Here is a 55,567-nt window from a genome sequence, read left to right on the forward strand (position 1 = left end):
CCAGCCCCCACCACGGTTTTGCCGCTTACTACACCTACCTCGAAAAGATCTGGAAGGCCGATGCCGTGCTGCATTTCGGCACCCACGGCTCCCTGGAGTTCATGCCCGGCAAGCAGATGGGCATGAGCGACACCTGCTACCCCGATTCACTGATCGGCGGCCTGCCGAACCTTTACTACTACGCCGCCAACAACCCCTCCGAAGCCACGATCGCCAAGCGCCGGGGGTACGCGGCAACCATCAGCTACCTCACTCCGCCGGCCGAAAACGCCGGCCTCTACAAGGGGCTCAAGGAGCTTGGCGAACTGGTGGGCTCCTACCAGCAGCTGCGCGAAAGCTCCAGGGGTGTGCAGATCGTCAACGCGATGGTGGAAACGGCGCGCCAGTGCAACCTCGACAAGGACGTGACCCTCCCGGAGCAGGACGCCTCCGAGCTGAGCCGCGAGCAGCGCGACGACGTGGTCGGGGCGCTCTACCGCCAGCTGATGGAGATCGAGAGCCGGCTGCTGCCCTGCGGCCTGCACACGATCGGCAAGCCGCCCACCGCCGAGGAGGCGATCGCCACGTTGGTGAACATTGCTGCGCTCGAGCGGGAGGAGGAGGGCTACCGCAGCCTGCCGGCCCTGCTGGCCGAGAGCCTGGGCCGCACGATCGATGGGGTGTATGCGGGCAACGACTCCGGTGTGCTCGCCGATGTGGAGCTCAACCGCACCCTCACTGAAACCTCCCGTGCCGCCGTGGGCGCCATGGTTCGCTCCGTCACCGGGGCCGATGGGCGCGTGAACCTGCGCGGGCGCTTCGGCTGGTTCACCCAGCTGCTGGAGCGCTTCGGCTTCAAGCTCCCCAGCCCCTGGCTGAGCGCCTGCCGGGCGGCGGGTTTCCCCGCGGTCGATCCCGCCGAGCTCGACAGGCTCTTTGGCTACCTGCGCTTCTGCCTGGAGCAGATCTGCGCCGACATGGAGATGGAGAGCCTGCTGCGCGCCCTTGATGGCGAGTACGTGCTGCCCGGCCCGGGCGGTGATCCGATCCGCAACCCCGGCGTGCTGCCCAGCGGCAAGAACATCCACGCCCTTGATCCGCAGGCGATTCCCACCCGGGCGGCGGTGGCGGCGGCCAAGGTGGTGGTGGATCGGCTGATCGAGCGCCAGAAGGCGGAGCAGGGCACCTGGCCGGAAACGATTGCCTGCGTGCTCTGGGGCACCGACAACATCAAGACCTACGGCGAATCCCTGGCCCAGATTCTCTGGTTCATCGGTGTCAAACCCGTGGCTGATTCCCTGGGGAGGGTGAACAAGCTGGAGCTGCTTTCGCTGGAGGAGCTCGGCCGGCCGCGCATCGACGTGGTGGTGAATTGCAGCGGCGTGTTTCGCGATCTGTTCATCAACCAGATGGCGCTGATCGATCAAGGGGTGAAGATGGCCGCCGAGGCCGATGAGCCGCTGGAGCTGAACTTCGTGCGCAAGCACAGCCAGGAGCAGGCGGCGGCCCAGGGGGTTACCCTCCGCGAGGCAGCCACCCGGGTGTTCTCCAATGCCAGCGGCAGCTACAGCTCGAATGTGAACCTGGCCGTCGAGAACAGCACGTGGGAGGAGGAAGGCGAGCTGCAGGAGATGTATCTGAGCCGCAAGACCTTCGCCTTCAACGCCGACAACCCCGGTGAGATGAACCAGAACCGTGAGGTGTTCGAAGCGGCGATGAAGACGGCCGATGTCACCTTCCAGAATCTGGATTCCGCCGAGATCTCGCTCACCGATGTGAGCCATTACTTTGACTCCGACCCCACCAAGCTGATCGCAGGCCTGCGCGCCGATGGCAAGGCACCCACCAGCTACATCGCCGACACCACCACCGCCAATGCCCAGGTGCGTTCGTTGAGCGAAACGATCCGGCTCGATTCCCGCACCAAGCTCCTCAACCCCAAGTGGTACGAGGGCATGCTCAATTCCGGTTATGAGGGGGTGCGCGAAGTGGCCAAACGGCTCAATTTCACCCTGGGCTGGAGCGCCACCAGTGGCGCAGTGGATAACTTCGTGTACGAGGAGGCCAACGAGACCTTCATCAACGATCCGGAGATGCGCCAGCGCTTGATGGATCTCAACCCCCACAGCTTCCGCCGCATCGTCGGCACCCTTTTGGAAGTGAACGGCCGTGGCTACTGGGAAACTTCCGATGAGAACATTGCCCAGCTGCAGGAGATCTACCAGGAGATCGAAGACCGCATCGAAGGGGTGAGCTGAGCACCGCTTCACCTGACCTCCAGGTGGCTATTCAGTGTGAATGCCCATCGACAGCATGCACCACGCCGAACGCTCCAGGGGTTGCGGCGAGGGCCATAGCTTCTCGGCGAAAACACCTGCACCACGGCCCAGGCACGCCCGTGCCGAGCTTGACCAGCCCTGATTCTTCCCCTGGAGCCGTTGCCGTCACGGCCATCCGGGCCGCTTCAAGGGCATCTGTGGAGAACGCGGGCGCGGTTCCTGGCCCGGCACGCCCCTGGTGGCGATCAAGATCACCCCACGGCCGCGGCGACTCCCAGGCGAACGAGTCGCCGCCGAAACGGGCCGGAGCAGGAGTTCCGCCAAGGGCTCGACCCCAGAAGCGCCCGGGGCCGTGGCCATCCGATCCCCATCGGATTGCAGGCCTGATTTCCACAGCACGCAAGGCACCCACGGAGCTCACAACAGCCCCCCGTGCCCGTCATGCCCCCCTGCAGCGGGGTAAGGCGAGCTGCCCTTGGGCCCAGAGTAACGAGAGCCCCCGCCTGGCCCATGCCCCTGCTGCCCCGCCGCTTCGAGCGGATCCAAGGCGTCCTGAATCGGCGCATGGAAAATCTGACGGTGCTGCTGGAGCACGTGGACAAGCCCCACAACCTCTCGGCGATCCTGCGCAGTTGTGATGCGGTGGGGGTGCTCGACGCCCATGTGGTGAGCCTGCCGGGGCGGGCACGCACGTTCAACGACACCGCCAAGGGCAGCCAGAAGTGGGTGAGCCTGCACCCCCAGGAGGGCACCCCCACCGCTTTGACACGGCTGCGAGACCAGGGCTTCCGGATCTTCGGCACCCATCTGGGCGTGAACGCGCTCGATTACCGCCAGTGCGACTTCACCGGACCCACCGCCTTCGTGCTCGGGGCCGAGAAATGGGGCCTGGCGGAGGCCACGGCCAACGGCGTCGACCAGGCGCTGTTCATCCCGATGATCGGCATGGTGCAGTCGCTGAACGTGTCAGTGGCGGCGGCGATCCTGCTGTTCGAGGCCCTGCGGCAGCGCCAGGCCGCCGGACTGCTGCCCACCCAGGGCGAGGGGGTGGCCCCCGAGCGCTACAGACGCCTGCTGGTCGAGTGGGCCTACCCGCAGGTGGCGGCCTGGTGCCGGAGGGAGGGGCGCCCCTACCCGGCGCTCACGGCGGAGGGGGAGATCGCCGAGGAGCTGCCGCGGACGCTGCGGTTGCGGTGTTGAGGGGGCGGGGCTCAGGAGCGGAGACACTCCGCCATCGGAGCCGTCAGCGACCAGCAGCGATCCACCGGTTCAGGATTGGATCATGGCTGTCATCCAATCTGGATCCACTCCACCCCAGCTGGTTGAGGCTTCTCTCCGAGGCCACGGAGGCGGCCATGCGCAGCCCCATTCGCCATGGGCTCCTTGGACGCCCCCCGAGCAGTGCTTGGGCCTCGGCCCCGCCCAGGCCGCGGCGCGCGCGGAACTTCTGACGGAGACCTGCCGTCGCCTGGAGGAGTGCCCAACACCCCCTGCGACGCGGGAGGGCCTCAGGGAGGTGCTGGGTGATGAGCTGCAGGCCCCGCTGGTGGGTTTGTCGCTGCCCAGCCTGCGCCGCTGGACGAAAGGGGGTGCGGATCTGCCCGGATCGGGTCGCCCCAGGCTGCACGGGCAGGCCCTGCTGATCGATCATCCGGAGGGCAGCGAGAACACCGAAGGGATCCGGCGCTGGCTCCAACGGCCCCTCTCCGCGCTTGGGGGCCGGGCACCCCGTGATCAACTTCTGGGGCTGGCAGAAGGCACCCGCCTGGGCTTGACAGCCGGCTGAGCAGCCGTGCCTGAGGCGCCCTTCGGATGGGTTTCCGTGCCTGCGACCGGTGTTTCGCGATCCTCTGGGATGGTCCTGGTCCGCGCTCAGGCCGCTGGAATCAGGCTGGCGATGAACCCATTCACTCCCTGGCCTCGTCGCCACGGATGGCCTGGGCCGAGTGGCTCCGCCACGGAGAAATCGAAGACCCAGCCGATCTGGAGGAGGTTGCGGCGGTCCTGGGAACCGTGCTGATTCCAGAGACCAGGGGGCCAGATCAACGGGCGGCGGTGCCTTGACCGTTCCATGCAGTGCTCAGCACCCCAGAGGTCCTGAGCGCTCCCACGGCGGCCTCGATCGAGGTGCGTGCCGTCTCGTCCAGCAAGGCGCCCATCAGATGGCTTTGTTGCCCGTTGCGTCTGAAGTGATCGGGCTGTGGTGCCCAGCCAGCGACCTCGGGCGGGCTGGCGCTGGGTGCCGGACGGCGCACCAGGGGCTGAGCTTCTGCCCCTGGTGCGCCGTGAAGGGAAGCGGCCGGAGTCCTTCCCGCCTCCAGCTTGAGCGGGGATGCCGCGAAGACGATCGGCAGCCATGGCGCCCAGCTGGGGGGCCACAATCCCGGGGAAAACCGCCCCCTTCGAAAGACTCCTGAGTGAACAGGCCGATCAACTTGGTCGCCTCCGATGCGCACCACCTGGGGGCTGGAGCACGACACCCCGGCGGCCGTTGGGTGATGACCCGCCCGCGCCCCGGGCCCAACCCGGTGGCTTTCCTCCCGGCGGCGCTCTGCCCGCCCGCCGAGGAGCTGGGCTGAGCGTGGGCGCCCCCTGGACGTCCATGGACTGCTTCGGATCCTCGGCCAGCCCCAATCGCCCGCGGCCCACGGGAGCCGTCGCTGGCGGATGGGCCGCCCTGGCCTTGATCGCTGCCCAACGAGGTGGGAACAATCGTGAACAACGGCCGTCGGCGCTGGGAAGCGGTGCCGAGGGTTGGGAGGCGGCAACATGGGCCCGAGACAGCCCCACCCCCCGATGAAAGCCGTGATCCTCGCCGGGGGGCTGGGCACCCGCATCTCCGAGGAAACCCATCTGCGGCCCAAGCCGATGCTGGAGATCGGCGGCAAACCGATTCTCTGGCACATCCTCAAGACCTACAGCCACCACGGCATCGATGAGTTCGTGATCTGCTGCGGCTACCGGGGGTATGTGATCAAGGAGTATTTCGCCAACTACTTCCTGCACCTCAGCGATGTGACCTTCGATCTGGCCGCCAACCGCATGGAGGTGCACCGCCAGGAGGCCGAACCCTGGCGGGTCACGTTGGTGGACACCGGCGAGAGCACCGCCACCGGCGGCCGCCTCAAGCGGGTGGCGGAGCACCTGGGGGAGGGCCCGTTCTGCCTCACCTATGGCGATGGGGTGGGGGATGTGGACATCACCGCCCTGCTCGCCTTCCACAGGAGCCACGGCAAGCCGGCCACGGTCACGGCGGTGCAGCCCCCCGGCCGTTACGGCAGCCTGCTGATCGAGGAAGGGACGACCTCCGTGCGCGGTTTCGATGAGAAGCCCCAGGGGGATGGCCACTGGATCAACGGGGGCTATTTCGTGCTTGAACCCGAGGTGCTGGAACTGATCGAGGGCGACGCCACCACCTGGGAGTTCGAACCGCTCGGGAGCCTGGCCCGCCGGGGTGAGCTGGAGGCCTTCCAGCATCGGGGTTTCTGGAGGCCCATGGACACACTCAGGGACAAGACCCAGCTCGAGGAGCTCTGGGCCAGCGGCAAGGCCCCCTGGAAGGTGTGGTGACCGCTTTGCTCAGCCCCGATCCCTTCTTCTGGCAAGGCCGGCGCGTGCTGCTCACTGGCCACACCGGCTTCAAGGGCAGCTGGCTGACGCTCTGGTTGCTGGAGCTGGGGGCGGAGGTGTGGGGGCTCTCCCTGCCGCCGGAAGGGCAGCCGAATCTGTTCCAGCAGCTGGGGCTGGCCGGGGCGCGGCCCGAGCGGCTGCGGCATCACGATAACGACCTGCTCGACTCCGCCCAGGTGCGGGAGCTGGTGGAGCAGTGCCGCCCGGAGCTGGTGTTTCATCTGGCGGCCCAGTCGCTGGTGCGACGGGGCTACCGCGATCCGCTGCTCACCTGGCAGACCAACGTGATCGGCACGTTGCAGCTTCTGGAGGCTTTACGGCAGCGGCCCGACCCCTGTGCGGTGGTCTGTGTGACCACCGACAAGGTGTACGAGAACCATGGCGGCACTGCGCCGTTCCTTGAGGGCGATCGCCTGGGGGGATCCGACCCCTACAGCAGCAGCAAGGCCGCCATGGAGCTGGCGGTGGCCAGCTGGCGCGACAGCTTCTGTGGCTCGGCCCCCCACCAGCATCCAGGGCTGACGCTGGCGACGGCCCGGGCCGGCAACGTGATCGGCGGCGGCGACTGGGCCGAGGACAGGATCCTCCCCGATGCCATCCGGGCCTTGCAGGCGGAGGCGGCAATCGTGGTGCGTCAGCCGGCCGCGATCCGCCCCTGGCAGCACGTGCTCGATCCGCTGGCGGGCTATCTGCTGCTGGCTGAGCGGCTGCATCAGGGCGACCTGAACGAGCGCGCCTTCAACTTCGGGCCCGATCCGGCGGACAGCCGCAGCGTGGCGGAGGTGGTGGACACGCTTCTGCGCCACTGGCCGGGCCAGTGGCAGGAGCAGGCGGAACCCCAGGCCCCGGCCGAAAGCGGCGAGCTGCGGTTGAACTCCGAGCGGGCCCGCCAGCTGCTCGGCTGGCGGCCGCTGTGGAGCTTTGAGCTGGCGGTGGCCCGCAGTGCGGGCTGGTATCGCGCTGTGCACCAGGGGGCCAGCCCCCTGGAGTGCTGTCTGGCGGATCTAGCTTCTTACCAGCAGAGTGTCCATCGGGAGACATCCGAGCCATGAGCCTCACGATCAAGCGGCTGGGAGCCGATGTGCATGTGTTGCATGGAGCTGAAACGCTTCCGGATGGAGAGGTGGTGGAGCTGTTCACCGCCGGTGAGCTCTCGGAGTTGCAGCGCGAGCGCCTCGAAGCTCTGAATCTGCAGATGCCCTCCTTCATTCGCGGCGACGAAGACGAGGACGCCGAGGAACTCTTCAAGTTGTGAGCGTGACCAGTTGGTGCGGTCAGTTCGTTTGGATGGCTTGGCCCTTCACGGATCAAAGCAAGTCCAGGAAGCGACCGGCCCTTGTGCTGTCTGAACCGGATGCCCACGGCGATCTACGCCTGCTGAAAGTGACCAGCAAGAGCCACTACGAACCCTGCGTTGTCGTGGCCGCTGGTGACCTGGCCAGTGGTGACCTGAAACAAACCTCTTACATCAGGATCGACCACGCCATCGCAGCCCACGTCTCGCTGCTCAGGAGCACGGATGTGCGGCTCAAGCCCGAGAAGCTTGCTGAGGTGCACCGAGCTCTGGCCCTGGCCAGCACACGTCAGTATTCACGGCTCCGCCATGCCCAGTACCTTCCCGCCAGTGACCCACAGCGCAAACCCTGGCAGGCGGGCGACACCATCCCCTACGCCGGAAGGGTCTTCGGGGAAGAGGAGGTGGAGGCGGCCGTGGCCAGCAGCCTCGATTTCTGGCTCACCCTGGGGGCCGAGGGCGACGCGTTCGAGCGCGAGCTGGCGGCCTACCTGGGGGTGCGCTCCTCCTTGCTGGTGAATTCAGGCTCTTCGGCCAACCTGATCGCCCTCAGCACCCTCACCTCGCCCCTGATCGAGCCGGAGCGGCGCCTGCGCCCGGGCGACGAGGTGATCACCTGTGCCGCCGGCTTCCCCACCACCGTGGCGCCGATCCTGCAGAACGGCTGCGTGGCGGTCTTCGTGGATGCGGACCCGATCACCGCCAATCTGCGGGTGGAGCAGCTGGAGGCGGCTCACCGCCCGGGCAAGACCAAGGCCGTGATGCTGGCCCATGGCCTGGGCAACCCCTTCAACATCGCTGCGGTGCTGGGCTTCTGCCGCCGCCATGGCCTCTGGCTGATCGAGGACAACTGCGATGCCCTGGGGTCCACCTATTCGATGCCCAGGCCGCTGGCCGAGTCGCTCGGCCACAGCGAGAACAGCCCAGGGCTCGATGAGGGGCCCGATCGGGTGGTGCGCTACACCGGCACCTGGGGCGATCTGAGCACCCAGAGCTTCTATCCGCCCCACCACATCACCATGGGCGAAGGCGGCGCCGTCAACGTGGTGAGCGGCAATGGCCGACTGCGGCGCATCGTCGAAAGTCTGCGCGACTGGGGCCGCGACTGCTGGTGCCCCAGCGGCCGCGACGACAGCTGCGGCAAGCGCTACGGGTGGCAGCTGGGGGAGCTGCCGCCCGGCTACGACCACAAGTACATCTATTCCCATCTGGGCTACAACCTCAAGCCGCTGGATCTGCAGGCGGCGATCGGGCGGGTGCAGCTGAGAAGGCTGCCGGGGTTCGTGGAGGCGCGCAAGCGCAACTGGCTGTTGCTCCGGCGTGAGCTGGAACCCCTCGCGCACCTGTTCGGTTTCGGCCTTCCCACCCATGCCACAGGACTTGATCCGGAATCTGGAGACGTCCAGTGGGATGAAAGTGGTTGCCGCAGTGATTGCAGTTGGTTCGGGTTTCTGCTGCTGGTGCGGCCGGAGGCGCCGTTCACGAATTCGGAGCTCGGACGGCACCTGGCGGCTGGGGGAATCGGCAGCCGGATGCTGTTTGGGGGGAACTTGCTCAGGCAGCCGGCGTTTGTGCAACTGCGCCAGGATCGGCCTGAGGCGCTGCGGGTGGTGGCGGAGGAGATGGAAGGGGCTGATGGGCTGATGGAGAGGGCCTTGTTTCTGGGCACCTATCCGGGATTGGAGCCATCGATGCTTGAGCGTCAACTCGCCCTGATCCGCAACCTCATAACCTCCCCGCCGACGCCCCAAACCGAGAGATCGGGCGCGAGCCTCTGATCGCCATGGCGCCACCAGTCGGTCAACCCATGGGCACCAACAGCCTCGCCCCAGAGCTGCTGATCTTCGGTGCGGGGGAGCATGCCCGCAGAGTGGCCAAGGCTCTTGGAGCAAGAGGCCATCACGTGGAGGCTTTCATCTCCAGTAGCCCCTCAGTCCATCAGCTCGATGGAATTCCAGTCGTGAGCTGGAGCGAACTAGAGGGGAGGGCCTTCCAGGCATCCTCGTTGATCTGTGCCATCTTCAACCGCAACGATCCTTACGATCAACTCGTCGGCATCGCCCAGGCTCATGGCTTCGTCGATCCGGTCATGCCATGGCAGTACGACCCCTGGTTAAAAAGAGAACTGGGTTGGTGCTACTGGCTCGATGGCAACTCAAAGCCGTTTGAGGAAAGAGAAGAAGATCAGGACTACATCGCGGCACTCAGCCTCCTTGGCGACGACGAATCCCGGGAGACGTTCCGCCGCATCCATGCCTTCCGCTCTGGCGAAGATCTTTCCTTCTCCTCCTACCGCTGTGCCGACCACCAATACTTCAACGACCTCACCCTCAGCGGCCTCAAACCCGACCAACCCATCAGCTATCTCGACATCGGGGCCTACAACGGCGACACCCTCAAGGTCTTGCTGCAGCATCAGGCGGTCGGTCGGGCCTGGCTGTTCGAACCCGAGCGCACAAACTACCAGGCCTTGCAGAAAGCGACCTTAGAGCTAATAGGGCAGTATCCAACTCTCCAGGCTGTGGCGCTACCTTTGGCGCTCGGGCACAGCAACGCGTTCATTGAACTCGTTGGAGAGGGTGAGGCAGCTTCCGTCCACGGAGAATCAGGATCCAACTCAATGCAGCTCATCCAGGCGGTGCGGGGCGACGAGCTCTTGCCCCAGGACAAGGTGGATTTCATCAAGGTGGACGCAGAAGGTGCCGACCTGGCCGCAATCGAAGGATTGGCGAAGCTCATCCGACGCTCCAAGCCAATTATGGCCATTTCGATCTACCACCGACCACAAGATATCGTGGACATTCCGTTGGCAGTGGCCCAACTGTTACAGGATGCAGGGGCGCGCTATCGCTTTCACATCCGCCAGCACATGAGCAACTCTTTTGACTCTGTGCTGTATGCCATTCCGGAGCTTTCGACATGAAGGTCTCCGACTTCATCGCACAACGGCTCGTGCGGCTCGGGATCAGCCACTGCTTCTCCGTCACCGGCGGTGGGGCCATGCACCTGAACGACAGCTTCGGTGAGGCGGCTGGCCTGGTCTGCACCTACATGCACCACGAACAAGCCTGCGCCATGGCGGCGGAGGGCTATGCCCGAATCGCCGGCAAACCGGCCCTGGTCTGCGTCACCGCTGGACCCGGAGCGATCAACGCCCTCAATGGCGTCTTCGGCGCCTTCACCGATTCAGTGCCCATGGTGGTGGTCTCCGGTCAGGTTCGCACCGACACCCTGGTGGAGTCTTGCGGGGAGCTGCCGCTGCGGCAGTTGGGCGATCAAGAAGCCCCTTCGGAGTGCTACATCCCGCCCCTCGTGAAGCGTTTCGTGTCCCTGAGGGGGCATGACGATCCGCGCAGGATCGTGGATAAAGCTGTCGCCCTGTGCATGGCAGGGCGTCCTGGCCCGGTATGGATCGAAGTTCCCGTGAACGTGCAGGGGCTTTGGCGCGAAGAGCTGGCTGAAGCCTTGACCCTTCTAGCTGATCCAGCGCCTGAGCCGTCGCCATCAGCTCCCTCCGCGCAGACCATCAATGCGTTGCTGGGCGCCATCAGCGAAGCGGAGCGGCCCCTGCTGCTGCTGGGCACCGGCGTGCGCCTTGCTGGGGCCATCGCAGATGTGCAGAAACTGGCGGAACGTACCACGATCCCGGTGGTCACCGCCTGGAGCCACGATGTCTTCGACAACGATCACCCGCTGTTTGCCGGCAGGCCCGGCACGATCGGCACCCGCCCTGGGAATCTTGCTGTGCAGGCCTGTGATCTGCTGATCGTGCTGGGTTCACGGCTCAACATCCGTCAGGTGAGTTACAACTGGGCCAGCTTTGCCCGCTCCGCCAAGGTGGTGATGGTGGACATCGATGCCGCAGAGCTGCGGAAGCCCTATCTGAATGTGAGTCAGCCGATTCACGCGGATGTAGGTCCGGTGGTACTCGCTCTGCTGATCGCCATCGAAGCCAATCCCGCTCCACTGACCAAGCACGCCCAGGACCGAAGGAGATGGGGTGAACGTTGCAGCAACCTGCGTGAGCGCTACGAGCCACGTGAAGCTGATTACGTCACAGAAGGCCGTCAAGGCCTCAATCCATACCATTTCATGATGGCCCTGAACCACCACCTCAGCGCAAAGGCTCAGGTGGTGTGCGGCGACGCCACCGCCTGCATCGTGCCCTTCCAGGTGCTGGCGATGACAGGGGAGCGCAGGATGTTCAGCAACAGCGGTTGCGCCTCGATGGGCTACGACCTACCCGCTGCCATTGGCGCAGCCTGGGCCGCCCGCGACGCCGGTAAGGACGCTCCCACCATTGCTCTTGCAGGCGATGGCTCGCTGATGATGAACCTCCAGGAGCTACAGACGCTTGCTAGCTCTGAATTGAACATTCTTCTCTTCGTTCTCGACAACGGCGGCTACCTCTCGATCCGCCAGACCCAGGAGAACTTCTTCGGACGCGAACACGGAGCCTCGCCCGCTTCGGGGGTGAAATTTCCTGACTTCGCCAAGGTGAGCCAAGCCTTTGGTCTGCCGACCAGCCAACTCAAGAATCCACAGGAGTTGGAGGCGCAACTTCAGGCCGTGCTGGCACAAAATGGCCCCCGTGTCTGCGTGGTGCAGCTCGATCCCCTGCAGGAGTTCGAACCACGTTTAAAATCTCGAATGCTTAACGGCAAGATCCACACACCTGACCTTGATGACATGCATCCGCCCTTGCCTGAGGCAGAGCTGAACGAGCTGCGGGGCTACTTACAGGGCTCGGTGCCAACCCTGAACGAGAGAGCGCGATGAGTTCGCAGATCCCCAGCCTCGATCGCCGCACCTTCGAAAACCTTTTCGTGCTGGAGTTGGCGAACAACCACTGGGGCAATCTGGAGCGGGGGCTTCGCATTGTTCGCGATTTCGCCACAGTGGCGCGGGTGAATAGTGTGCGAACAGCCATCAAGCTGCAGTTTCGCGATGTGGATTCCTTCATTCATCCAGCTTTCAAGGGCTATACAGAATCTCGCTACATTAAAAAGACGGAGGCCACCAAGCTCTCCATTGAGGAGTTCAAGGCATTGGTTGATGAGATCAGGCGCTGTGACTGTATCCCCATGGCCACCCCTTTTGACGAGGCCTCCGTGGAACTCTGTGGCCTGTTCGATCTTCCGATGATCAAGGTGGCGAGCTCTGACATCGCCACCTGGCCACTGTTGGATCGCATCGCTCATCTCAGCAAGCCGGTCATCATCTCCACAGGGGGAGCGAACGACAAGACGATCGATGATTGTGTGCGATTTTTTGAAAATCGATCCATACCGCTAGCGATCAACCATTGCGTGTCACTCTATCCCTGCGAAGATTCGGAATTAGAACTCAACCAGATCAGCTACCTCTGCCAGCGCTATCCAAACCATGTGATTGGCTTCTCCACCCACGAGCAACGCGACTGGTACAGCTCCATGCTGATCAGCTATGCCAAAGGAGCCCGCACCTGGGAGCGCCACATCGACATTGAAGCCGATGGCATTCCCGTTGCTCCCTATTGCTCTCTTCCTAATCAGATTGATGAATGGTATAAGGCTTTTTCCAAGGCAGTTGAGATGTGTGGAGGGTCGACAGAAGCGAGGCGGACCGTATCCGAGCGGGAGCGCCGCTACCTGGAGGAACTGATCCGAGGCGTCTATGCCTGCCGCGATTTAACCGCAGGCTACGTCTTTTCTTCCGAAACATTCAACAATGATTTCTACCTGGCGATACCTCTTCACAAAGGTCAGCTTTCTTGCAGGGAAGTCATCAATGGAGCCAAGCTCATCTCAGATTTGAATTCAAACGATCGCCTCACAATCGACCATGTGGATGGCCCTTACCGAGAAAACGAAGCCCTGCGCCAGGTGATCATGGATCGAGGCATCGAAGCGTGAAAGCGCTGACCATCTGCTTTGATCTCGATGGGACCCTCCTCCACAGTGCTCCAGCCGTCCATCGATCGTTGCAGGAAGCTTGTAGACGCAACGGGGTCACCCCACCTTCGCTTGAAGCTCTCTCCAGTTGCATGGGTCCGCCGTTGGCTTCATTTTTACCAGAGCTTTTATCAACCACTCGGCAGCAGACTCTAGCTGTCATTGATTCGTTTCGCGTGCATCACGACAGCATTGGATGCTTCGACTATGAACTTTTCCCATCAATTGAGGGTTTACTTACTTCACTTAAACAACGTGGACATTTACTCTATGTCGTCACGAACAAACCTTTGGCTGCTTCTGTCCTGGCTTTGAATCAGCACGGTCTTCGCTCGGCCTTTGAAAACATCTATTCACCGGATGGGTCATGGCGCCCGCCCACACCAGGCCGATGCGAGAAGGCCTCTACGCTTACAATGCTGAACAGCCTTCATTCAACAAATAAGTTAATCTATGTAGGCGACACATACTCCGATCGAATCGCGGCGGAACGTGCAGATATCCACTTCGTTCATGCAAGCTATGGCTATGGAGTTGACAAGGCTGCGCCAATGCAGATCAGGCAACCTATTGACCTTCTGACTTACATTGAAACCCTTGACAACCCTTGAGCGATCACAATTCCTTGATTGTGGTGACAGGGGCAACGGGTTGGCTGGGCCGATCTGCGCTGCATGAGCTCGCGACTATTATTCCAGAAAGAGAGTTCACAAGCCGTGTTCGTGCTTATGCCAGCGGCACTTCATTGATCAAAGTTTCACATCAGGCGCAGCCATCTATTGTAATCCCAGTTGAGCCACTTTCATCCTTGGCTGATGACGTTGAAAGGCATCAAGTTGGCGCCGTTTTGCATACGGCTTTTCTTCGCAAAGAATACATTCATGCGATGGGTGTTGATGCTTATATCAATGCCAATCGTGCCATCACCAATCATCTCTGCGAGTTTCTGGGCAAGAACAAACGGCCTTGCCGCCTTGCCGTCATCTCCTCAGGGGCTGCCGCAGGATTTGATGGCCGCTCCAATCCAATCGATGAACTTGGTCTCGATCCATACGGTGTTCTCAAGTACGAGGAAGAGCAGCGACTAACGCGTATCGCTCCTACGCTTGTGATCAGAGCCTATGGAGTCACTGGCCGATTTATCACCAATCCCAGGCTATTTGCTCTCGGCAACTTCCTGATTGAAGCGATTGGGAAACGTCCGATCAAGCTGCACTCTCCTTGTCGCGTCTTCCGTGGCTACGGCCATGCTGGAGATATGACAAGATTGGCCCTTCGTTGGCTCTTAAGTCAATGCCCAGTCCCTGAAGCTCCAGTCGCAGCAGTCAGCCAGGAAACAGACTTACTTGCCCTTGCTGAACTAATTTCGGCAATCTATGCTTTGCCAGATCCCATTCACAACATCGACCCCCATCATCCTGAAAATCGCTACACGTCTAATTCAAGCCCATACATCAATCTTTTGAGATTTTATGGCATAACCCCCCTATCCCTCTGCGATCAGATTGCAGACACAGCCCTGGGAATCATCTCATTTCAATCAGACTCAGTGATCTCCGGTTCGCCTGCAAATTAATCTGATAATTCCTTGGTGGGTAGCCAAGTCTGAACCCCTTTCCACCTTATATTCAAGAACGCTGAGATCGACCAGCTCGCAAAGGCTAACCAAAGATGATTCAGTGAAGTAATTCACGTGTTCATGCATTTTGATGAATCCTGGTGGAGAAACAAAACCAAAGAAGCTCCTAAAAGCCATGCTGAGAAAGTCCACCAAGACCAGCAAGGGCACCGATCGACTGATCCAAATAAGATACTGTTTATACAGACTTGATCCCATACCTGGCAGTATCCTCCATCTTTCAAGCGGAACTTCAAGATAGAGAAGACATCCGTCAGCCAGCTCCAATTCTTTGATTATCGAGGACAACAGGCTAGCTGGATCACTGAGATGTTCAAGAACATGGCAGCACATAACTAGATCCACCTTCTGATCAATCTCTGAGAGACGATCGACCCTGGTCACACCTTCAACAGCTTTCTGCTTGCTAGTCTCCACCACATAGGCGCGCGAGGCGATTTCCAAGGGGATCAACTGTCCAGCATCACCCCCAACGTCAGCGACGATCAATGCCGTCGATCGGCTTCCAAGCCAAGGAGCAACAAAGGCCTTCACAGCACTGCGTCGATTCGTAACAAGGCGGGGCTTCATTGTCGCTTCATTAAGTCGTCTGCTATACCATGGCTCCCACTTTCGTCGAGACTTAAAATAATTTTTACCTCTGTACTGAGCGTATAATCGATTTAACTCTTCGGTGTTGTAACTCCGCTGATAATAGCGATGGCCACATTTCACACACTCAATCAATGAAGTAACAAGCTCAGCTTTGTTGTTCGCTTCAAACGCGTAAGCCCTGATGAAAGGAGCGATGGTGGCCCACCAACGCCTGGAACAACTTGAACGGCAGCATGGACAGGCCGTGGGGCAGTTCTCTCGTGTCATCTCAATGCTGGGCGATAAGGCAGTGTGTACGCGATTGAAGGAATGCAGTGAATTCTATTCGTGAGCGATAGTAGAAGCAAGTACCCCATGACTATATACATAACGACCCCATAAAAACCCTACCAGAAAACCAACAATGCCACCGACCAAGGTGAGGCCGGTTCGTCCCAAGACACCCTTCAGAATCCCCACCACCAAGAAATCAATCGCCAGTAAAGGCAAGACTGACAATACATAACGCTGCGGAGAAACCCTAAATCCGTTTCTTATTGGAAAAACAAGATACCTGAACACCAAATACCGACAAAGATGAACCATGACCTGTGCAATGGCAAGTGCCACAAAGGGGCCAAGTGGATACATGAGCCAAAATAGACTCGGCCCAATCACCGTGAATGCAAGGCCAGACAATCCGTAACGCGTGAAGGAGCGATTAAGCATCGTCTGATTTCTTCAGGAGTCTGGCGCGAACCCTCGACCTATTTCCAGTCATTCTCAAGCCTTCAATTTGCCTGGAAACAACGGCAAACATCAGCATCTGAATTCCCAAACTAGCCAGCACAAGACCCATGACGGTAGGGACACCGCCTTGGTATTGACTATTGCCCCCCAGATAATTGATAAGCAACACCACGGCCACCAGCATCGCCATCAGCATTCCGCCAATCCCGATCGTCACGGCCATCCTGCTTGCGGCTGCGTCGGACGAGAGCAGTGCTCTTAAGGCTTCGAGGATGTAGCCACGGCCAATGTATGAAGAATGGCCGTGCATTCGTTCAGCCTGTTGATAGGACAGGGTGCGGGAAGCGTGACTGGCGTTGACAATGCACATCCGCAAACTCATGCCAGAGTCGTTCCAATAATGGAGCGTGTCGATGATGACAGGATTACGATAGCAACCAAAGCCATGAAACCCACTGGGCAGATATCTTAGCCGTGAAGACATTCCCATGGCCCTGTAATAACCACGCCTCGCCAGCCGTAGCAAGGGTCCACCTGCCGACTGCTGCTTAACCGCCAACACCGCATCACTGTTGGGATCAGACATGAGCATCATCACCATGCCCTCACTCAATTCAGGAGGATCCTGGAGATCCGAACAGAGTGTGATGACCAGATCGCAATCACAGGCATAGGTCAGCGCATGGGCTGCGGATGCCTCTGGGCCGTAGTTGATTTGATTAGCAAGAACAATCACGCCTGGATCATGCTCCATGATTGAGCGAAGTACTTCCAGGGTGCTGTCTGTACTGTGATTGTCGGCAATCACCATACGGAACTCGAGGGAGTATTGATTGTTCAGTTCATTCAGCAAGCGCCCATACACTGCACGGCAACGGCGGTGCAGTTCGTACAAATTCAGTGCCTCGTTGAAGGCACTGGTCACAAAAGCTAGCTTCAGCATTTGCATCCGTCCATTATACCCCTCGGCAGAAGGCTCATGCAACATGCTTCATCACTGTAAATGATGTTGACGTTCTAATCCAGTCCTCCTACGTCCTACTCGCGAGCAAATCCATCGGACGATTGAGCTATGGATTCTCAAACAGAAACACCCGGAAACTGAATTCACAAAATTCAGATCTGAAGTTCAAGCATCTCAAGTTTGCGGCAAGGAGTGGGCGCATTGCTCGTTGTCTGGATTCAATCCATGAGATGCATAAGCCCCGGGAGAGCGCAATCAGACAAGCTGGCTGTGCTTTGCGAATCTCACTGTAGTTCTGAGCGTCACGTCGTCACCGGTCTGCTCTGGCCAGTGATTGACGAGGCTTGCCGTTAGTTGCAATGAGTCTTTTGCAATTATTACATGGCATCTACTGGTCCCCAGCTTGTATCCGGTAGTCTCTATAGGAGACACGAGTTCCACTTGCCCAACTCCTCCAGATGGCCAGGATCTCTCCAACGCCTTCTGCCCTGGGCCCTGTTAACCCTCGCAGCCTTCGCCTGGTGGCCCACCTTCTTGAGCCTTTCCAACCCTTCCGCCGACCAGGTCTGGGAGCGCTTTGGCCTTGGCAGTGCCTGCGTCGCTGAGCGCTTCCAGCTCGGCTGGATCGGACCGGACAGCAACCAGAATCTTGGCTCGTTTACGGGCTCGCTGCTCTCCACAGCGGCCACGGGCCTGAGTTGTCAACTCGCGCGCCACACCGACCTCGACCCGCTTCAAGCGTTCCTGATCCTCGGCTTGCTGCTCACCTTCGGCCTGTCGGCCCTGGCCTGTCGATGGTCAGGGTTTCGATCCGACACCAGCCTGATCACCGCCTTCCTGATCACCACCGCCCCCTGCGCTTTCTCCCGGGTGGGCCACCTGTCCCTGGCCACCCTCTGGGCTGTGATTCCGGGCCTGTTGGCCTGCCACGGGCTCTGGCGCTCCTTGGACAGCCCTCGAAAGCCCCTGGGTCTGGTCGGCGCTGGGGCGATCGCCGCCCTGCTCTGCCTGCCCACCCAGGACTACTACGTGTTCTTCACCCTGCTGTTGCTGTTCTGCAGCTTTGGCCTGCTGGTGGTGCTCGCCGCGACCCGAACTACAGAACTGCGGCACCTTGGAGGGATCGCCAGCCGAGGGTTGTTGTTCGCAGGGGGCTTTTTCTTGGTACTGCTGCTGCTCTACGCCCCCAAGCTGCTGTTGCTGACCCAGGCCGGCACAGGCCCGCCTCCCTTCTGGGCCACCCCCCGCTATGCGATCGAACAGTTCCAGTATGGACTGCTGCCGTTCACCTGGGTGATCCCCTCCCCCTGGGTGGCGGTGGTCCAGAAGGCTTTCGAGGACGGCGGAATCAGCACCGGCACGGAGAACTACTTCTGGTCCACGGGCAGTTTTCTGATCCCGATCGCCTGGGGGGTGGCGCTGTGGACCGTCGCTCGGGAGCGCCAACGGCCGCCCCAGGCAGGCCTACCCCTCCAGAGGGTGAGGGGGCTGGGCCACAGGGACCTGCTGTTTTTCGCGCTGCTGCTGTTCATCACCACTTTTGTGGGCTTGTTCTGGATGACCATGGGGGGACTGGGCACGCTCTTCGCCGTGGTGGTGAGCCCGGTCCTGCGCTCCTTGACCCGCTTCACGGCCTTTGAATACGGGGCTGCCGTGCTGATGCTGACGGCACTCCTCGACCGCTGCCTGAGCGCGCGGACCCTGGGCCAAGGCCCATGGGCTCTCAAGCCATGAGCACCGTTCGTCGCCAGTCCCCCGATCCACTCTGGGCCGGCTTTGGCCTGCTGGCGCTCTGGATCCTGATCGAGCTGCTCTCCAGCAGTCGCTGGCTGGAGGTCTCCACAATTCAGCAACTGCTCCAACGGCAGCAGGAAGACAAAACCCGGAACGGATCCACTCCAAGGCTGAGCGACCTTCTCGATGCGGTGCCCCTGGAGCGACGGACGGTCTGGTTTGCGCCTTACACCACCTTCCCGGAGACGGGCTTTGTCGAGAGCCGTTTGCGCCAGGGTGTCTACGATGCCTTCAAGGTCTTTCCCGACTCCGGGATCACCAGCAACTACGGGGCCTTCAAGCTCAGCCCTGCCGACAGCCTCATGGCGCAGGCTTCCAGCCTGGGCCTGAAGGCGGAAGCGGAGCTCGGCCGCCGCCTCGGCTACCGCTTCTTTGCCATCGATCTCGGCGCCATTGAGCCCTCCCAAGCGCTGATCCAGCTCTGCGTACGCACCGCTGGCTGCCGCGTGAGCAGCGAGGGGTATGCCCTTTTCCCGTTGCATGGGAGCCCTGATCCCTGGATCAACCAACTCCATCGCTTCCAAAGGCTGATCCCCGGCCTTGCCCAGATCAGCGCGGCCCCCCGCTGGGATGGGCTGGTGTTCCATCCCGACCAATGGTGGCCACCAGTTCCCAGTTCCAACCAGAAAAAGGAAACCTTCATCATCTGGGCGCGACCAAGATGGCAGGTGATGCTCTATCGCTACGACAGGAACCAGCTGCCCCAGGCAGCCCGTTCGAGCTGGGGCCAAAGCAATCAAGCGATTCTGCTCAGACTGGCGAAGGGTTTGAAAGGCGTGGATCTCTGCATCCAAAGCAAAAGCTCCACCGCTCCAGCCCAGACTCAAGGCTGCATCCCAATTGAGCTACGTTCATCGTCACCGACAAAAGACATTGGCCCTCTTCTCGGTCAGGGTACGGTCACCACCATCAAGATCCAATGGATTTATGGCCCAGAAGGCTTTCCTTATCCGCTCAGACTCCTTCCCTTGCTTCCGAACGATCTCCAACGCACATCCCCGTTCGCCATTGAGTTTCCTGCTGTTCGCTTGCATTCGAATCTCCACCATCCGTCCAGCCCCTGAAGCTCAACCTTGTCTCAGTTAGCATGCGCCTTGTCGGGTTGGTGAACTTAACACGTTGCCGACGTTCAATCCGGATCGACAGATCGACCTGGGTAAGACGCATAGGGATCTGCCCAGCGATCGCGCCGATGAAAACCCCATGAACAATGGTTTTGTGCAAATTGGCAGACAGTGAGACGCTGCAAGTCAACAAGAAAGAACTCTTTTCATTGCGAATGGCTGCATGTTCAGTTTTCATGTCTTTTGCCTTGCGCATGGCTTGCCTGCGTCTTTGGCGCTCAATAGATTGACGTTCTCGAGAGTCTTGTGTGAGCCTCGAAACATTGCCGCCATGGAGGCAGCCTTAAGAAGACACAACTTGATCCTCTTCACGTACAGATTTTCCTGATAGCTGACAACCGTGACCTCAATGCATGACAATTGTCCAGTTAACTTATGCTCAAGTTGTCGGCGATAGCCTTGAGGAGCGGTGAAGGTAACGCAGGAAGATATGTCTCAGATTGCGCAGTCCCAACAAAGCTTTGGTTCTGGCTTATCCAATCCGCCTTGTCATCTTGCTGAGCATGCCGGTTGTGATTGCAGCAAAGACGTGCTCAACTCTTGCCCGCACGCTCGATCGGACCTTGTTCCGATCCTTTGCCTCCTCGCCCAAAGGAAGACAGCGTGAACCCTTTTCATGAATTCTGCTCTCAAAACCAGCCATTTCTAGTAGATCCTCATGGCCCGCCCCTGCGTAGCCTGAATCAGCCCAGACGAGATCTTCCCGCTTCTTTGGATCTATCACCTGCGTAAGCAGCTGGCTTTCGTGAATGTTGGCTGCGGTCAATGGAGCATCTGCGGATGAAGCCGTGAGTGGCGTCAATGCAGATGCGTTCTTGTACCCGTAGTGGCTGATGCCGTTCTTTTTTGACCCAGCGAGCATCACGATCCTTCTGCCGCAGGCGCTCTGGCTCGTTGCCCCACGCTTCTGGCAGCTGGTTTCGCTTTATGGCTTCATTCTCAGTCAGCGAGTTTCTCTGTTGGTGCTTCGCAGAAGCCTTACGGCTAGGGAAAAGGGATCAGTGTGGCATCGATGAACTGCCCGTCACGGTCCTCCAGTCCCTGGGATCACAGGTGCTCCTCAAAACGTTCAGTTCGCTCATCGATGAAACTCGCCTTGCGGAACCGCTCCCGGAGGAAGGCAATGGTGGTGGCATCGGCAATAGTGTTCATCACTTCCAACCCGACAAACCACTCCTCGAATGAGTGCCAATCGTTGACCTGGAATTCCAGATCCTCAACCGCAAGCGGAAGGCTTTGCCTACGCTGAGTTCAACAGCTGTTGCAGCACGAGCATCTTGAAGAGGATGAGTGGTTCAATCCGCTTCCTGCCTGCATTGCCCTTGCGTTCATGGCTGTAACCTTTCTCCAGCAGTGGCCTGAGGGGCTCCCAGGGAATCGCCTCAGATGAGGTCGCTAAAGTGGGCCTCTTCTTAAGTATTCTGTGGTTGCGCTTCTCCTCATTCCAGAATCCACGCTCTCTCATTCAGCCGTACTGAGTTGAAGGCATTTAATGTCATCTTTAACAAGCTGTAAGGGTGTGGCGCGAGGTTTTTCGAGGAACTCTACAGTGGATTCGTTATAGGCTGCCAATGAGTTGTGTGGATTTCTAGTATTTCCTTGTTGCACCGTGAATTTCTTGATGACGACGATTGATTCGGGGTCACACCTATCTTTGTCCTGGCTTTATTAGGGAAGCAAGCATGAGCTTGATTGCAATCAATAGGCCAGCTTTCAGTAATCACGCCGAAACGCATGCTGCTAAAGTATTGAGGCAAGAAAGTCATTGATTGTCGCTTGGCCAATGTGCAGCTCAGGCGAAGAGGGCTAACAGGAGGTAAATCGACAATATTTCACCTGTATTGACGATAGTATTGCGGGATGTGAATGAAGGTTCTCGTCGGAACTTTGCTGGATCAATCCGAGTGCATGAATGCATCTATCGTATGTCCTTAAAATTGCCTGAGAGTTCTTGGGCAGACCCCTGAGATTGTGGTCTTCTTCGCGCGGCTTAGGCGCCAGGCTCCCTGAGAATCGCTTCATCTTTAGGCAGGCCAAGCGCCCGCTAAACCCCAAAAAGACCCTGGTGGCTGGGGATCTTGCTACCACCTGCTTCATCAGAAGCCGCACCAAGCAGGATCGGCTTCACGGCGAGCCAAATGGACGACACCATCTCGAAAAGCTAGAATGTGCGGGTTGATGCATCCTAAGCAATGCGTACCCGCACACAGCTGGCCTTGATCCAGAGCCTTCAGGCTCGTCGCAAGGCCACCAAAAACGCCTTCACCCTCGTCGAACTGATGATCGTGGTGGCTGTCATTGGCATTCTCTCCGCCGTGGCTCTGCCCCAGTACCTCCAGGCCCGTAACCGTGCCTCTGCCGGGGCCGCTGTTGGTGAGGCCATCGGCCTGGCGAAGGAATGTGCCGTCGGCCAGGCTGCCAAGCTGCTCGCCACCCCAAGAGGCCAAACCTGTGATGGCAGCGCTGGGCAATCTTTCACCGCTACCTGGTCAGGAGATGCCAATGGCGTGCGTTGCTTGACAGCAACTGCAGGAGCCGGAACGACCAGCTTCAACGTCGTGGCCTCCACCACCGGTGCCCTGTCCTGCTCCTGACTAAACATGGGGAAGCAGTTCTCCTTCACCTCCATGTGCTCCGCTTCGATTCCATCGAGGCGGGGCTTTTTTTCTGGCCAAAGGCTTGGTTAGGGCTCAAGATGCAGCTCACTAGATAGCCTGACGCAATCGCCCTTCGGGTGTTCATGACCAATCCCCTTGAAGCTCTTCTGGAGCAGGCTTCGGCCCTGTTTGAGCGCTCCGACTTTGAGCAGGCTGAACGGCAGATCTGTGCGGCCGTCGCCTTGGAGCCAGAGAACAGCAAAGTTCTGCATTTTGCTGCTCAGATTCTTCTGGCCCAGAACCGCAGGGAAGAGGCCATTGCCTTCTCAGAGCAGGCATTGGAGGCCGCGGAACAGCATGGCGATCGTTTGCTCGGCATCCTCCATCTGCTTGGCTCCCTTCATCTCGAATTTGGCAACGTCGATCAGGCCCAGGCCCTGGCCGCCAGGGCCGAAGGTCTCGAGCCGGAGCACCAGGGGACCCTGTTGCTGAAGGCCAATCTGCTGCGCTGCAAGGGCAATCCCGCGGGGGCCAGGGAGTGCGCTGAGCGGGCTTTCGATGGACCCTTTCGCCACATGGCTCACTTTCTTCTCGGGGAGCTGAATCTGGCCGAGTTTGCCTATGGGCCCGGTGCCGATCAGTTTGATCAGGTCGTTCAGCTTAAGCCAGAATTCAAGGAGGCCCGGCTGGCGTTGGGCCTCTGCAGGGCCCATCTAGGCGAGCGCGAGGCGGCAGAGCAGCAGTTGGCGTGGCTGGTGCGCCAAGAGGGACTATCAGCTCGTGATTTCAACCGCATCGGCAACATCCGATTGCACCTCGGCGATCATCAAGAAGCCATCCCGTTCTATGAACGTGCCGTAGAGCTAGAGCCCCTAGGCGCGTCCGGCCACTCCAACATCGCCCTGGCTCTGCACATGCAGGGGAAGCTGCAAGAGGCTATCGGTCATTACCTGTATGCCGTTCTTTGCGACGCCAATCATGCCTCTGCCCATCTGAATCTGGGCACGATACTGCTGCTGCTGGGCGACTACGCCACCGGCTGGGGCGAGTACGAATGGAGACGTGTCATAACCCCGTTTCTGGACATTACCTCCGATATCGGAGTGCCCGAAATTGCCACGGACAGAAACCTGCCAGAAACAATCATTCTCAATCATGAGATGGGTATCGGTGACTGTATTCAATTCATGCGCTACGGCAAATGGCTGCAGCAGCGAGGCCACAAGACAGTGTTGGTCTGCCCTCGAAGCATCGTTGGACTGGCGGAACGGATTGGTGGCTTTGATCGAATCGAATCCCAAACCCATCTTGAACTTAGCCCAGGTAGCACCTATGGCTGGATTCCGATCCTGAACCTTCCCAAGGTGTTTGGCATCAGCAAGGAGCGGCCCCTCCTGAACGACCCTTATCTGAGTGCTCCGGAGGATCGGATCTCCCACTGGCGCATGAGGCTCAGGAAACCTGGCCGGATGCTGGTGGGCCTGCATTGGCAGGGAAATCCAGAAGCAGAGCGCACCACCCTGCGTGGACGCTCACTGCCCCTCACCCTCTTCGCTCCTCTCGCTGAGATCCCAGGTGTCGAATTCGTTTCGTTGCAAAAGGGGCCCGGCTCAGAACAGCTCGCTATGACTTCGTTCTGTGATCGGTTCGTGTCCTGCCAGGATGAGGTTGATGCGGCTTGGGATTTTGTCGAAACCGCCGCGATTGCAGCCAGTTGTGATCTAATCATTTCCTCTGATTCGGGCCTGGCGCATCTGGCAGGAGCGATGGGTCTTCCGCTGTGGCTCTTGCTTAGCTATTTACCGGAGTGGCGTTGGGGTTTGGAAGGCGACCAAACTTGCTGGTATCCCTCTTCAAGGCTTTATCGGCAGAGTGCTCTCGGCGATTGGTTTGAAGTGATTGAACGAGTAAAGAAGGATCTGGAACTGTTATTGCTCGATTCTTTGATCGATTGAAGTTCAGCAGTATGATTTGTGGAGGCACTCATCACTCTGTAATGTTGTGTTGCCGTGAAGACCCCGAGTTATCGCATCTTTCTGCTTGACGCAGTCACGAGTCTCAGGGCACTAAAGGATAGTGATCAACTTGTATTTGACTTGACCTATGCTGACTTGAATGATCTCCAGCGAGCTAGTAGGATGGTTCGCATCAGCTTATCCATGGCGGGTTTCCTGGCGTATTCTTTAGCCAGACCATCGGTTTCAGCGCGCAGTCATTTCGGAAAAATGATAAGGTCTTTCGATGTATGCTTTGTCTTCGGGTATTATCTTCGTAGCAATAACACAATTCTGAGCAAACGTTAACGTGGAGACAGCCTCAACAGCTTGCGGTGACAAGCCTGCGATCAACATTGAATACTCTACTAAATTGCGATCACTCTGAGAAAGTAGATTGCGATTAAGATAGTCCACGGCGTGTTTCAGGATTTCTACGGCTGACCATGGCGAGTAGAGTCCAAATCGGGTTGGATAACCGTAGATATCTCCTGAGTTCCAGTAGGAGGTTTCGATGTCTTCGATGATATAAACGCCTCCTTGTTCGAGTAGTTCCTCGAATAGAATCGAAAATGAAGTGAGCTGGTGGGGTGGAAAATGGGAGCCGTCGTCGATGATCAGTGGCACGGAGTGCAGAATTGATTGCATGGATTTTTCCATGGCTCCTAGATCCGACTGATCGACTTTTAAGACCGTGTACCCTTCGCCTTCGAGGCTCACGTCCCGATCAAGGCAATACACATGAGCCGATGGAAAGAGGCTTTTCCAAAAGATAATGCTGTTACCTTGTCCATAACCAATTTCAACAATTCCGAACTCCCTTTTCCTTTGCCTCAAGGGTGCCAGGAATTGTGGATAAAAGCGATGATAACCATGATGAAGAACCTTGTCCGTACCTGATTCGGCCCCGGCCAGCCGAAACTTTTCTGCATCGAATGGATTTTTCCTTTTCGAGCCGGTCATAGGATATGAGGCAGTAAGTTCGATGTTGACAGTCTTTTGTTTGCCTCACTTCCCTAGGTTGAGGAACGTAAACCATTGATTTCTCCACATGATAGGTCACCTCGTCAGCTCCTCACCACCACTCACCCAGCTCTCCAGACCTTCCCCGAGAAACGACAGCCCCAGCACCAGCACAAACATCGCCAGCCCCGGGAACAGCGCCGTCCACCAGATGCCCGTGGGCAGCGCCGTGAGCGCCTGCTGCAGGTCGCTGCCCCATTCCGGGATCGACTCGGGCAAGCCCAGCCCCAGGAAGCCCAGGCCCCCCAGGATCAGCACCGCATCGGCGGCATTGAGCGTGAGCAGCACGGGTACCGAGGTGATCACGTTGCGCAGCAGGTACCGCCGCAGGATCCAGAGCGGCCCCGCCCCCAGCGACTGGGCCGCTTCGATGTAGAGCTCCGCCTTCACCTGGGCCGATTGGTTGCGCACCACCCGGAAGTACTGGGGCACGTAGACCACGCACAGCGCCGCCGCCGCGTTGGGCAGCCCTCGTCCGAGCAAGAAGGCCAGCACCACCGAAAGCAGCAACACCGGCAGGGTGTAAAGGGTGTCCATCAGCAACACCAGCACCCGGTCCACCGGGCCCCCCAGGTAGCCGCTCAGCATTCCCAGCGGCACCCCGATCACCAGCGCCAGCACCAGGGCCAGGGCCACCACCTGCAGAGCCACCCCGCTGCCGCTGAGGGTGCGCACGCCCACATCCCGCCCGAGCCGGTCCGTGCCGCACCAATGGGCCCAGGTGGGGGAGGCGTTGATCGGGTTCTCCAGGCCGGCATTGGGATCCGGCAGGGCGCCCAGGTGCACCAGCAGTGGCGTCAGCAAGGCCACCAGGCCATAGAGCACCACGATCAGCGTGCCCCAGCGGGCCAGGCGGCCGGAGAGCGATCGGCCTCCGCTGGGGGCCAGCCACTGGCGCATCGACTGTGGGATCAAGCCGTTGGCGGCAAGACGCCGGCAGAGCTGCGGCTAGCGTATCGGCTGCAGAGCTGCGCGTCTCCACCGCTCTCCACCCCGCCCAGCCCCGAGTGATCGACGCGACGGAACCCAAGGCCCAGGTGCTGGTCGTTGATGACGACCCACGGCTGCGCGCCCTCCTCTGCGGGGAGCTGGGGGTGGAGGGTTACGGAGTCAGCGAGGCTGTCGATGGCCAATCGGCCCTGATCCACCTGCGCGCGGCGCCCACGGACCTGATCCTGCTGGATTGGACCTTGCCCGACTTCAGCGGCGTCGAGATCTGCCGGCGCATGCGCTCCAGTGGCGTGTTCACGCCGATCCTGATGCTCACCGGCCGCGACGAGGTGCGTGATCGCGTCGAGGCGCTCGATTCCGGCGCCGATGACTTCCTGCTCAAACCCTTCTCGATCGAGGAGCTGCTGGCACGGGTGCGGGCCCAGCTGCGCCGCGCCGGCTATGCCCAGGCCGCCGCCAACCGCGACCGCCTGGAGCTGGCGGATCTCTCGGTGATCCTCTCCACCCGCGACGTGAGCCGTGGCGGACGGCCGATCCAGCTTTCGGTGCGCGAATACGACCTGCTTGTCTGCCTGCTCAGACGCTGCAACAGCGTCGTGGACCGGGAATCGATCCTGCGGGAGGTGTGGGGCGAGAACCACTTCGGCGACGACAACCTGCTGGATGTTTACATCCGCTACCTGCGCAAAAAGATTGAGGCCTCCGGCCAACCCACCTTGATCCAGACCGTGCGTGGCGTGGGCTTCATGCTGCGCGAGGGGGAGACCCGCAGCTGAGCGTTAAGGCAACTCTCAGGTGAACGCCTGCCAGCCCTCAGTCAAGCTCCTGGACAACGGGTCAGAGTAGTGAGAAGGGCTTAAACTCAATAGAAGGATCGTGCATGTCGTGCTGCACCCAGGCCAAGATTCACGTGGCGATCGTCGATGACGACCCACGGTTGAGGGATCTCCTGGCCCTGGAGCTGATGGATCTGGGCTGCACGACTGAGGTTTACGGCTCGGCCGAGGCCCTGCTGGAGTGCGCCGAGACCGCCCGTTTCGAACTGGTGCTGCTGGATCTGGTGATGCCAGGGCTCGATGGCCTCGCAGCCCTCAAGCGCTTGCGGGGCCGGGGCCATCAGGGGCGGATCGTGATCATCAGTTCCCTCTGGACCCTCGGCCGCTGGCAGCAGTTGATGGCCGGTGGCGCCAACGACTACATCGTCAAGACCAGCCTGATCGCCCAGCTGCCTGATCTCCTCGCCGCCCTCAGGCCTTGCCCGGAGTCGAAGCCGGCGCTCCAGAGCGCTTGAGCGTCAGCCTGAAATCGGCCCCACCCCCGGGGGCATCCGCCACCGACACCGATCCGCCCATGCCGCGCATGAGCGTGTCGACCACCGCCAGCCCGATGCCACTGCCCGCCGTCTCGCCCGCGCTGGTGCCGCGCTTGAACCGCTCGAAGATCGACGGCTTGTCCGCATCAGACACCCCAGGGCCCTGATCAACCACGTGCAGCATCAGATCCTCGGGGGTGACGCCGAGGCGCAGGGTGATCGGTGTGGGGGCCGGGGCGTACTTGAGGGCGTTCTCGATCAGATTGGCCAGGCACTGCTCCAGGCGCTTGGCATCACCCATGGCCAGGTGGTTGGGACCCTCCGCCCCCGAGCCCGCCCCCGGGTCCAGCTTCAGCCGATCGCCGGCATGGCGCTGGAGGCGATCGCACACATGGGTGAGGCAGTCAAAGGGATCAATCGCCATGATCTCCAGGCGCAACTTGCCGGCATCACTGCGGGCCAGATCCAGCAGATCGGTGACCAGATGGGCCATTCTCTGGGATTCGGCCTCAATGAAGCCCAGCTGCTGCTGCTGCTCCGCATCGAGGGCCACCGAACCGCGGCGCAGGCGGCTGGCGTAGCCGCCGATCAAGGTGATCGGTGTGCGCAGTTCGTGGGACACCCCATTGACGAACGAACGCTGGCGCTCCCAGGAATGGTTGAGACGATCAAGCAGGGCGTTGAAGGCCGAGGCGATCGGCACCAACTCGGGCGGCTGACGCTCCAGCGGGATGCGCTGCTGCCCCAGGCTCTCGGTGCTGACCCCCTCCAGGCGATCGGAGAGGGTTTCCAGCGGCCTGAGGCCATTGCGAATGATCGGACGCAGCAGCAGTCCGGTGAACAGGGTGGCCAGCCCAGCCGTGGCGAGCAGCAGCAACTGTGCCGTGCGCTCCTGCTCGGCATTGACACTGAAATCCTCGATGAAGCGCAGCTGGGCGGGGCTCCCCTGCAGTTGGATCGGCAGACTGCTGGTGACGTAGACGTTGCTGCCAAGCTGGAACTCCCGGGGTGTCGCTTGGCTTTGCGCTTTGGTATCGGCGACTGAAATCAGTTTGTTGAGAGGAGCCGAGAGCGCAAAGCTGCCATCCGGTTGGGGAAGTTTGTAGGTTTTTCCTTCCTCCAGGCCCACCCAGACCAGCAGACCGGGTGTGACGATCTGAGTGAGCACCTGTTGCAGCCCCGCCGCCCCCTTGTGGGTGGCTCGACCATTCAGCAATTGCTCACGGACGCGGCCCACCATCTGCTCATGGGCCTGGACGCGGGCCTGGGAGGAAAGGCTCTTGTTGACCAGAAACAAGACGCCATAGCCGGCCAGCACAGCCAACAGAGTGGAGGTGAGAAGCCTGCGGCGGATCGACGCGGGTCTGCGGGAACTTGAGGTCTCCCCAGACTGTGTTGTCCGATGGCGAGATTTCAGGGGCCAAAGCGACAGACGCATCCTCAATACCTGGGTGGATCTGAAGTTCCCCGTCCACCTTAATGGCTAGTTTTTGCTGGTGAGCCAACGCCTTTCCCATGCGGCAGCTGGAGTCCGTTGCCTGTGATCGCGCTCAAGCTGACGGAAGGAGATCCGTGTCAAGGGTTGAAGGGAGAGGCCGCTTGCCGATTCGCGTGATTTCGGTCTATGCCGATGTCACGGTCGAGACCCTGGCCTGGGCGGGTTCTGGCGCGGCGAGGATGCGCTCAGCACGTGATTTGAACCATGACATTCCCCCAGGGGAACAGAACAGGGACCAGGCAACTTCGTCCTTCTTCATGACAAACGCCCAGCGTCTTGTCAGCCATCCTCAGGCGGCACGTCTGATCGGCCCCATCAACCCTGAGCACCCGTCAGGGGAGGGGCGTGGGGCGCCGAACATCGAGGGCAGCCTGGCGGGATCCTTGGCCCCATTCCTGGGAGGCCCCGAATCCAACCCCTGCCGAATCAGGCGCTTCGGGGGGTGAACCAGCTGGGCCTTCTTCAACGCGGGAGCGCGCCCAGGCGACGCAGCATGGGCAGGCGCCCCTGGCTGAAGCGCTCGGAGAGCTCCTGCAAACGGGCGAGCTGATCATCTGGTCCAAGGATGGGCTGACGGTCGGGCCCCAGCAGATTCACCCCCAGGCTTGAGAGCTCCATCAAAACGCAGCTGGCGAGCATGGCGCCCTCGAGCCCCTGGGCGGAGGCCTGGTGCAGCAGATGCTCCACCAGCGAGTGTTCGGTGCACGTGCCGACCTGGGGCAGCACCAGATAGCCGCAGGACTTGCCGAGCGCGAGGGCCTCCCCCAGCTGCCGGTTCACCCGTTGGGCCCCGGGGGCCGCCTTGCGCGCGGCTTTGCCCCGATCAAGGGCAATCCTGCCGTCGTTCAGGAGCAGCGTGATGATCAAGAGCAGATCCCCCACGGGCTGGGCGCTGCGCTGCTGAAGGGTCTGCAGGGTCTGGGGCCCGGAGGCCAAGACTTCCTCCACCAGGGCATAGACGGCCGGATCACCCACCACCTGGCCAAAACTGGTGGCGAAGACATAGGGGTTTTCAACGGCCTGGTCAGAGCCAGGCGCTGGATCCCTGCGGCGCTCCAGCGCCTGCAGGCTGAGGGCCGCAAGCCAGCGATCGGCTTCCAGGCGGGTCAGCGGTGAGCGCCCCTTGACGAAGAGATCGCGGCGAAACGCTTTGTTCGTGGCCAGATCGAGCAGGGTCTGGCGCATCAGCGGATTGGTCTCCTGGAGGATCAAGGCGTGGAACGAAGGGGCCAGCAGCTCGTCGAACTGCTCCGGCAAGGTGGCACTGCCGAGATGGCTGAACTTGTGCTCGGCGCAACGGCGATGGAAATCAGCCACGTAGAGAGGCGCCCAGCCCTCGTTGGCATACTCGCCGCAGAGGTAGTCGGGGTTTTCCTTGGCGATCCAGTCGAGTTCGGCCCGCAGCCCCGGCAGGGCATGACCCAGGAGGCCAGGGGCCTCCGCCTCTCCCAGCAGCGTGCCCATCGACGCGAGTGCAGCGCCGAAGGAGGCGCCGGGCTGGGCAGGATCGCCCCGTTCACTCTCCAGCCAGAACAACTTCTGAAAGGTGGTGCGCGCCAGCCAGCCGGGGTAGGTGTTGTAGGAGCAATAGAAAATTCCGCCCGGCCGCAGGGCGGCGGCGGCCACAGCCAGCAGCGCCTCCTGCACCGCTGCGCCCACCCAGGTGACAATGCCATGGGCGGCCACGTAGTCGAAGGGGCCCGCGGCCCCGGGCCGCAGGCCGAGGGGGGAGGGATCGCGTTGGAGCTCAAGAAAATCCGCCTCGAGCACGGTGACATTGCCCAGGCCCAGGCGCTCGATCAGCCCCATGGACTGGCTGATGTGATCGGGATGGAAATCCACCCCCAGAAAGCTGCCCTCGGGATAGGCGGCCGCCAGCAGGCAGAGGCCTAGGCCCGTACCGGAGCCCAGCTCCAGGTAACGAAACGGGACCCCTTCATGGGCGCGGGGGGGCGTGTGCCCCTTGAGCAGCGCGGCGAAATCAAGCCAGTTGGGCGCCAGTTCCCGGTAAAAGCCGCTGGTATAAGGCGAATTGGAGTAATACCCATGGTCCCAGGCTGCCGCCATTCAAAGGAATTGATTGCCCTTGGTGCTGAAACGCGTGGTGCGGTTGCAGGTCGCCGCCGGGCAGGAGGCCGCATTCGGAATCGTGAAGGTGAGCGCCAGGGCCACTGAACGACAATCGGCCGACACGGTGGGTGTGAAAGCGGAGACATTGTCCACCAGCACGGCGCCAGTGACATTGGTGGCGGTGTCCAGCCGACCGGAGGGCAGAATCGCCGGCCCGTCGCGCAGCAGCTGGGTCCCGGTGAGGTAGTAGCGAATGGTCTGATAGCTGAACGTGCCAGCGGCGTTGAGCACCGGCACCCGCACGCGGATGTCGGTGCCGGCTGTACCCGGACAGGTGCCCGTCGAGGGAGGATTGCAGCTGGCGGGATTGCTGCCGGATTGGAGCGCGCAACCCTCGCCAATTTCGGTGTTCAGCAGAAAGCTCAGCCGGGAGAAACTGCGATCGGCCTGGGAGGCCCAGATGCGGTTATTGGAGGCATTGGTATAGCTGACCATTAAGCGGGCGACCCCCAGGATGGCCACCGCGCCAATGGCCACACCGATCAACAACTCGGTGAGGGTGAAAGCCGCGACCGGCAACGCGGGACCCCTTCGGTGAACCTGGTCGGGCCGCCGCCTCGGCCAGGGGCGACTCCCAGGGGCAACAGGGACCAAGTGCCCTAGAGGGGGGGGGGTCAAAGGGCGTCCCATTGGTTGCAGGCCGTTGTTGTGTCTCCCGTGGTGTTGTTGCGGCCCATGCTGAGCAGGCCGAGGGTGCCGGAGACTCGGATGCAGCGCACGGGCACGTTGTTGTTGAGGCTCAATCGAATCTCGATGGCTGCACTCGAGGAGGAGGTGCCGGTGGTCAGGGCGATGGCCCCCCGGGGTGTGAACACCCAACTCGCGCTGGTGGACGGGTTGACCGCCACAGCGTAATTGTCTTGCTGGTTGATGGCTGGAAGCCGCAGACTCGATTCGCCCGCACAGGTGGTGGGGGCAACGGTAGCGAGTACGGCGCCCGGGGCCAGCGAACCAGTGTTGACCGTGACCGTGCAGCTGCTGCCGATCTGCTCTGGCCTACGCACCACCTCCTGCAACCAGGCGTAGAGGCTTTCTGCGGCGGCATTGGCCTGCTCCCGCCGCCAGCTGGTCTGGGACACCGTGAACGCTGTGCCCGCCACGATTCCGATGACGGCCACGGTGACGAGCAATTCCACCACAGTGAAGCCAGCCGCCGCAGGATTGGAGGGCCGTGGCTGCGGTCCAATCATGGACAGAAATAGGCCATGGGAGGGACCACATTCTCCACCCGGGTCACCTGGCCCGTCGCCGTGGAGGTGAAGGTGACCTGCAGCACCTTGTCGGCGAGGATGGCACTGGTGCGGGTGCTTCCCGCGGAGGCGGCAACGGCATCCGCCGCATTTTTGACCGGGGTCATGAAGAAGGTGTTGTTCGCCGGTTTGCACCATTCCTCAACCGCAGCCGGTTGACCGACCACGTTGACCCCATTGACCGTGATCGTCGCCCCGGTGGAGAGCTGGGGGAAGTAGAAGCGATCGTCGCTGCGGTCGGTGGTGACACAGGGGGTGGTGGCGGAGACGCCAGTGGGGGCGGTGGTGGTGCAGGTGCCCGAGCAGCAGGTGAAACCAGCCACGGCGCCGCGCACCAGATCGAGGTTCGCGTCGATCTGGGTGTCTTGGTTGGTGAAGTCTCGGGTGAGGTTGCCGGAGCGGTTGGCGCTGATCAGCAGGGCCGCGGAGCCGGCCGCCGCGATGCCGAGCAGCACAATCAGCACTAGCGGCTCAAGGATGGTGAAGCCCCTAGCCCACCGTCGGGGGCCAAGACGCACGCCTCGTTTCATCAAGCTTTGCGTTGCCATCGGAGGTAACCGCTTCAATAGTTTCGGGCGCGGGAGACACTGCGCGCCACCCAATCGGTTCCGCTCCAGTTCACGAAGGTGGTGGCCCCCCCCAGGGTGGCCGTGTTGATGTAGGTCTGGGTGGGGGGATTGGAGGGGGGCACCCGGAAGATCAGATCGCCAAAGGCCCTGAGGTTCTTGACCCAGATGCGCCCGTTGACGTTGTAGCAATTCACATTGCTGGCGGTGCAGGTGCCGCCGAGGGCGGCATTGAGCTCAAGGAAGCCGGTGGGCAGGTAGAACCAGGCCCCCGTGATCTTGCCCGGGTCCGTGCTGCCCGAGGAGGTGGCATTGAGGAAGATGCGCTGGATGTAATTCGGGAAACTGGCGTTGGCGGCGGCCCCGAAGATGTTCCAGCGGTCCGGCTGGCCGAGCACCGCATAGGTGGTGTCGGGGATCGGGGTGGAGCAGTTGGTCTGCAGGGAGGGGGGCGCACATTCCACGTGCTGGATCGCATCGCCCGTGCCCAGCAAAACGATGTTCTGGGTCGCGTTGACGTAGTTCCAGCCGCTGGCGGCGTTGTAATGCCAGGACACCGGACCATCGGAGGTGTCAATCACCATGTTTTCTTGCGCGCCGCTGGTGCTGTAGTCAACGTTGAAGCCCTTGCAGTGGAAGCCCTCGGTGCCGCTGACGGGCGATATTGCGCTGTACTCGCAGCTCGGAACGCTGGCCCAGGCAAAACCGCCTGACTCCGGGCAGGTGACGGCATTGTTGGCGGCTTTGCAGGCGGCCCGGGCAGCGGTGGTGGTGGCAAAGCGACGTTCCACCGCCTTCGTGGTGCGGTTGGTGCGCAGGTATTCGGCCACCCCAGTGGCTGAATTGCTGATGTTGGCGCCCGTGGTGTTGAAGGTCTGGATCCCTGCAGCCTTTGTGGCCGTTGTGGTGTAGGTGTAGTGGAAATCAGTGACGGGGGGCAGGTTGAGGGAAACCGGAATCACCGGCACGCTGGAGATCATCGTGCCGTTGATGTTCGCCTGCTGTTGGGCGGTGGTGGCCGGAGGGGTATTGCCAAAACCGGAAATCAATTCATTCTGGCCGGAATTGCTGTTCGGCACAGCGTTCTTGATCTGGGTCCAGAAGTCTGCATCGTTGTAATTGGATCCAACACCAAACTGGCCATTGGTGGAGGTGCTGCAGGGGATCACCCGGCAGGTGGCGCGATCGAAGGTGGTGGCTTTGGTGCCGGTCTGGCCGGAAGTGTCGCCGATGATGTTGGAGAGGGGCACCACGGCGCCACCCGCCGTGCGCGTGGTGTAGCTGTCGTTGGCGTAGTACGTCCAATGGGTGCCGCCGCCGAGGCCCGTGATCACCCCGAAATCAAGGCCGCAGAAGCGGCTGTCGGAGCCGATCGAGGCATTGCGCTCGGTGGTGGTCACGTTCGTGCTGCCGTCGCTGACGACGCCGGAGCCGGCCGTGGTGCTGGTGAGGGTGGAGCCCCCGGAGCCGTTGGAGCCGAAGCTGGCCCCGCAGCACTTGGGCAAAAGCTGGAACTCGCGCCTCACCGTGGCGGTCGACAGGGTGACGCCGTTGCGCACCACCCGGCCCTGCACGGTGATCTCCAGCAGGCCCGTGTTGTAGCCCGGCAGGGTGTTGGCGACGCTGGGGGGATCGAGGTTGATCAGCGTGCGGAAATCGTCGCTGCCGGTGCCGGCGGTGGTGGGGGTATTGGTGAATGATTTCTGGCGGCGGTTGGCGACGCCGCTGTCCCCGGCGGAAACCGTCACCGAACTGAGGGCAAATTGACGGGTGCCCGTGTTCACCGTGCCGCTGGTGATGTCACGAAAGGAGCCATCGGCGTAGGCCCTGGCGGTGGCGGTGGGTTGGCCCGTGTTGGCCGTTCCGGGCCGGGTGCCCTTGCCGTCGATGGTGACGCACGGGCTGATGTTGGCCGTGGAGGCCGACCAGGTGCTCATCCCTTCATTGGAGACCAGCAAGCCGCGGTTCTCCGGCTGGTTCCAGGTGGCGATGATGCGGTCAATGCCGGCTTCGGCGGCGGCGCGGGCATCCCGGCTTTCGGTCGACATCGTCGCCCCGAGCCAATCGCCACTGATCAGGTTGGCCATGCCAAGGGAACCCACCGCCAGGGCGAGGATCACCAGGATCCCCACCAGCATCGAGAAGCCTCCGGCCCGGCTGCGGCGGGGGGCCGTGGTCAGCAGCGTGAGCAGGAGCCTCGGTTGCATCGGCCGGTGAAATGATCCCTCCAATCTAATCAACGTTTCTTGGCCGAAGACCCTGGGGCGGCCCCCCTAAGCCAATCCTCACCCGCCGAGCGCCGCCCTTCGCTGGATCTGCTCCAGCAACGCCTGCTGCTCCTCCAGGCCATCGAGCACCACACGGTTCTGCCAGGCGCCCTCCAGGTTCTGGGCCCCATCGATCCCGAAGGCGGGGCCGCAGCGCATCAGCACCTGGCCGCCCCAGATCGCGCTGGGAGGAGCCCCCTGGCTGTAGGTGATGGGCGGCTGGTCGGTGGCCAGGCGCAGGTGCAGCACGGGGGTGCGCCCGCCCAGGTTGCAGGCCGGTGGCTCGCTGGCCGGATCGGCGCTGATCGCCCCGGCGCGGCGCAGGTCGCTCTCCACCAGCCGCAGGGCCCGCTGGGCAAACTCCTGCTGGCGCAGCTGGCGGCCCATGGTCTGGCTCAGGCGGCAGCTGAGGAGCAATCCCTGCACCACCGCCCCAGCCACCACCAGGCCTGCGGCCAGGGCCAGCAGCAGCTCCACCAGGGTGAAACCGGAAGAAACTTGACGCTTGGAGGTCTTCATGGGGCCCCATCGCGAAGACAGTTGGCGCTCTGCAGTCCCTGGGGATCGCCCTCATAGCGGCCCACCCGCAGCACACCGAGGGGGAGGGCCATCACCACACAGCGCTGCAGAGCGGTGCCGCGCCCCCAGACCACCACGGTGCCGCCATCGATCAGCAGGCCGTTGGCGGTGAAGCGCAGGCTCAGCGGAAGGTTGCTGGCCCACTCCACCCCCTGGCCGCGGTGGTTGTCGCCCAGATCGCTCAGGGCGCCCTGGCAGGCCGGCAGCGTCCCATCGCCGGGGGCCTGCCAGCCCCCATCCCCGAGGCTGAGGCCGCAGGGCTCGCCGCGCCGCTCGGCCTCGGCCCTTCCTTGTTGGATTCCCTCCAGCAGCAACCGGGTGCTGGCCTCCACCCGCTGGCGGGCCAGCAGCTCGGCGCCGCTGCCGAAGGCCAGGGCCCCCAGGATCCCCAGCACGGCCACTGTGACCAGCAGTTCCGGCAGGCTGAAGGCGGCTCCGGTTTGGTGGCGGCGGCTCATGGGGTCACCCCCGTCGCGCAGAGCCCGTAGGCCGCCGGGGTGAACAGCCGCTGGCGGCTCAGCGCTGGGCTCGCTCCGCGGAAGACCAGGCGTACCTCCCGCGGACCCAGCGCCTCCAGCTGACGCTCCAGGCCCGTCGGCAACGCCCCAGGCCCAGGCGCAGACCCCTGGCTGGAATTGATCAGCGCCACCATCAGGCCCGCCGGATCAACGCAGGCCGGATCGGGGCTCGGGCGTTGGGCCGCCCCCTGGCGCAGGCGCTGGTCGGCCGCGAGCAGTTCCAGCTCGATCCGCTCCATCCGCTCGCGATCGGCCCGCTGTTCAACCAGCGAGCGCCCCATGCCGGCGGTGAGCTGCAAGGAACTGCCGCTGGCCAGGCTGAACACCAGCGAACCGATCAACACGTCGGCGAAGTTCATGGCCCCTCCTGGCGCAGGCCGCGCACCAGGGCGCTGCCGGGGTCGAGGCTGAGTCGGAAGCTGCCGGTGCGGGCGGTCTGCGACCCTGCTGCCGCCGCCGGATCGTTCTGAACCTGGAGCTGAATCAGGGCCGAATCGGCGCTGGCGTTCCAGCTCAGCAGCTGCACCGTGGCGCTTCCCTCCCCCGAGGGCACCTGCAGGCTCGCGGCGGGCGTGCTGCCGAGCAGCAGCTGAGCCGCGACCAGCTGGGCGGCAGAGTTCAGGGCGTCCTCGCCCTGGCGGCGGCGCAGGTCGGCTGTCAGGGCCTGGCGGCTGGCCAGGGCCGTGCCCAGCAGCGAGAGGCTGCTGAGCACCATCACCAGCCCCGCCAGCGTCGCCAGGGGCAGCACGGCACCGGCGTCCGCCCGGCGCAGGGGCCCCTGGGGGCATGGGGGGCCTGGGGGCCCCAGGCGCTGAAGGGGGCGGGGCATCGGAAACCTCTCCGGATGAACTCCCGTTCAGCGTTCCCACCGGTGGACAGGGCCGAGGGGCTCAGGCCTGGGAATCAGCCCTGGAAGTGGTGTGACGCTGCAGTCCCAACGCTGCGATCACCGTCAAGACCGTGCCCACTTCAAGATTGCCCCTAGGGGAGAGCGCCTCGTAGGGGGTTTCACGCCCAAGGACGACTTCGCGGGCGATCTGAGTCATCCCCTTGGCCCGGGCGATGTCCCCCAACGCCGCGCCAGCACCCGAGGATCGCCTTCCTCGGGCGCCGCATCGAGATAGGCGGCCCCATCCGCATCGCTGCGGAGATGATCCGCGGCATCCCAAGGGGTGGTGAGCGTTCTGGGCATGGCTCGATCCTCCAGGGAGCGTGGTCGCCCTAGCCGCCCCTTGCTTGCCGCAGGAGCAACGGGTTCAACCTCAAAGCGGAATCGGCCAGCGCGTCCCTCTGCCCAGGACCTGGGCGAAGCGCCGATTCCATTCGGGCTAAAGGCCCCAGGTCTCTGGGCGGCTGATTCAACCCGTCGGCGCAGCGTTCAGCGACCCGCCCATTCTGGCTACCGCCATGGGCCTTCTCAGACGTTCCAGATGGGGGCCAGATCCACCTCCAACCCTGGGAACGGTGCACCGCTCTCCAGCGGGGCGGCGGCGTCCTGGCGCTCGACGGTGGTGGCGCCAGCACGCCAGATCTCCACGGCCCGTTTCTCAGGAAGCAAGAACCAACCCAGCTGGACACCATTGGCCCGATAGGTCTCCATCCTCGGGCGCAGGGCGCTGACGCCACAGCTCCCCTCGGCTGAGGCGCTGGCCAGTTCGACCACCAACTCGGGGCAGAGGGGGGCGAAGTCCCCGGCGTTGCTCCGGGCTGAGGGCCTGCCAGCGATCCATGCGTACCAAGGAGGCATCGGGGCTGAGCACCCAGCCGTCCGGCAGACGGAATCCGGTGGAGCTGTCGAACCCCTGCTAGTCGCCCGAGGCCTTCGCGAAGCGTTTGAGCTGGAAGGACAACTCGCCGTTGCGGGCGCCGGTTGCGCTGCCGGTGGGGGTTATGGCGATCAGCTGGCCATCCGCCGTCAGTTCCAGCAGCGCATCGGGATTGGCCTGGCACACCCGCTCAAACTGATCGTTATTGAGCCGCAGATCCCACGGCAGCTGCAGGGGCTGCAGAGCGGGCCATGGGCTTGGAGGGGCCAGCGTTATGAACCAACCGCCAGGTGACCATCAGCCTACCGACAACGTTCGGCTCGTCCCATGGTGCCGGGCCCGTCCGACCCTTACCCGATCCGGTGGTCGATGACCTGGCGCGCCGGGGGGCCACCACTTCGTCCGCGGGTCTCCAGCTGAAAGGGGCGGCCTTGATCAGCGAGGAGCGCGACGCTTGAGCCGCCGCCCTACTGGTTCAACTTCAGCACCGCCATGAACGCCTCCTGGGGCACGTCCACCTTGCCCATCGCTTTCATGCGTTTCTTGCCCTTGGCCTGCTTCTTGAGGAGCTTCTTCTTGCGGCTGATGTCGCCGCCGTAGCACTTGGCGAGCACGTCTTTGCGGATCGCACTGATGCTTTCGCTGGCGATGATGCGGCTGCCGATCGAGGCCTGGATCGGAATTTTGAACTGCTGGCGCGGGATCAGCTCCTTGAGCTTCTCCACCAAGCCCTTGCCCACGTTGTAGGCCTTGTCGCGGTGCACGATCGTGGTGAGTGGATCGGCTTTTTCAGCGTTGATCAGCACATCGAGGCGCACCAGTTCGTTCTTGCGGTAGCCGATCAGGCTGTACTCCATCGAGGCGTAGCCTTTCGTGCGGCTCTTCATCTGATCGAAGAAGTCGGTCACCACCTCCGCCAGGGGCATCTCGTAGTGCAGGGTCACCCGTTCCGGGGTGATGAACTTCATGTCGATGAACTCGCCCCGGCGCTCCTGACAGAGCTCCATCAGAGCCCCGTTGTAGGTGTTGGGGGTGTAGATCTCCAGCTTCACGTAGGGTTCCTCGATCGATTCGCGCTGCTGCGGATCGGGCAGGGTGGCGGGGTTGTCCACCATCAAGGTGCTGCCGTCGACCATGTTCACCTGGTAGATCACCGACGGCGCCGTCACGATCAAGTCCAGGTCGTATTCGCGCTCCAGGCGCTCCTGCACGATCTCCATGTGCAGCAGGCCCAGGAAGCCGCAGCGGAAGCCAAAACCCATGGCGCTGCTGGTTTCTGGTTCGTACTTCAAGGCGGCATCGGAGAGTTGCAGCCGATCGAGCGCCTCGCGCAGATCCGGGTACTGGTCGGCGTCGGTGGGGAACAGGCCGCAGAACACCATCGGCTTGGCCTCGGCGTAGCCCGGCAGGGGCGCCTCGGCCGGATCAGCCAGCAGGGTGATCGTGTCGCCCACGCGGGCATCGGCCACCGCCTTGATCGAGGCTGCCAGGTAGCCCACCTCACCCGCATGCAGGCTCTCCACCTGGCGCTGATCCGGCGCCATCACCCCCACCTCATCGAGCTCGATGGTCTTGCCGCTGGCCATCAGCAGCACCTTGTCTTTGCGCGCGATCCGTCCGCTGATCACCCGGAAATAGACGATCACGCCCCGGTAGGCGTCGTAATAGGAATCAAAGATCAGTGCCCGCAGGGGTTCGTTCACCCGATCGGGCGGCGGCGGCACCCGCTCCACCACCGCCTGCAGGATCTCAGGGATGCCCAAGCCCGTCTTGGCGGAGCAGGGGATCGCGTTGGAGGTGTCGAGGCCGATGATCGACTCGATCTCCTCGCTGATGCGCGCCGGATCGGCCCCGGGCAGGTCGATCTTGTTGAGCACCGGGATGATCTCCAGATCGTTCCCCATCGCCAGATACACGTTCGCCAGGGTCTGGGCCTCCACCCCCTGGCTCGCATCCACCACCAGCAACGCGCCCTCACAGGCCTGGAGCGAGCGGCTCACCTCGTAGGAGAAATCGACGTGACCGGGGGTGTCGATCAGGTTGAGGATGTACGTCTCGCCATCGGCGGCGGTGTACTCCATCCGCGCCGCCTGGAGCTTGATCGTGATGCCGCGCTCCCGCTCCAGTTCCATGTTGTCGAGGAACTGGGCCTGCATGTCGCGCGCTGCCACGGTGCCGGTGGCCTGCAGCAACCGATCGGCCAGGGTCGATTTGCCGTGGTCGATGTGGGCAATGATGCAGAAATTGCGGATCCGTGAAACGGGAACATCGGTCATCGCGCCTTGAAAGCCCGTTCAGGGAAGCCAGTGGGGACGATCCTAGGAATCAGGTGCCTGGGCCCCAGGACAAACATCTCAACTAAGCTAAGACTTAGTCCACTCCCGAGCCATGGCGCCCCCAGCTCAGCCGTCGCCCAAGCAGGGGGGCCTGCGCCAGGTCAACGTGCACGAAGCCAAAACCCAGCTCTCCCGACTGCTCCAGGAGGTGGAAGCCGGCCAGGCGGTGGTGATCGCCCGGGCCGGGGTCCCCATCGCCCAGCTGGTGCCCCTGCATCGCATCGCCCCCGGCGTCGCGCCGCCAGGGGCGATGCGCGGTGAGATCACCATGGCGGACGACTTCGATCGGCCCCTGGACGACCTGTTCACAGTTCTGCAGACGCCGATGGCCCCCTGATCCATGGCACGGTTGCTCCTCGACACCCACTTGGTGCTCTGGTGGATCGGAGATCACCCGCGGCTGCCCAAGGCCGCCATTGGGCTGATCCGCGACCCCGATAACGAGGTCCATGTCAGCCAGGTCTCGCTCTGGGAGCTGGCGATCAAATCCTCCCTGGGGCGGCTCGATGCCGACCTGGCCAGGCTTGAGCAGTGCATTCCCGCCCAGGGCTTCCGCTGGTTGCCGATCCGCAACCAGCACCTGCTGGCGGTGGCCGAACTGGAGACCAGCCCTTTGCACCACGACCCGTTTGATCGGCTTCTGGTGGCCCAGAGCCGCTGTGAACCGCTACGGCTCCTCACGTCCGATCGCCAGCTCGCGGCCTATGGGCCCACGGTGACGGTGCTCTGAAACCAGACGACCGCCAGGCCAGCTCACTAAGCTCAACTCAGCTTCCAAGCCCCCATGAGCACTGAAACCGTCAACGACCCCCGCGCCCTCACGATCGAGAACGTGGAACGCGTGCTCGATGAGCTGCGCCCCTACCTGATGGCCGACGGCGGCAACGTCGAAATCGTGGAGATTGACGGCCCGATCGTGAAGGTGCGCCTCCAGGGCGCTTGCGGCACCTGCCCCAGCAGCACCATGACCCTGAAGATGGGCATCGAGCGCAAGCTGCGGGAGGAAATCCCCGAAGTGAACGAAGTGGTTCAGGTGCTCTGAAGCAAAACTTCACACTCGGGTGCGAGAGGCAAGGTCTTGGACTATGCCCCGCGCTGATTCAAGAACAAAATTCTCAAATCCTCTTACGAACTCCATTCTGTCGTAAAGATTGGATTGAGCTTTTTCTTGTATTTCCTGTCGCAAGGATGATCTGATTGCAGGATTGTTAGAGATTTGTGCCGCCAACTTTACATACTCATCCAATGTCTGAGCGATGGGTGGTTGTGAAACACCCATCAAGCGATAAGCGGCTGCAACCATTCGCGTTCGAAGGAACTTTCCTTCCAATGTAACTGTTGGCGTGCCGGCATGGAGGGTTTCAAACAGTGTGATGCCACTACCAAAATAGATCGGATCTAACAACACGTCGATACACCCAGCCAACCCAAAAAAATCTTTTCTAGACATGCGACCGAGCAGGATCAGCCGTTCACTGACAGATGGCGCCTGCTCAGCCATCCGGTTCAAAAAAATCTCCGTCGACGAGGTGACTTCAGATTCCACGAAGACGAACCAAGCTTTGGGCGCATCAAGGGCCAGCCGCTCCAGAACCGCATCAAAATCTGGGTGGATCTTTTCAAGCGATTGGAGGCAGCCGATCAGAGCGTCATCTGGGGGAAGAAAGAAATAATCTCGCGTGAGCAAGGAACCTTCTATCGCATCCGATGGGAAGCAACATGGCAAACCCGGTAACCGAATCAGCCTTTCGCTGTAATGGTCTTGGCCCATTTCGGGCTCTACCAAATCCCCTGAAATGTAGGCATCAACGAAGGGCATGCCAGACGTTTGCGGCCAACCCCACCCAGTTACCTGCAGTGGTGCGTGACGACGGGCGGCAAGCTGAGTCATGGCTGGGTGGGTGCCGATGTCAGTGAAAAACAGCACATCAAGAGTGAGAGCACGCAGACGTTCAGTGGATTCATCCAAGGAACCGGAGAGACGCACAACTTCTTGACAGCACGACTCCAGTCGATCGGTGGTTGCATCGTGCTTTGCGTCGGCGAGGTGGATCAGCACCACCTCGATTTGATCTCGATCGAGGTGTCGAATAAGACCCTCGAATGCCCTGGTGACACTGTGATCATAGAAACACCCAGATAGAAAGCCAACTCTGATTTTCCTTGAACTTGTCTGGCCAGGATTGACGTAAACCTCACTAGCAGCTGACTGGTCGCCAAATGAACGAACCATCAGACGCCCATAAGCCTCCAATAACGGGCGATCATTCTGGTTATGAGTGCTGAGGTAGAAGGGATGACATGTCAATGTTGTAGGCATGCACTCGGTGCATTCATCCTTCACAATCGCATCCATTAGAGCCAAGCAACGCTTGCGTAGATTGCTGATCTGCTCGGTCGATGACGCAACTACTGGCAACACAAAGGCATGATTGAGTTGCAGGATTAGCGAATTAGGGCGCAGGGCGAGTGCTTCAGAATGCCAATGAATGGCCTCGTCTGGCCTGGAAATACTACGATAGAGAAAACCTAAAGCTGAGCGGCATTCGATATTGCTGGGGTCCAATTCTGCTGCACACTTGAGCGCCTGAGCAGCTTCTCCCAAAAGACCCAAATGGCCCAGAGTCTGGCCGAGTCGATCCCAGGCCAACGCCGAATGAGGGTCTCGCTCAAGCACCAACAGAAATGTCTGGCGTGCTTCCTGATGGGCGCCATCGGCAGCGAGCTCGATTCCGTGCTGAAGAAGAGACCTTGCTTCCTCGGCACCCAAGGTCAGTTTCTCTGATGGGTCAAGCTCAGACAAATCAACTGCGCACAGCTACAGGAATACTAACGACGCACTTTTTATCACTCAGCGCATACACCCGTTTTGAGAGCTTCGGGGCAGCCCCGTAAGCTCCCCTTTCCCTTGGCGATCGAGCCGTGCTGGACCAGCGCCTGGTGCGCCAGAACCCTGAGCTGGTGGTCGAGCAGCTCGGGCGCCGTGGCCTCAAGCTCGACCTCACCGGCCTGCAGCTGATCGCCCAGCAACAGCGCGACCTCGAAGAGCAGCTCAGCAACCTGCAGGCCGAGGGCAACCGTGTGGGCAAGGAGGTGGGCCAGCGCATCTCGACCGGCGCCTCGCCGGCGGGCCCGGAAGTGAAGGAGCTGCGCGAGCTCGGCAACCGCCTCAAGCAGCAGGTGGCGGTGCTCGATGAGGAGGAGAAATCCCTCAGCGCCCGCTTGCGCGAGCAGCTGCTGGGCCTGCCCAACCTGCCCTCGGCCCTCAGCCCCGAGGGGGTCAGCGAAGCCGACAACATCGAGGTCAAGCGCTGGGGGGAACCCCGGATCGAAATGGGCCTGCAGGAGCATGGCGCCATCGCCGAACGGCTCGGCCTGCTCGACACCGAGCGCTCCGTGCGCATCGCCCAGAGCCGCTTCGTGACCTTGCTGGGCCAGGGGGCGCGGCTGGAAAGAGCCTTAATCAGCTTCATGATCGACCTGCACGCCCGTAAGGGCTACCGCGAGGTCTTGCCGCCGATCCTGGTGAACACCGCCAGCCTCACGGGCTCCGGCCAGCTACCCAAATTCGCGGAAGAAAGCTTCCGCTGCGCCGACGATGACCTCTGGCTCACCCCCACCGCCGAGGTGCCTCTCACCGCCTTGCACCGCGACGAGGTGATCCCCGCCGAGCAGCTGCCGCTCAGATACGTCGCCTTCACCCCCTGCTTCCGGCGTGAGGCGGGCTCCTACGGCCGCGACACCAAGGGCCTGATCCGCCTGCACCAGTTCCACAAGGTGGAGCTGTACTGGTTCTGCCATCCGCAGCACTCGGACGCGGCCCACGAGCAGCTCACGCGCGATGCCGAGTCCGTGCTTGAAGCCCTGGAGCTCCCCTACCGCCGTATCGAGCTCTGCACCGGCGATCTGGGCTTCTCCGCCGCCCGCACCTTTGATCTGGAGGTCTGGCTGGCGGGGGCCGGCACCTACCGGGAGATCTCCAGCTGCAGCACCTGCGCCGAGTTCCAGGCGCGGCGCTCCGCCATCCGTTTCAAGGAGGGCAAGGGCACCCAGCTGCTGCACACCCTCAACGGCAGCGGCCTGGCGATCGGCCGCACCATGGCCGCCCTGCTGGAGCACGGCCAGCAGGCCGATGGCTCGGTGGCCCTGCCGGCGGCGCTGTGGAGCTATTTCGGCGCCGAGCGCCTCACGGCGGAAGCTTGAACGGCTGCGCCAGACTCAGCCCTTCTCAAGCGTCGTTCCGTAATGGGTGTCCTCACCGCACTGGCGATCCTGGCGGGCCTGATCGTTGTGCATGAGGCGGGCCACTTCTTTGCCGCCACCTGGCAGGGCATCCGCGTCAGCAGCTTCTCGATCGGCTTCGGGCCGGTGCTGATCGAGCGCCAGCGCCGGGGCGTGCAGTTTGCCCTGCGCGCCTTCCCCCTGGGAGGCTTCGTGGCCTTCCCCGGCGACGATGACGACGGCAGCGCCATTGCGAGCGATGACCCCGATCTGCTGCGCAACCGCCCCCTCACCCAGCGCGCCCTGGTGATCGCCGCCGGCGTGATCGCCAACCTGCTGCTGGCCTACGCGGTGCTGCTGGGCCAGGGCCTGGTGCTGGGCATGCCCACGGGCTTCAGCGCCACCCCCGGGGTGCTGGTGGTGGCCGTGCAACCCGGCCAGGCGGCGGCCAGCGCTGGCCTTCTGGCCGGTGATCGGATTGTTTCGCTCTCCGGGGTGCCGATCGCCGGTGGCCAGGAGGCCGTGGCGGAGATGGTGGAGCAGATCAAAGGCGCCCCTGGCCAGGCGCTGCAGCTGGAGGTGGAACGCGGCGCCCGCCGGATGTCCCTGCGCCTCACCCCCGCCGACCTGCGCGGCAGCGGCCGCATCGGCGCCCAGCTGCAACCCAATGGCACCGAGTCCTTCCGCCCCCCCACCAGCCCCCTGGAGCTGGTCGGCCAGGCCAACCGGGAGTTCTCCCAGCTCCTGGGCCGCACCGTCGATGGTTTCGTGACCCTCGCCACCCACTTCGGCGAGACCGCCGGCCAGGTGTCGGGCCCGGTGAAGATCGTCGAGATGGGGGCCTCGCTGGCCAAGCAGGGCGGCAGCAGCCTGTTCGTGTTCACGGCCTTGATCTCCATCAACCTGGCGGTGCTCAACGCCCTGCCCCTGCCGCTGCTCGATGGCGGACAGTTCGCACTGCTGCTGCTTGAGGGCGTGCGCGGCAAGCCCATCTCCGATCGCCTGCAGAACGCTTTCCTCCAATCCGGTTTCGTGTTGCTGGTGAGCCTGAGCGTGGTGTTGATCGTCAAGGACACCTCCCAGCTGCCTCTGGTGCAGCAGCTGCTCAACCGCTGAATCCACCGGCCAGCACCGCCCCGACCAGCCCATGCCCCGTTTCCCCAGTGCCCGCACCCGGGCCCCGCTGATCTTGGCGCGGCTGGGGGAGCTCTACCCCGACGCCACCTGCTCGCTTGATTGGCGCACCCCCTGGGAGCTGCTGGTGGCGACCATGCTCTCGGCCCAGTGCACCGATGAACGCGTCAACAAGGTCACCCCGGCCCTGTTCGAGCGCTTCCCCGATGCCGCCGCCGCCGCCGCCGTGACCGGCCTCGATGTGGAGCCCTACGTGAAATCCACGGGCTTCTTTCGCAACAAGGCCAAGAACATCGTCGCCAGCTCGCGCCTGCTGATGGAGCGCCACGGCGGTGCGGTGCCGGCCTCGATGGAGGAGCTGTTGGAGCTGCCCGGCGTGGCGCGCAAGACCGCCAACGTGGTTCTGGCCCATGCCTTCGGCATCAACGCCGGCGTCACGGTGGACACTCACGTGAAACGGCTCAGCAACCGCCTGGGTCTGACCAAACAGAGCGATCCCCGCCGGATCGAGCCGGAGCTGATGAAGCTGCTGCCCCAGCCGATGTGGGAATTGTTCTCGATCCGGCTGATCTTCCACGGCCGCGCCGTCTGCAACGCCCGCAAGCCCGCCTGCGACGGCTGCCCGATCGAGGACCTCTGCCCGAGCCATCCGGCCAGGCGGTAAGCTCGGCTATCTCCTGCTACCCGAACACAGCCGCATGGCGAAGAAGTCGATGATCGCGCGTGATGTGAAGCGCAAGAAGATGGTCGAGCGCTTCTCGGCCAAGCGCGCTGCGCTGATGGAGGCCTTCGGGGCAGCGGCTGATCCGATGGCGCGCCTGGAGATCCACCGCAAGATCCAGGGCCTGCCCCGCAACAGCGCCCCCAACCGCGTGCGCAACCGTTGCTGGGCCACTGGCAAACCCCGCGGCTACTACCGCGATTTCGGCCTGTGCCGCAACCAGCTGCGGGAGCGGGCCCACAAGGGGCTCCTGCCCGGCGTCACCAAATCCAGCTGGTGATTCAGCCGGCGGCTGCCCCCACCAGGGCGCGCCAAGGGGGGTCCCGCCAGGGGCCCCTTTTTTGCGCCCCGACCTCCCGCGCCACACCCCTGGGCCCCCTGCCCCAGGAGGTGTGCGCACCGAATGCGAGAATGCCATTTGACAAAAAACGGACATAAGCGCACGTGTCAGGACACATTCAGACGGTCTCCTTCGATGGTCGGGAGATCCGGCTGACCACAGGGTTGTATGCCCCCCAGGCCGGGGGTTCGGTCCTTATTGAATGCGGTGATACCTCCGTGCTGGTCACCGCCACCCGCGCCAAGGGCCGCGAAGGCATCGATTTCCTCCCGCTCACCTGTGACTACGAAGAGCGGCTGTACGCCGCCGGTCGCATCCCCGGCAGCTTCTTCCGCCGCGAGGCCCGCCCCCCCGAACGGGCGATCCTCACCACGCGTCTGATCGATCGCCCCCTGCGGCCCCTGTTCCCCTCCTGGCTGCGGGACGACATCCAGGTGGTCGCCACCACCCTCTCCCTCGATGAGCGGGTGCCGCCTGATGTGCTGGCCGTCACCGGTGCCTCGATCGCCTGCCTCCTGGCCCGCATGCCCTTCAAGGGCCCCATGGCCGCCGTGCGCGTCGGCCTCCTCGGCGACGACTTCATCCTCAACCCCAGCTACCGCGAGATCGAGCGCAGCGAACTCGACCTGGTGGTCGCCGGCACCCCCGATGGCGTGGTGATGGTGGAAGCGGGCGCCAACCAGCTGCCCGAGCAGGATGTGATTGAGGCGATCGACTTCGGCTACGAGGCCGTGGGCGAGCTGATCAAGGCCCAGCAGCAACTGCTGGCCGATCTGGGCATCGAGCAGGTGCTGCCCGAGCCCAAGAGCGAAGATCCCGCCCTGCCCACTTACATCGAGCAGCAGGCCGGTGAGGGCATCCGCGGGGTGCTCAAGCAGTTCGAGCTCACCAAGGGCGAACGCGACGCCAAGCTCGATGCGATCAAGGCCGAGGTGGCCGAAACCATCGCCGCCCTCAAGGAGGACGACCCGATCCGCCTGGCCGCGGCTGGCAAGGCCTTGGGCAACACCTACAAGGGCGTCACCAAGAAGCTGATGCGTGCCCAGATCGTCAACGAGGGTAAGCGCGTCGATGGCCGCGACCTCGACCAGGTGCGCCCGATCAGCGCCGCCGTGAGCGTGCTGCCCAAGCGCGTGCATGGTTCCGGCCTGTTCCAGCGGGGGCTCACCCAGGTGCTCTCCACTGCCACCCTCGGTACCCCCAGCGATGCCCAGGAGCTTGACGACCTCAACCCGTCCAGCGAGAAAACCTACCTGCACCACTACAACTTCCCCCCTTACTCGGTGGGTGAAACCCGGCCCATGCGTTCCCCCGGCCGCCGCGAGATCGGCCACGGTGCCCTGGCCGAACGGGCCCTGGTGCCCGTGCTGCCCTCCAAGGAGAGCTTCCCCTACGTGCTGCGGGTGGTGTCGGAGTGCCTGAGCTCCAACGGCTCCACGTCCATGGCCTCGGTGTGCGGCAGCACCCTGGCGCTGCTGGATGCGGGCGTGCCCCTGAAGGCCCCCGTCGGCGGCGCCGCCATGGGCCTGATCAAGGAGGGCGAGGAGGTGCGGATCCTCACCGACATCCAGGGCATTGAGGACTTCCTCGGCGACATGGATTTCAAGGTCGCCGGCACCGAGAAGGGCATCACCGCCCTGCAGATGGACATGAAGATCAGCGGCCTGGCGGTCAAGACCATCGCTGAAGCCGTCAACCAGGCCCGCCCGGCCCGGCTGCACATCCTCGGCAAGATGCTCGAGGCGATCGACAAGCCGCGAGAAATCCTCTCCCCCCACGCCCCGCGGCTGCTCAGCTTCCGCATCGACCCGGAATTGATCGGCACCGTGATCGGACCCGGGGGCCGCACGATCAAGGGCATCACCGAGCGGACCAACACCAAGATCGACATCGAGGATGGCGGCATCGTCACGATTGCCAGCCACGACGGTGCCGCCGCTGAGGAAGCCCAGCGGATCATCGAAGGCCTCACCCGCCGCGTCAGCGAAGGGGAGCAGTTCAGCGGTCACGTCACCCGCGTGATCCCGATCGGCGCCTTCGTGGAGATCCTCCCCGGCAAAGAAGGGATGATCCACATCTCCCAGCTCTCCGAGGCTCGGGTGGAGAAGGTGGAAGACGTGGTCAAGGTGGGCGATCAGGTGCGTGTGCGCGTGCGCGAGATCGACAACCGCGGCCGCATCAACCTCACCCTGCGCGGCGTCGACCAGGACGAGCCCGTGGCTGTCACGGCTTAGGTCCCACCCTCCCCAGGGCTGGGCCACCGCCAGCCCTGGGACCCTCCGCTGGCTACACCGCGAAGCCCGGATCAATCACGGCCAGCGCCGCCAAGGCCCGATCAGAGAGGGCCCCGTGGCTGACGCCATGGCTGGCGATCAGACAGCCGGCCTGGCGCACGTCGCCATCGTTGTAGGAGAGGGGGCGGCCATCGGCATGGGTGAAGGCCCCACCGGCGGCCCTCAACACCGCTTCGGGAGCCGCCATGTCCCAGTCCTTGGGGGCACTCCTGCCGGAGAGGGAGATGTAGAGGTCGGCTTCGCCCCGCAGAATCGTGGCCACCTTGCCGCCCACGCTGCCGATCGCCCTGGTGTCGCCCAGGGCCAGGGCCTCGAGAAGGTGCTCCAGCCTCTCGTCGCGGTGATTGCGGCTGGCCACCAGCACCAGCTCCCTCAGCAGGCTGCGGCGGCTCAGGGCCGGTGGGAACTGTTCGCCGGAGCGGTCCTCCCGCCAGGCGCGGCCGTTGCCATCGGCGCCGATCCAGCCGATCCAGAGCTCCTCAGGTTCGGGCAGCAGCACCACCCCCAGCACCGGGCGATGGTCCTTCACCAGGGCCAGATGCACGGCGTACTCACCGGTGCCCTGCAGGAAATCCTTCGTGCCATCGAGGGGATCGAGGATCCACAGCCACTCGGCGGGCAAGGGTTCGCCCGCCCGCAGCTGCGCGCCAGCGGTCTCCTCGCTGAGCACGGTCCAGTCGGTCTGCGGGAAGGCGGCGGCGAGTCCCTCCAGCAACCAGCTGTTCACCGCCAGATCCGCCGCCGATACGGGCCCCTCGCCGCCCTCCTCCACGCCCAGAGCACGGGGGAAGCCATGGGGAGGCTGCTCGCCGCGGGCATAGGCCCGCAGGATGTCCGCAGCGCCCCAGCTCAACCGACGTAACTCCCGGAACAACCCCTCAGGCTCAACGTCGGGGGGCAGGATCGCGGTGGCCGGCATCATGGAACGACGAAAAGGGGCATCGGGACGACCAACCGCCCGCGAGGTGCATTGTGCAGGAACCTGAACCCGCCGCCGGCGTCCTCTATCTGGTGGGCACGCCGATCGGTAACCGCGACGACCTCTCCCCCCGGGCCCTCAAGGTGCTCGCCGGTGTGGACCGCATCGCCTGCGAGGACACCCGCCGCAGCGGGCTGCTGCTGGCGGGCTTCGGCATCCGCTCCAAGCTGCTCAGCTTCCATGAGCACAACCGCCTGGCCCGTATCCCCCAGCTGCTGGAGGCCCTGGAGCGGGGCGAGCGACTGGCCTTGATCAGCGATGCCGGCCTGCCGGGGATCTGCGATCCGGGCGAGGAGCTGGTGGCGGCGGCGCGGGCGGCCGGCCGCACGGTGATCTGCGTTCCAGGCCCCTGCGCCGTGACCACCGCCCTGGTGAGCAGCGGCCTGCCCAGTGGCCGCTTCTGCTTCGAGGGCTTTCTGCCGCCCAAGCGCAACCCGCGAAGGGCGCGGCTGAAGGAGCTGGCGGCAGAGCCGCGCACCCTCGTGCTCTATGAGGCCCCCCACCGGCTGGAGGATCTGCTGGAGGATCTGCTCGAAATGCTCGGAGACCGGCCGTTGCAGGTGGCCCGGGAGCTCACCAAGCGCCACGAACAGCAGATCGGCCCCACGGTGGCCGCCGCCCTGGCCCATTTCAGGGTGACCGCACCCCTCGGGGAATGCACCCTGGTGCTGGGCGGGGCACCGCCGCTGATCGAGGAAGCCCCCGATGAGCAGGAGCTGTTGGCGGAGCTGCAGCGCCGGGTGGCGGCGGGGGCCAGCCCCCGGGATGCGGCCCGTCAGTTAGCGGAGGTCCGGGGCCTCTCGCGCCGGAGCCTCTACGGTTTGCTACACCGGAGCGAAGAACCCTGATGCTGCTGCGTCTGCGCCTGCTGCTCGCCAGCGCCGGCGGTGGTCTTCTGCTGCTGTTGATCCTGTGTCTGGGGGCCCAGAACCTCCATGACCGCCCCAGCCTGAACTTGGGGCTGGGCCGCAACGTGGCACCGCTGCCCAGCGGCTTCCTGGTGGGCCTGGCCCTGGTGGTGGGGGTGATCAGCGGTGGCGCCAGCGCTGCCCTGTTGTTGCCGGGATCGGCCACAGACCACGATCAGGAGCCGGGCAACGCGTAGAGGGACCCCTCCAGCACCAGGCGGCTGATGCCCTGGGAGAGCAGGTAGGGGGCCGTGCGCTCCAGCACCCCGCTGTCGGGCACCTTGATCACCCGCTGGCTGCGACCGCAGTGGCGCTTGGCCTGGCGTGGGTTGGCGAAGACCACCAGGGCCTGGCGCCCACTCTCATCGGCGCTGAGGGCGCCCAGCTCCGGGAAATCCGTGAGCGGCCGTGCCTGCAGCTCCACGGTTTTGTCCACCAGCAGGTAGACGCTGCTGGGCAAGGCGTCAGCGGTGAGCGGCTGGGGTGCCGCGGGGGGCCGGTCCTCGATCGTCAGATCCACGGCCACGGTCACGAACTCGTTGGCCTCGAAAGGTTCGCCCTCGTCATCGCTCTCCAGATCAGGATCGTCCTGGCCGTCATCGCCGAAATCATCGGCGTCATCGATGGCGAGCACCCGGTGCTGGTCGCCCCCCCCCTCCCCGGAAGGATCCAAGGCGTCCTCCAGGACATCAGGGGTCAGGGTCACGGGTTCGGGCTCCGGCAAGGGGTCCACGGCCACCGGCGCCAGCTGGTCCGTCTCTGGGGCCGCCGCCCCCCGGGAACGCTGCTGCTTGATGGCGGCGTAGGTGTCAGGATCCAGGGCCGCCTTGACCACCCGGCTGACGGTGTTGGGGCTGCAGCCGTAGGCCTCGGCCAGGGACTGGAAGCTCTCACCGTCCCGGTAGCGAGCCACCAGGTGCTGTTTTTGGCTGTCGCTGAGCCGGTTGACCGCCATGAACCAGATCCGCGCAGCCAACCATTCTAGGGGCCTGAGGAGTTTGAGTCTTGGGGCCCCCGGTTAGCGCAGGTCGTCGAGCCGACGCACCTTCATGGCATCCACCCAGGAGGTCTTGAAGTAGGGCTCCAGGAAGCTGCTTTTGGGGAAGCGTCCGCTGCTGAAGACCAGGCCCATGAAAGTCACCTGGGGCGCGGGCTCGATCCAGCGCACCTCCACCGCCAGGGTCAGTTCAGCCTCGCTGTGGGGATCAACGATCCGCAGAGCACCACGGTCCCCCACCACGACGGCACGGGCGATCGGCACCACCAGACAGGTTCCCAGGGGACTGATGTCCCAGAGCTTGCCCTCGAGGGTTTCCCCCCCATCGCTGGGACTGAAATCTCCAGCCACCACAGCCATGGACGACGGGAGGAGATACCGCTTGTGGCGACGGGGGATTTCTGGCCCTGAACCGGTCATGGTGAGGGCGCTGCGGGCTCAGATCAGCCCATCTTCACGGTTCTTCCGCCTTTGGTCCACCCAGGCTGTCTCCCTGTCATCGTCGGGAAGGGATCCGCGACCCAGCAACGCTCCGGCGACGACGATCCCAAGGAAGGTGACCTGCCCGGAGGGTCTCGCCCAGCCCACCTGAGCCCCGATGGTCACGGTTCCGTGCTTGAGCTGATGGGGGATCAAGAGAGATCCAAGGATGTTGGTCCTGATGGGCCCATCGACATGGACCTGCAGACAGAGCGCCGTTGAACGGAGATCTCAGATTTGGTCTAAGGTGGCGCGTTGCCTAGGAACAGTGCATTCCGCCGCAATGACTGCGAGGGAGGAGGGAAGGGGATCACAATTATGTCGCCGCGGAGGTAGATCACTGGGAAGGTTCATCGCCCATCAACCGCTAGAACCACGGCGAAGCGATCCCACCCCCTCTGCAGGACTTACACTGAAGCCAATGCAGCGGTCAAGGCTGCGAAGGGGCTGGCGCCATGAGCTAGCTCCAATGATGCAGCTCCTTGCTTGGAGTCCTGCTCCCTTAGCTCAGCTGGATAGAGCAGCTGCCTTCTAAGCAGCCGGTCGTGTGTTCGAATCACACAGGGGGCGTGAATCAATCCAGGTGGGCCTTTTTCACTGGCTTCCTGTGGGCCATGGAGGCCGCCACCGAGAATCGAATCTCAACGGTGCGCCATCCCAGCTTCGACGAACCCAGGGTCCTCTAGGCCATCGATCGGACGCCGTCAAGCCGCTGAGCTCCCTGAGGCTAGCGGCAAGGGATCAGACCAGCTGGCGGTTGCCGAGGTTCAAGCCGTCAAGCGGCGTGGCAAGGATCCGTTGATTGAATCGATCGTCGAACATGATGGACCTTCCACTCTCAGTCCCCGCTACGGGAAGGGATTGCTCGGCTTCCCCCACCCGATTCATGTCACGCTCCATGCCAATCAATGCATAAAGAACAGATCTGCTGAGCAAAGTCAATGATTGCCGTTAAGAGGCGGCATAAGGCATACAACAATCTTTATCACGGCCTCGCTTTCTGACAAAATTATCTCAGAAATCATTCAAAGATAGGGCGACAGAAAATGGCCTGATGCAGGCAGAGTTGAACCGAACACGAACCCGATCATGGTCGTGTTCTCCTGGGCATAGGTCCAACACACCTCAGCCAACTGGGTCTGCTCCTGCAGGGTGTCAACACTGCGAAACGTCAAGGATCCAATCGTGTTTTCTTGGATCACTACCCGACCAAGAAGAATCATGCAAGCACCCTGCGAGCTCAGATCCCACAGCCGTCCCACATGGGACTTCTTTCCCGGCTCGGAGAACTCGGCCAGGATTCGATCAAAGGCTTCCGGCAAGCGTTTCCTCTCACCACCACGACGCAGGAATTCCGATTCGGATGAAGCAGGCATACAACGTCAGGGGCTCAGGCGTGACCAGGCGATGAGACTAGCCAGGGGCATTCTGCAAGTCAGCCATCAACGCTTCATCCCGCCACCCCACGGGGCCGCACCAGGGGAGCCAACCAGGCCGGGAGACTCAGCCCCGATAGCCAGGGCATGGTGCCCGCCGTCTCAATCAGTGCTGACTGAGACACACCTGGCCAACGGAGAAGTGGGCAGGCCTTCATGCCCCTGGTCAGCAGCGGCTCCACGGCCCCACCGCCATGGGCACACACCTTCGCCATCAACCATGCCTGCCAGCCTGAAGTTCCCTCCTGCGCCCCGATGAGCACACCCGAGGCGACGGCGGCCTACCAGCTCCGGGCGCGGGAACGCCCCCGTACCACCTGGCTCTGGGCCCTCGCCCAGAACCTGCCTGTGGTCGGTCTCGCCCCGCAGCTCTATTACGCCTTCAGCCGGCGCACACTCACGCCGATGATCGGTGCCTCCGTGGGCCTGCTGGTGGGCCTGGGGATCGCGGGCCTGGGTTATGGGGCCCTGGGTCATCCGTCGGCCAGCCTCGAGTGCCTGGCCTTCCTTGATCCGAGCGCCCCGCCGGATCAGCTGGAGCGTCAGGTGCGCGATTGCCTGCGCCGCTCCCTGCCCGATCGACTGGACGGATCAGTCCTGGAGTGGTCCATGGCGGGGCTGATCACTGCCACGGCGGTGCTGGGCACCCATGTCGGCCAGACTCAGGCGATCACGGACGCCCGGCGACGACTCGCTGCCCATGGACTTTTGCCAGCGGCCCTGGGCCAAAGCCCAAAGGCCTGAAACCAGTTCCCTCCTCACCCGGTGCCTGGGGGCTGCCCTGCCCCTGGCGGCCCTGCCGTTGGTCGGTCTCTTGGTGCTCTCCCCTGCCGGGGCCCTTGGCCAGCCCACCACCAGCTGCCGCCGGGAGGCCACCCACCGCGATCCCTTCAGCGGCGCCGAAGCCTGGACGGTCGAAACCTGCACCACCACCAACCGCGTCAGCGGCGAACTGATCCAGTTGCAGACCTGCACCACCAACCGCCGCTACGCCACCACTGAATGTGTCGATCAGGTGCTGCCCCAGAAGCCCCCTCCCAAGCCCTGAGCCCCCCGGGGATGGGCGCGGCCTTCACAGATCCGCCTGCACCGCCGCGCGAATCGTGCAGTCGGCCAGCGGGTAACTGACGCAGAGCAGCGCAAAGCCCTGGCCGATCTGGTCGTCGTCGAGGAAGCTCTGGTCGGCCTGGTCGACGCTGCCGGCGAGCACCTTGCCCGCGCAGGTGCTGCAGGCGCCGGCGCGGCAGGAGGAGGGCAGATCGATGCCTTTTTCCTCGGCGGCATCAAGGATGTATTGATCGTCGCCACAGC

Annotated in this window: 58 protein-coding genes and 1 tRNA gene (2 of these 59 running past the window's edge); 32 read left to right on the forward strand and 27 right to left on the reverse strand. The window is 62.8% G+C overall.

Translation table 11 applies throughout. From position 1 onward, the window contains the following. The 13 genes from KBY88_RS02915 to KBY88_RS02975 all read left to right on the forward strand — a co-directional run. Window positions 1–2,237, forward strand: the 3' portion of a protein-coding gene (locus KBY88_RS02915; protein WP_254938370.1) for a magnesium chelatase subunit H. 1,777 nt of this gene lie to the left of the window's left edge; only the last 2,237 of its 4,014 coding nucleotides appear in the window; its start codon lies off the left edge, out of view; its stop codon occupies window positions 2,235–2,237. A 531-nt stretch (window positions 2,238–2,768) separates the two neighbouring features. Then, complete coding sequence (locus tag KBY88_RS02920) at window positions 2,769–3,458, forward strand: TrmH family RNA methyltransferase (protein ID WP_254938371.1); 690 nt, start codon at window positions 2,769–2,771, stop codon at window positions 3,456–3,458. Window positions 3,459–3,663: 205 nt separating this feature from the next. Beyond that, the gene (locus tag KBY88_RS02925) at window positions 3,664–4,044 is read left to right on the forward strand and encodes an antitoxin Xre/MbcA/ParS toxin-binding domain-containing protein (protein ID WP_254938372.1); all 381 of its coding nucleotides are present in this window, start codon (window positions 3,664–3,666) and stop codon (window positions 4,042–4,044) included. 649 nt (window positions 4,045–4,693) lie between these two features. Then, the gene (locus KBY88_RS02930) at window positions 4,694–4,837 is read left to right on the forward strand and encodes a hypothetical protein (protein WP_254938373.1); all 144 of its coding nucleotides are present in this window, start codon (window positions 4,694–4,696) and stop codon (window positions 4,835–4,837) included. Window positions 4,838–5,054: 217 nt separating this feature from the next. Then, window positions 5,055–5,828: a glucose-1-phosphate cytidylyltransferase gene (gene rfbF, locus KBY88_RS02935; RefSeq protein ID WP_254938374.1), complete on the forward strand. Its 774-nt coding sequence runs from the start codon at window positions 5,055–5,057 to the stop codon at window positions 5,826–5,828. Beyond that, window positions 5,825–6,940, forward strand: a complete 1,116-nt coding sequence (gene rfbG / locus KBY88_RS02940; protein ID WP_254938375.1) for a CDP-glucose 4,6-dehydratase — start codon at window positions 5,825–5,827, stop codon at window positions 6,938–6,940. The genes rfbF and rfbG overlap by 4 nt, the downstream gene beginning before the upstream one ends. Next, window positions 6,937–7,143 carry a hypothetical protein gene (locus tag KBY88_RS02945; RefSeq protein ID WP_254938376.1) on the forward strand — a complete coding sequence of 69 codons (207 nt, stop codon included), beginning with the start codon at window positions 6,937–6,939 and terminating at the stop codon, window positions 7,141–7,143. The genes rfbG and KBY88_RS02945 overlap by 4 nt, the downstream gene beginning before the upstream one ends. 83 nt (window positions 7,144–7,226) lie before the next feature. After that, window positions 7,227–8,960, forward strand: a complete 1,734-nt coding sequence (gene rfbH / locus KBY88_RS02950) for a lipopolysaccharide biosynthesis protein RfbH (RefSeq protein WP_254938377.1) — start codon at window positions 7,227–7,229, stop codon at window positions 8,958–8,960. Window positions 8,961–8,989: 29 nt separating this feature from the next. Beyond that, a complete protein-coding gene (locus KBY88_RS02955; RefSeq protein WP_254938378.1) occupies window positions 8,990–10,105 on the forward strand; it encodes an FkbM family methyltransferase in 1,116 nt (371 codons plus the stop codon). Then, window positions 10,102–11,961 (forward strand): thiamine pyrophosphate-binding protein, encoded by a 1,860-nt coding sequence (locus KBY88_RS02960; RefSeq protein WP_254938379.1) that lies wholly within the window; start codon window positions 10,102–10,104, stop codon window positions 11,959–11,961. The genes KBY88_RS02955 and KBY88_RS02960 overlap by 4 nt, the downstream gene beginning before the upstream one ends. Then, entirely contained in the window at window positions 11,958–13,076 is a 1,119-nt protein-coding gene (locus KBY88_RS02965; RefSeq protein ID WP_254938380.1) for an N-acetylneuraminate synthase family protein, read from the forward strand. Before KBY88_RS02960 ends, KBY88_RS02965 begins: the two co-directional genes overlap by 4 nt. Then, window positions 13,073–13,726, forward strand: a complete 654-nt coding sequence (locus KBY88_RS02970; protein ID WP_254938381.1) for an HAD family hydrolase — start codon at window positions 13,073–13,075, stop codon at window positions 13,724–13,726. Before KBY88_RS02965 ends, KBY88_RS02970 begins: the two co-directional genes overlap by 4 nt. After that, the gene (locus tag KBY88_RS02975) at window positions 13,723–14,691 is read left to right on the forward strand and encodes an NAD-dependent epimerase/dehydratase family protein (RefSeq protein WP_254938382.1); all 969 of its coding nucleotides are present in this window, start codon (window positions 13,723–13,725) and stop codon (window positions 14,689–14,691) included. Before KBY88_RS02970 ends, KBY88_RS02975 begins: the two co-directional genes overlap by 4 nt. On the opposite strand, the gene KBY88_RS02980 is transcribed toward KBY88_RS02975, so the two are convergent. The 3 genes from KBY88_RS02980 to KBY88_RS02990 form a co-directional block, all read right to left on the reverse strand. Continuing rightward, window positions 14,662–15,324, reverse strand: a complete 663-nt coding sequence (locus tag KBY88_RS02980; RefSeq protein WP_254938383.1) for a class I SAM-dependent methyltransferase — start codon at window positions 15,322–15,324, stop codon at window positions 14,662–14,664. The genes KBY88_RS02975 and KBY88_RS02980 overlap by 30 nt on opposite strands. Before the next feature lie 345 nt (window positions 15,325–15,669). Next, the gene (locus KBY88_RS02985) at window positions 15,670–16,056 is read right to left on the reverse strand and encodes a GtrA family protein (protein ID WP_254938384.1); all 387 of its coding nucleotides are present in this window, start codon (window positions 16,054–16,056) and stop codon (window positions 15,670–15,672) included. Next, window positions 16,049–17,065: a glycosyltransferase gene (locus KBY88_RS02990; protein WP_254938385.1), complete on the reverse strand. Its 1,017-nt coding sequence runs from the start codon at window positions 17,063–17,065 to the stop codon at window positions 16,049–16,051. The genes KBY88_RS02985 and KBY88_RS02990 overlap by 8 nt, the downstream gene beginning before the upstream one ends. A gap of 510 nt (window positions 17,066–17,575) precedes the next feature. Here KBY88_RS02990 and KBY88_RS02995 point away from each other — a divergent pair. Further along, window positions 17,576–18,775 (forward strand): hypothetical protein, encoded by a 1,200-nt coding sequence (locus tag KBY88_RS02995; RefSeq protein WP_254938386.1) that lies wholly within the window; start codon window positions 17,576–17,578, stop codon window positions 18,773–18,775. Then, window positions 18,772–19,899: a hypothetical protein gene (locus KBY88_RS03000; protein WP_254938387.1), complete on the forward strand. Its 1,128-nt coding sequence runs from the start codon at window positions 18,772–18,774 to the stop codon at window positions 19,897–19,899. Before KBY88_RS02995 ends, KBY88_RS03000 begins: the two co-directional genes overlap by 4 nt. Before the next feature lie 532 nt (window positions 19,900–20,431). Here the strand turns inward: KBY88_RS03000 and KBY88_RS03005 are convergent. Together KBY88_RS03005 and KBY88_RS16370 are read right to left on the reverse strand one after the other, a co-directional pair. After that, on the reverse strand, window positions 20,432–20,821 hold the full coding sequence (locus tag KBY88_RS03005; RefSeq protein ID WP_254938388.1) for a transposase: 390 nt from the start codon (window positions 20,819–20,821) through the stop codon (window positions 20,432–20,434). Window positions 20,822–21,199: 378 nt separating this feature from the next. Then, window positions 21,200–21,424, reverse strand: a complete 225-nt coding sequence (locus tag KBY88_RS16370; RefSeq protein ID WP_514130634.1) for a transposase — start codon at window positions 21,422–21,424, stop codon at window positions 21,200–21,202. Window positions 21,425–22,151: 727 nt separating this feature from the next. On the opposite strand from KBY88_RS16370, the gene KBY88_RS16105 reads away from it, so the two are divergent. Then, window positions 22,152–22,553 (forward strand): type IV pilin protein, encoded by a 402-nt coding sequence (locus KBY88_RS16105; RefSeq protein WP_315858085.1) that lies wholly within the window; start codon window positions 22,152–22,154, stop codon window positions 22,551–22,553. 146 nt (window positions 22,554–22,699) lie between these two features. Next, window positions 22,700–24,511 carry a tetratricopeptide repeat protein gene (locus KBY88_RS03015; protein ID WP_254938389.1) on the forward strand — a complete coding sequence of 604 codons (1,812 nt, stop codon included), beginning with the start codon at window positions 22,700–22,702 and terminating at the stop codon, window positions 24,509–24,511. A gap of 246 nt (window positions 24,512–24,757) precedes the next feature. Here the strand turns inward: KBY88_RS03015 and KBY88_RS03020 are convergent, their stop codons facing one another. Together KBY88_RS03020 and KBY88_RS03025 are read right to left on the reverse strand one after the other, a co-directional pair. Then, window positions 24,758–25,513 carry a hypothetical protein gene (locus KBY88_RS03020; protein ID WP_254938390.1) on the reverse strand — a complete coding sequence of 252 codons (756 nt, stop codon included), beginning with the start codon at window positions 25,511–25,513 and terminating at the stop codon, window positions 24,758–24,760. A 96-nt stretch (window positions 25,514–25,609) separates the two neighbouring features. Beyond that, on the reverse strand, window positions 25,610–26,473 hold the full coding sequence (locus KBY88_RS03025; protein WP_254938391.1) for an ABC transporter permease: 864 nt from the start codon (window positions 26,471–26,473) through the stop codon (window positions 25,610–25,612). 107 nt (window positions 26,474–26,580) lie between these two features. Here KBY88_RS03025 and KBY88_RS03030 point away from each other — a divergent pair, with 107 nt between their 5' ends. Beyond that, window positions 26,581–27,300 (forward strand): response regulator transcription factor, encoded by a 720-nt coding sequence (locus tag KBY88_RS03030; RefSeq protein WP_254938392.1) that lies wholly within the window; start codon window positions 26,581–26,583, stop codon window positions 27,298–27,300. Window positions 27,301–27,404: 104 nt separating this feature from the next. Continuing rightward, the gene (locus KBY88_RS03035) at window positions 27,405–27,815 is read left to right on the forward strand and encodes a response regulator transcription factor (RefSeq protein WP_254938393.1); all 411 of its coding nucleotides are present in this window, start codon (window positions 27,405–27,407) and stop codon (window positions 27,813–27,815) included. On the opposite strand, the gene KBY88_RS03040 is transcribed toward KBY88_RS03035, so the two are convergent. The 14 genes from KBY88_RS03040 to lepA all read right to left on the reverse strand — a co-directional run bounded on the left by KBY88_RS03040 (window position 27,772) and on the right by lepA (window position 40,686). Next, window positions 27,772–29,154: a sensor histidine kinase gene (locus KBY88_RS03040; protein WP_254938514.1), complete on the reverse strand. Its 1,383-nt coding sequence runs from the start codon at window positions 29,152–29,154 to the stop codon at window positions 27,772–27,774. The genes KBY88_RS03035 and KBY88_RS03040 overlap by 44 nt on opposite strands. A gap of 642 nt (window positions 29,155–29,796) precedes the next feature. Continuing rightward, window positions 29,797–31,401 carry a class I SAM-dependent methyltransferase gene (locus KBY88_RS03045; RefSeq protein ID WP_254938394.1) on the reverse strand — a complete coding sequence of 535 codons (1,605 nt, stop codon included), beginning with the start codon at window positions 31,399–31,401 and terminating at the stop codon, window positions 29,797–29,799. Continuing rightward, window positions 31,402–31,983 carry a hypothetical protein gene (locus tag KBY88_RS03050; protein WP_254938395.1) on the reverse strand — a complete coding sequence of 194 codons (582 nt, stop codon included), beginning with the start codon at window positions 31,981–31,983 and terminating at the stop codon, window positions 31,402–31,404. A 95-nt stretch (window positions 31,984–32,078) separates the two neighbouring features. Further along, window positions 32,079–32,654 carry a pilus assembly FimT family protein gene (locus KBY88_RS03055; RefSeq protein WP_254938396.1) on the reverse strand — a complete coding sequence of 192 codons (576 nt, stop codon included), beginning with the start codon at window positions 32,652–32,654 and terminating at the stop codon, window positions 32,079–32,081. Beyond that, entirely contained in the window at window positions 32,651–33,169 is a 519-nt protein-coding gene (locus KBY88_RS03060; protein ID WP_254938397.1) for a hypothetical protein, read from the reverse strand. Before KBY88_RS03060 ends, KBY88_RS03055 begins: the two co-directional genes overlap by 4 nt. Window positions 33,170–33,276: 107 nt before the next feature. Beyond that, the gene (locus KBY88_RS03065) at window positions 33,277–35,487 is read right to left on the reverse strand and encodes a hypothetical protein (protein WP_254938398.1); all 2,211 of its coding nucleotides are present in this window, start codon (window positions 35,485–35,487) and stop codon (window positions 33,277–33,279) included. 78 nt (window positions 35,488–35,565) lie between these two features. Then, a complete protein-coding gene (locus KBY88_RS03070) occupies window positions 35,566–36,066 on the reverse strand; it encodes a prepilin-type N-terminal cleavage/methylation domain-containing protein (RefSeq protein ID WP_254938399.1) in 501 nt (166 codons plus the stop codon). After that, window positions 36,063–36,584, reverse strand: coding sequence for a GspH/FimT family pseudopilin (locus KBY88_RS03075; protein ID WP_254938400.1), 522 nt, complete (start codon window positions 36,582–36,584; stop codon window positions 36,063–36,065). The genes KBY88_RS03070 and KBY88_RS03075 overlap by 4 nt, the downstream gene beginning before the upstream one ends. Beyond that, window positions 36,581–37,003 (reverse strand): hypothetical protein, encoded by a 423-nt coding sequence (locus KBY88_RS03080; protein WP_254938401.1) that lies wholly within the window; start codon window positions 37,001–37,003, stop codon window positions 36,581–36,583. The genes KBY88_RS03075 and KBY88_RS03080 overlap by 4 nt, the downstream gene beginning before the upstream one ends. Further along, a complete protein-coding gene (locus KBY88_RS03085) occupies window positions 37,000–37,473 on the reverse strand; it encodes a hypothetical protein (RefSeq protein WP_254938402.1) in 474 nt (157 codons plus the stop codon). Before KBY88_RS03085 ends, KBY88_RS03080 begins: the two co-directional genes overlap by 4 nt. A gap of 61 nt (window positions 37,474–37,534) precedes the next feature. Continuing rightward, complete coding sequence (locus KBY88_RS03090; protein WP_254938403.1) at window positions 37,535–37,690, reverse strand: helix-turn-helix domain-containing transcriptional regulator; 156 nt, start codon at window positions 37,688–37,690, stop codon at window positions 37,535–37,537. 371 nt (window positions 37,691–38,061) lie between these two features. Further along, complete coding sequence (locus KBY88_RS16110) at window positions 38,062–38,391, reverse strand: Uma2 family endonuclease (protein WP_315858086.1); 330 nt, start codon at window positions 38,389–38,391, stop codon at window positions 38,062–38,064. A 58-nt stretch (window positions 38,392–38,449) separates the two neighbouring features. Then, the gene (locus KBY88_RS16115; protein WP_315858087.1) at window positions 38,450–38,596 is read right to left on the reverse strand and encodes a PDDEXK family nuclease; all 147 of its coding nucleotides are present in this window, start codon (window positions 38,594–38,596) and stop codon (window positions 38,450–38,452) included. 281 nt (window positions 38,597–38,877) lie between these two features. Continuing rightward, on the reverse strand, window positions 38,878–40,686 hold the full coding sequence (lepA, locus tag KBY88_RS03100) for a translation elongation factor 4 (protein WP_254938404.1): 1,809 nt from the start codon (window positions 40,684–40,686) through the stop codon (window positions 38,878–38,880). A gap of 112 nt (window positions 40,687–40,798) precedes the next feature. Between lepA and KBY88_RS03105 the strand changes: the two genes are divergently transcribed. From KBY88_RS03105 to KBY88_RS03115, 3 genes are read left to right on the forward strand one after another with little or no spacing between them, the layout of a single operon-like run. After that, window positions 40,799–41,083 (forward strand): type II toxin-antitoxin system Phd/YefM family antitoxin, encoded by a 285-nt coding sequence (locus KBY88_RS03105; protein WP_254938405.1) that lies wholly within the window; start codon window positions 40,799–40,801, stop codon window positions 41,081–41,083. A 3-nt stretch (window positions 41,084–41,086) separates the two neighbouring features. Next, window positions 41,087–41,476, forward strand: coding sequence for a type II toxin-antitoxin system VapC family toxin (locus tag KBY88_RS03110; RefSeq protein WP_254938406.1), 390 nt, complete (start codon window positions 41,087–41,089; stop codon window positions 41,474–41,476). A 54-nt stretch (window positions 41,477–41,530) separates the two neighbouring features. Beyond that, window positions 41,531–41,788 (forward strand): NifU family protein, encoded by a 258-nt coding sequence (locus KBY88_RS03115; protein ID WP_254938407.1) that lies wholly within the window; start codon window positions 41,531–41,533, stop codon window positions 41,786–41,788. Window positions 41,789–41,797: 9 nt separating this feature from the next. Here KBY88_RS03115 and KBY88_RS03120 read toward each other — a convergent pair whose 3' ends face one another. Next, on the reverse strand, window positions 41,798–43,549 hold the full coding sequence (locus KBY88_RS03120) for an O-linked N-acetylglucosamine transferase, SPINDLY family protein (RefSeq protein ID WP_254938408.1): 1,752 nt from the start codon (window positions 43,547–43,549) through the stop codon (window positions 41,798–41,800). Window positions 43,550–43,668: 119 nt separating this feature from the next. Here KBY88_RS03120 and serS point away from each other — a divergent pair, with 119 nt between their 5' ends. The 5 genes from serS to KBY88_RS03145 all read left to right on the forward strand — a co-directional run bounded on the left by serS (window position 43,669) and on the right by KBY88_RS03145 (window position 49,396). Continuing rightward, window positions 43,669–44,949: a serine--tRNA ligase gene (gene serS, locus KBY88_RS03125; RefSeq protein ID WP_254938409.1), complete on the forward strand. Its 1,281-nt coding sequence runs from the start codon at window positions 43,669–43,671 to the stop codon at window positions 44,947–44,949. A 42-nt stretch (window positions 44,950–44,991) separates the two neighbouring features. After that, window positions 44,992–46,083 carry an RIP metalloprotease RseP gene (gene rseP, locus KBY88_RS03130; protein WP_254938410.1) on the forward strand — a complete coding sequence of 364 codons (1,092 nt, stop codon included), beginning with the start codon at window positions 44,992–44,994 and terminating at the stop codon, window positions 46,081–46,083. Between the two features lie 31 nt (window positions 46,084–46,114). Further along, window positions 46,115–46,765: an endonuclease III gene (gene nth / locus KBY88_RS03135; protein WP_254938411.1), complete on the forward strand. Its 651-nt coding sequence runs from the start codon at window positions 46,115–46,117 to the stop codon at window positions 46,763–46,765. 34 nt (window positions 46,766–46,799) lie between these two features. After that, window positions 46,800–47,102, forward strand: a complete 303-nt coding sequence (gene rpsN / locus KBY88_RS03140) for a 30S ribosomal protein S14 (protein WP_254938412.1) — start codon at window positions 46,800–46,802, stop codon at window positions 47,100–47,102. Window positions 47,103–47,266: 164 nt separating this feature from the next. Continuing rightward, window positions 47,267–49,396: a polyribonucleotide nucleotidyltransferase gene (locus KBY88_RS03145; protein ID WP_254938413.1), complete on the forward strand. Its 2,130-nt coding sequence runs from the start codon at window positions 47,267–47,269 to the stop codon at window positions 49,394–49,396. A gap of 52 nt (window positions 49,397–49,448) precedes the next feature. On the opposite strand, the gene KBY88_RS03150 is transcribed toward KBY88_RS03145, so the two are convergent. Then, the gene (locus KBY88_RS03150; RefSeq protein WP_254938414.1) at window positions 49,449–50,378 is read right to left on the reverse strand and encodes a 3'(2'),5'-bisphosphate nucleotidase CysQ; all 930 of its coding nucleotides are present in this window, start codon (window positions 50,376–50,378) and stop codon (window positions 49,449–49,451) included. A 50-nt stretch (window positions 50,379–50,428) separates the two neighbouring features. Here KBY88_RS03150 and rsmI point away from each other — a divergent pair, with 50 nt between their 5' ends. Together rsmI and KBY88_RS03160 are read left to right on the forward strand one after the other, a co-directional pair. Then, window positions 50,429–51,283, forward strand: coding sequence for a 16S rRNA (cytidine(1402)-2'-O)-methyltransferase (gene rsmI, locus KBY88_RS03155; RefSeq protein WP_254938415.1), 855 nt, complete (start codon window positions 50,429–50,431; stop codon window positions 51,281–51,283). Then, complete coding sequence (locus KBY88_RS03160) at window positions 51,283–51,540, forward strand: hypothetical protein (RefSeq protein ID WP_254938416.1); 258 nt, start codon at window positions 51,283–51,285, stop codon at window positions 51,538–51,540. Before rsmI ends, KBY88_RS03160 begins: the two co-directional genes overlap by 1 nt. On the opposite strand, the gene KBY88_RS03165 is transcribed toward KBY88_RS03160, so the two are convergent. Both KBY88_RS03165 and KBY88_RS03170 read right to left on the reverse strand, forming a co-directional pair. Further along, on the reverse strand, window positions 51,519–52,298 hold the full coding sequence (locus tag KBY88_RS03165) for a helix-turn-helix domain-containing protein (protein WP_254938417.1): 780 nt from the start codon (window positions 52,296–52,298) through the stop codon (window positions 51,519–51,521). The genes KBY88_RS03160 and KBY88_RS03165 overlap by 22 nt on opposite strands. Before the next feature lie 63 nt (window positions 52,299–52,361). Further along, window positions 52,362–52,760 (reverse strand): PilZ domain-containing protein, encoded by a 399-nt coding sequence (locus tag KBY88_RS03170; RefSeq protein ID WP_254938418.1) that lies wholly within the window; start codon window positions 52,758–52,760, stop codon window positions 52,362–52,364. A 556-nt stretch (window positions 52,761–53,316) separates the two neighbouring features. Here KBY88_RS03170 and KBY88_RS03175 point away from each other — a divergent pair. Further along, window positions 53,317–53,390: transfer RNA gene (locus KBY88_RS03175), tRNA-Arg, on the forward strand. Between the two features lie 455 nt (window positions 53,391–53,845). Here the strand turns inward: KBY88_RS03175 and KBY88_RS03180 are convergent. Beyond that, the gene (locus KBY88_RS03180; RefSeq protein WP_254938419.1) at window positions 53,846–54,196 is read right to left on the reverse strand and encodes a PilZ domain-containing protein; all 351 of its coding nucleotides are present in this window, start codon (window positions 54,194–54,196) and stop codon (window positions 53,846–53,848) included. 315 nt (window positions 54,197–54,511) lie between these two features. On the opposite strand from KBY88_RS03180, the gene KBY88_RS03185 reads away from it, so the two are divergent. Together KBY88_RS03185 and KBY88_RS03190 are read left to right on the forward strand one after the other, a co-directional pair. Then, entirely contained in the window at window positions 54,512–55,000 is a 489-nt protein-coding gene (locus KBY88_RS03185; RefSeq protein WP_254938420.1) for a hypothetical protein, read from the forward strand. A gap of 70 nt (window positions 55,001–55,070) precedes the next feature. Further along, window positions 55,071–55,304: a hypothetical protein gene (locus tag KBY88_RS03190; RefSeq protein ID WP_254938421.1), complete on the forward strand. Its 234-nt coding sequence runs from the start codon at window positions 55,071–55,073 to the stop codon at window positions 55,302–55,304. A gap of 24 nt (window positions 55,305–55,328) precedes the next feature. Here the strand turns inward: KBY88_RS03190 and KBY88_RS03195 are convergent, their stop codons facing one another. Further along, window positions 55,329–55,567 carry the 3' portion of a 2Fe-2S iron-sulfur cluster-binding protein gene (locus KBY88_RS03195; RefSeq protein WP_254938422.1) on the reverse strand. It continues 43 nt past the right edge of the window, so 239 of the gene's 282 nt are visible here — the last part of the coding sequence; its start codon lies beyond the right edge, outside the window — the gene reads right to left on this strand; its stop codon occupies window positions 55,329–55,331.

This window comes from Cyanobium sp. Morenito 9A2, from assembly GCF_024345575.1.
Taxonomy (GTDB): Bacteria; Cyanobacteriota; Cyanobacteriia; order PCC-6307; family Cyanobiaceae; genus ATX-6F1.

Bases quoted from the DNA above. Each gene is read 5' to 3' on its own strand.
- KBY88_RS02920 (WP_254938371.1), top strand. From the start codon at position 2,769: ATGCCCCTGCTGCCCCGCCGCTTCGAGCGGATCCAAGGCGTCCTGAAT.
- rfbF (WP_254938374.1), top strand. From the start codon at position 5,055: ATGAAAGCCGTGATCCTCGCCGGGGGGCTGGGCACCCGCATCTCCGAG.
- KBY88_RS02945 (WP_254938376.1), top strand. From the start codon at position 6,937: ATGAGCCTCACGATCAAGCGGCTGGGAGCCGATGTGCATGTGTTGCAT.
- KBY88_RS02955 (WP_254938378.1), top strand. From the start codon at position 8,990: ATGGGCACCAACAGCCTCGCCCCAGAGCTGCTGATCTTCGGTGCGGGG.
- KBY88_RS02960 (WP_254938379.1), top strand. From the start codon at position 10,102: ATGAAGGTCTCCGACTTCATCGCACAACGGCTCGTGCGGCTCGGGATC.
- KBY88_RS02965 (WP_254938380.1), top strand. From the start codon at position 11,958: ATGAGTTCGCAGATCCCCAGCCTCGATCGCCGCACCTTCGAAAACCTT.
- KBY88_RS02980 (WP_254938383.1), bottom strand. From the start codon at position 15,324: ATGAAGCCCCGCCTTGTTACGAATCGACGCAGTGCTGTGAAGGCCTTT.
- KBY88_RS02985 (WP_254938384.1), bottom strand. From the start codon at position 16,056: ATGCTTAATCGCTCCTTCACGCGTTACGGATTGTCTGGCCTTGCATTC.
- KBY88_RS02990 (WP_254938385.1), bottom strand. From the start codon at position 17,065: ATGTTGCATGAGCCTTCTGCCGAGGGGTATAATGGACGGATGCAAATG.
- KBY88_RS03000 (WP_254938387.1), top strand. From the start codon at position 18,772: ATGAGCACCGTTCGTCGCCAGTCCCCCGATCCACTCTGGGCCGGCTTT.
- KBY88_RS03005 (WP_254938388.1), bottom strand. From the start codon at position 20,821: ATGCTCGCTGGGTCAAAAAAGAACGGCATCAGCCACTACGGGTACAAG.
- KBY88_RS16370 (WP_514130634.1), bottom strand. From the start codon at position 21,424: ATGAGAGAGCGTGGATTCTGGAATGAGGAGAAGCGCAACCACAGAATA.
- KBY88_RS16105 (WP_315858085.1), top strand. From the start codon at position 22,152: ATGCGTACCCGCACACAGCTGGCCTTGATCCAGAGCCTTCAGGCTCGT.
- KBY88_RS03015 (WP_254938389.1), top strand. From the start codon at position 22,700: ATGACCAATCCCCTTGAAGCTCTTCTGGAGCAGGCTTCGGCCCTGTTT.
- KBY88_RS03020 (WP_254938390.1), bottom strand. From the start codon at position 25,513: ATGACCGGCTCGAAAAGGAAAAATCCATTCGATGCAGAAAAGTTTCGG.
- KBY88_RS03025 (WP_254938391.1), bottom strand. From the start codon at position 26,473: ATGCGCCAGTGGCTGGCCCCCAGCGGAGGCCGATCGCTCTCCGGCCGC.
- KBY88_RS03035 (WP_254938393.1), top strand. From the start codon at position 27,405: ATGTCGTGCTGCACCCAGGCCAAGATTCACGTGGCGATCGTCGATGAC.
- KBY88_RS03045 (WP_254938394.1), bottom strand. From the start codon at position 31,401: ATGGCGGCAGCCTGGGACCATGGGTATTACTCCAATTCGCCTTATACC.
- KBY88_RS03055 (WP_254938396.1), bottom strand. From the start codon at position 32,654: ATGATTGGACCGCAGCCACGGCCCTCCAATCCTGCGGCGGCTGGCTTC.
- KBY88_RS03065 (WP_254938398.1), bottom strand. From the start codon at position 35,487: ATGCAACCGAGGCTCCTGCTCACGCTGCTGACCACGGCCCCCCGCCGC.
- KBY88_RS03070 (WP_254938399.1), bottom strand. From the start codon at position 36,066: ATGAAGACCTCCAAGCGTCAAGTTTCTTCCGGTTTCACCCTGGTGGAG.
- KBY88_RS03075 (WP_254938400.1), bottom strand. From the start codon at position 36,584: ATGAGCCGCCGCCACCAAACCGGAGCCGCCTTCAGCCTGCCGGAACTG.
- KBY88_RS03080 (WP_254938401.1), bottom strand. From the start codon at position 37,003: ATGAACTTCGCCGACGTGTTGATCGGTTCGCTGGTGTTCAGCCTGGCC.
- KBY88_RS03085 (WP_254938402.1), bottom strand. From the start codon at position 37,473: ATGCCCCGCCCCCTTCAGCGCCTGGGGCCCCCAGGCCCCCCATGCCCC.
- KBY88_RS03090 (WP_254938403.1), bottom strand. From the start codon at position 37,690: ATGACTCAGATCGCCCGCGAAGTCGTCCTTGGGCGTGAAACCCCCTAC.
- KBY88_RS16110 (WP_315858086.1), bottom strand. From the start codon at position 38,391: ATGCCTCCTTGGTACGCATGGATCGCTGGCAGGCCCTCAGCCCGGAGC.
- lepA (WP_254938404.1), bottom strand. From the start codon at position 40,686: ATGACCGATGTTCCCGTTTCACGGATCCGCAATTTCTGCATCATTGCC.
- KBY88_RS03105 (WP_254938405.1), top strand. From the start codon at position 40,799: ATGGCGCCCCCAGCTCAGCCGTCGCCCAAGCAGGGGGGCCTGCGCCAG.
- KBY88_RS03110 (WP_254938406.1), top strand. From the start codon at position 41,087: ATGGCACGGTTGCTCCTCGACACCCACTTGGTGCTCTGGTGGATCGGA.
- KBY88_RS03115 (WP_254938407.1), top strand. From the start codon at position 41,531: ATGAGCACTGAAACCGTCAACGACCCCCGCGCCCTCACGATCGAGAAC.
- rseP (WP_254938410.1), top strand. From the start codon at position 44,992: ATGGGTGTCCTCACCGCACTGGCGATCCTGGCGGGCCTGATCGTTGTG.
- nth (WP_254938411.1), top strand. From the start codon at position 46,115: ATGCCCCGTTTCCCCAGTGCCCGCACCCGGGCCCCGCTGATCTTGGCG.
- rpsN (WP_254938412.1), top strand. From the start codon at position 46,800: ATGGCGAAGAAGTCGATGATCGCGCGTGATGTGAAGCGCAAGAAGATG.
- KBY88_RS03150 (WP_254938414.1), bottom strand. From the start codon at position 50,378: ATGATGCCGGCCACCGCGATCCTGCCCCCCGACGTTGAGCCTGAGGGG.
- KBY88_RS03160 (WP_254938416.1), top strand. From the start codon at position 51,283: ATGCTGCTGCGTCTGCGCCTGCTGCTCGCCAGCGCCGGCGGTGGTCTT.
- KBY88_RS03165 (WP_254938417.1), bottom strand. From the start codon at position 52,298: ATGGCGGTCAACCGGCTCAGCGACAGCCAAAAACAGCACCTGGTGGCT.
- KBY88_RS03170 (WP_254938418.1), bottom strand. From the start codon at position 52,760: ATGACCGGTTCAGGGCCAGAAATCCCCCGTCGCCACAAGCGGTATCTC.
- KBY88_RS03180 (WP_254938419.1), bottom strand. From the start codon at position 54,196: ATGCCTGCTTCATCCGAATCGGAATTCCTGCGTCGTGGTGGTGAGAGG.
- KBY88_RS03185 (WP_254938420.1), top strand. From the start codon at position 54,512: ATGAGCACACCCGAGGCGACGGCGGCCTACCAGCTCCGGGCGCGGGAA.